The sequence below is a fragment of the Kitasatospora sp. NPDC096147 genome (genome assembly GCF_044763225.1).
Classification (GTDB): Bacteria; Actinomycetota; Actinomycetes; order Streptomycetales; family Streptomycetaceae; genus Kitasatospora.
The window spans coordinates 178,728-234,182 of record NZ_JBIWFX010000005.1 but is presented as its reverse complement, the minus strand read 5'-3'; the positions used below and the strand labels follow the sequence as shown (position 1 = coordinate 234,182).

At 74.3% G+C, this 55,455-nt stretch carries 50 protein-coding genes, 2 tRNA genes and 2 pseudogenes (2 of these 54 running past the window's edge); 32 read left to right on the top strand and 22 right to left on the bottom strand.

What is annotated here, in order from left to right:
- A protein-coding gene (locus ACIRBX_RS18695; RefSeq protein WP_402297965.1) for an SDR family NAD(P)-dependent oxidoreductase crosses the window boundary here: on the bottom strand, positions 1-129 show its start. Its footprint begins 693 nt before the window's first position; 129 of the gene's 822 nt are visible here — the first part of the coding sequence; its start codon is at positions 127-129; the stop codon falls past the left edge of the window.
- A gap of 342 nt (positions 130-471) precedes the next feature.
- Here ACIRBX_RS18695 and nhaC point away from each other — a divergent pair, with 342 nt between their 5' ends.
- From nhaC to ACIRBX_RS18680, 3 genes are read left to right on the top strand one after another with little or no spacing between them, the layout of a single operon-like run.
- Positions 472-1,968 (top strand): Na+/H+ antiporter NhaC, encoded by a 1,497-nt coding sequence (gene nhaC, locus ACIRBX_RS18690; protein WP_402297964.1) that lies wholly within the window; start codon positions 472-474, stop codon positions 1,966-1,968.
- The gene (locus ACIRBX_RS18685) at positions 1,965-3,440 is read left to right on the top strand and encodes a basic amino acid/polyamine antiporter (protein ID WP_402297963.1); all 1,476 of its coding nucleotides are present in this window, start codon (positions 1,965-1,967) and stop codon (positions 3,438-3,440) included. Before nhaC ends, ACIRBX_RS18685 begins: the two co-directional genes overlap by 4 nt.
- Positions 3,441-3,479: 39 nt before the next feature.
- Positions 3,480-4,739 carry an arginine deiminase gene (locus tag ACIRBX_RS18680; protein WP_402297961.1) on the top strand — a complete coding sequence of 420 codons (1,260 nt, stop codon included), beginning with the start codon at positions 3,480-3,482 and terminating at the stop codon, positions 4,737-4,739.
- 51 nt (positions 4,740-4,790) lie between these two features.
- Here the strand turns inward: ACIRBX_RS18680 and ACIRBX_RS18675 are convergent, their stop codons facing one another.
- The 3 genes from ACIRBX_RS18675 to ACIRBX_RS18665 all read right to left on the bottom strand — a co-directional run bounded on the left by ACIRBX_RS18675 (position 4,791) and on the right by ACIRBX_RS18665 (position 11,271).
- On the bottom strand, positions 4,791-6,497 hold the full coding sequence (locus ACIRBX_RS18675) for an alpha/beta hydrolase (protein ID WP_402297960.1): 1,707 nt from the start codon (positions 6,495-6,497) through the stop codon (positions 4,791-4,793).
- Position 6,498: 1 nt separating this feature from the next.
- Positions 6,499-7,125, bottom strand: a complete 627-nt coding sequence (locus tag ACIRBX_RS18670) for a hypothetical protein (RefSeq protein ID WP_402297958.1) — start codon at positions 7,123-7,125, stop codon at positions 6,499-6,501.
- 489 nt (positions 7,126-7,614) lie between these two features.
- Positions 7,615-11,271, bottom strand: coding sequence for a hypothetical protein (locus ACIRBX_RS18665; RefSeq protein ID WP_402297957.1), 3,657 nt, complete (start codon positions 11,269-11,271; stop codon positions 7,615-7,617).
- A 164-nt stretch (positions 11,272-11,435) separates the two neighbouring features.
- Here ACIRBX_RS18665 and ACIRBX_RS18660 point away from each other — a divergent pair, with 164 nt between their 5' ends.
- Positions 11,436-12,086, top strand: a complete 651-nt coding sequence (locus ACIRBX_RS18660; protein WP_402297956.1) for a LysE family translocator — start codon at positions 11,436-11,438, stop codon at positions 12,084-12,086.
- A complete protein-coding gene (locus ACIRBX_RS18655) occupies positions 12,083-13,219 on the top strand; it encodes a hypothetical protein (protein ID WP_402297954.1) in 1,137 nt (378 codons plus the stop codon). Before ACIRBX_RS18660 ends, ACIRBX_RS18655 begins: the two co-directional genes overlap by 4 nt.
- Before the next feature lie 420 nt (positions 13,220-13,639).
- On the opposite strand, the gene ACIRBX_RS18650 is transcribed toward ACIRBX_RS18655, so the two are convergent.
- The 3 genes from ACIRBX_RS18650 to ACIRBX_RS18640 all read right to left on the bottom strand — a co-directional run bounded on the left by ACIRBX_RS18650 (position 13,640) and on the right by ACIRBX_RS18640 (position 15,177).
- Complete coding sequence (locus ACIRBX_RS18650; protein ID WP_402298423.1) at positions 13,640-14,944, bottom strand: SDR family oxidoreductase; 1,305 nt, start codon at positions 14,942-14,944, stop codon at positions 13,640-13,642.
- Positions 14,945-15,022: 78 nt separating this feature from the next.
- Positions 15,023-15,095 (bottom strand) — tRNA-Ala (locus tag ACIRBX_RS18645).
- An 8-nt stretch (positions 15,096-15,103) separates the two neighbouring features.
- A tRNA-Ser gene (locus ACIRBX_RS18640) sits at positions 15,104-15,177 on the bottom strand.
- A 158-nt stretch (positions 15,178-15,335) separates the two neighbouring features.
- Between ACIRBX_RS18640 and ACIRBX_RS18635 the strand changes: the two genes are divergently transcribed.
- The 4 genes from ACIRBX_RS18635 to ACIRBX_RS18620 all read left to right on the top strand — a co-directional run bounded on the left by ACIRBX_RS18635 (position 15,336) and on the right by ACIRBX_RS18620 (position 18,602).
- A complete protein-coding gene (locus tag ACIRBX_RS18635) occupies positions 15,336-16,292 on the top strand; it encodes an aldo/keto reductase (protein WP_402297952.1) in 957 nt (318 codons plus the stop codon).
- A gap of 123 nt (positions 16,293-16,415) precedes the next feature.
- Positions 16,416-16,925, top strand: coding sequence for a flavoprotein (locus ACIRBX_RS18630; protein ID WP_402297950.1), 510 nt, complete (start codon positions 16,416-16,418; stop codon positions 16,923-16,925).
- A 60-nt stretch (positions 16,926-16,985) separates the two neighbouring features.
- Positions 16,986-17,477: a peptidylprolyl isomerase gene (locus tag ACIRBX_RS18625; RefSeq protein ID WP_402297949.1), complete on the top strand. Its 492-nt coding sequence runs from the start codon at positions 16,986-16,988 to the stop codon at positions 17,475-17,477.
- 129 nt (positions 17,478-17,606) lie between these two features.
- Positions 17,607-18,602 (top strand): hypothetical protein, encoded by a 996-nt coding sequence (locus ACIRBX_RS18620; RefSeq protein ID WP_402297948.1) that lies wholly within the window; start codon positions 17,607-17,609, stop codon positions 18,600-18,602.
- A 7-nt stretch (positions 18,603-18,609) separates the two neighbouring features.
- Here the strand turns inward: ACIRBX_RS18620 and ACIRBX_RS18615 are convergent, their stop codons facing one another.
- The 4 genes from ACIRBX_RS18615 to ACIRBX_RS18600 form a co-directional block, all read right to left on the bottom strand.
- Positions 18,610-20,598: a TerD family protein gene (locus tag ACIRBX_RS18615; RefSeq protein ID WP_402297946.1), complete on the bottom strand. Its 1,989-nt coding sequence runs from the start codon at positions 20,596-20,598 to the stop codon at positions 18,610-18,612.
- Positions 20,599-20,820: 222 nt separating this feature from the next.
- Entirely contained in the window at positions 20,821-21,414 is a 594-nt protein-coding gene (locus ACIRBX_RS18610) for a GNAT family N-acetyltransferase (RefSeq protein ID WP_402297945.1), read from the bottom strand.
- Between the two features lie 97 nt (positions 21,415-21,511).
- Positions 21,512-22,186, bottom strand: a complete 675-nt coding sequence (locus ACIRBX_RS18605; RefSeq protein ID WP_402297943.1) for a nitroreductase family protein — start codon at positions 22,184-22,186, stop codon at positions 21,512-21,514.
- Between the two features lie 66 nt (positions 22,187-22,252).
- Positions 22,253-22,852 carry a helix-turn-helix domain-containing protein gene (locus tag ACIRBX_RS18600; RefSeq protein ID WP_402297942.1) on the bottom strand — a complete coding sequence of 200 codons (600 nt, stop codon included), beginning with the start codon at positions 22,850-22,852 and terminating at the stop codon, positions 22,253-22,255.
- Positions 22,853-22,935: 83 nt separating this feature from the next.
- On the opposite strand from ACIRBX_RS18600, the gene ACIRBX_RS18595 reads away from it, so the two are divergent.
- Both ACIRBX_RS18595 and ACIRBX_RS18590 read left to right on the top strand, forming a co-directional pair.
- Positions 22,936-23,898, top strand: a complete 963-nt coding sequence (locus tag ACIRBX_RS18595) for an NAD(P)/FAD-dependent oxidoreductase (RefSeq protein ID WP_402297940.1) — start codon at positions 22,936-22,938, stop codon at positions 23,896-23,898.
- A 77-nt stretch (positions 23,899-23,975) separates the two neighbouring features.
- Positions 23,976-24,674, top strand: a complete 699-nt coding sequence (locus ACIRBX_RS18590; protein ID WP_402297938.1) for a class I SAM-dependent methyltransferase — start codon at positions 23,976-23,978, stop codon at positions 24,672-24,674.
- Between the two features lie 32 nt (positions 24,675-24,706).
- Here the strand turns inward: ACIRBX_RS18590 and ACIRBX_RS18585 are convergent, their stop codons facing one another.
- Positions 24,707-24,976 carry a hypothetical protein gene (locus ACIRBX_RS18585; RefSeq protein WP_402297937.1) on the bottom strand — a complete coding sequence of 90 codons (270 nt, stop codon included), beginning with the start codon at positions 24,974-24,976 and terminating at the stop codon, positions 24,707-24,709.
- Positions 24,977-25,062: 86 nt separating this feature from the next.
- Positions 25,063-26,700, bottom strand: coding sequence for an ABC-F family ATP-binding cassette domain-containing protein (locus tag ACIRBX_RS18580; RefSeq protein WP_402297936.1), 1,638 nt, complete (start codon positions 26,698-26,700; stop codon positions 25,063-25,065).
- 284 nt (positions 26,701-26,984) lie between these two features.
- Here ACIRBX_RS18580 and ACIRBX_RS18575 point away from each other — a divergent pair, with 284 nt between their 5' ends.
- The 3 genes from ACIRBX_RS18575 to ACIRBX_RS18565 all read left to right on the top strand — a co-directional run bounded on the left by ACIRBX_RS18575 (position 26,985) and on the right by ACIRBX_RS18565 (position 29,393).
- Entirely contained in the window at positions 26,985-28,604 is a 1,620-nt protein-coding gene (locus ACIRBX_RS18575; protein ID WP_402297934.1) for an ABC-F family ATP-binding cassette domain-containing protein, read from the top strand.
- 148 nt (positions 28,605-28,752) lie between these two features.
- Positions 28,753-29,016, top strand: a complete 264-nt coding sequence (locus ACIRBX_RS18570) for a hypothetical protein (protein WP_402297932.1) — start codon at positions 28,753-28,755, stop codon at positions 29,014-29,016.
- Positions 29,013-29,393, top strand: a complete 381-nt coding sequence (locus ACIRBX_RS18565) for a toxin Doc (protein WP_402297931.1) — start codon at positions 29,013-29,015, stop codon at positions 29,391-29,393. Before ACIRBX_RS18570 ends, ACIRBX_RS18565 begins: the two co-directional genes overlap by 4 nt.
- A gap of 239 nt (positions 29,394-29,632) precedes the next feature.
- On the opposite strand, the gene ACIRBX_RS18560 is transcribed toward ACIRBX_RS18565, so the two are convergent.
- The gene (locus ACIRBX_RS18560; RefSeq protein ID WP_402297929.1) at positions 29,633-31,600 is read right to left on the bottom strand and encodes a carbohydrate binding domain-containing protein; all 1,968 of its coding nucleotides are present in this window, start codon (positions 31,598-31,600) and stop codon (positions 29,633-29,635) included.
- A gap of 145 nt (positions 31,601-31,745) precedes the next feature.
- Between ACIRBX_RS18560 and ACIRBX_RS18555 the strand changes: the two genes are divergently transcribed.
- Both ACIRBX_RS18555 and ACIRBX_RS18550 read left to right on the top strand, forming a co-directional pair.
- The gene (locus ACIRBX_RS18555; RefSeq protein WP_402297927.1) at positions 31,746-32,816 is read left to right on the top strand and encodes a substrate-binding domain-containing protein; all 1,071 of its coding nucleotides are present in this window, start codon (positions 31,746-31,748) and stop codon (positions 32,814-32,816) included.
- 88 nt (positions 32,817-32,904) lie between these two features.
- A complete protein-coding gene (locus ACIRBX_RS18550; RefSeq protein WP_402297925.1) occupies positions 32,905-33,735 on the top strand; it encodes a hypothetical protein in 831 nt (276 codons plus the stop codon).
- Between the two features lie 27 nt (positions 33,736-33,762).
- On the opposite strand, the pseudogene ACIRBX_RS18545 reads toward ACIRBX_RS18550, so the two are convergent.
- The 3 genes and pseudogenes from ACIRBX_RS18545 to ACIRBX_RS18535 all read right to left on the bottom strand — a co-directional run.
- Positions 33,763-34,386, bottom strand: a pseudogene (locus ACIRBX_RS18545) (RNA polymerase subunit sigma); the annotation flags it as partial.
- An 84-nt stretch (positions 34,387-34,470) separates the two neighbouring features.
- Positions 34,471-35,736: pseudogene (locus tag ACIRBX_RS18540) on the bottom strand (RNA polymerase sigma factor); the annotation flags it as partial.
- A 107-nt stretch (positions 35,737-35,843) separates the two neighbouring features.
- A complete protein-coding gene (locus ACIRBX_RS18535) occupies positions 35,844-36,167 on the bottom strand; it encodes a YciI family protein (RefSeq protein ID WP_402297923.1) in 324 nt (107 codons plus the stop codon).
- A 166-nt stretch (positions 36,168-36,333) separates the two neighbouring features.
- Between ACIRBX_RS18535 and ACIRBX_RS18530 the strand changes: the two genes are divergently transcribed.
- The 4 genes from ACIRBX_RS18530 to ACIRBX_RS18515 all read left to right on the top strand — a co-directional run bounded on the left by ACIRBX_RS18530 (position 36,334) and on the right by ACIRBX_RS18515 (position 40,199).
- Positions 36,334-37,014 (top strand): DUF998 domain-containing protein, encoded by a 681-nt coding sequence (locus tag ACIRBX_RS18530; RefSeq protein WP_402297921.1) that lies wholly within the window; start codon positions 36,334-36,336, stop codon positions 37,012-37,014.
- Between the two features lie 100 nt (positions 37,015-37,114).
- Complete coding sequence (locus tag ACIRBX_RS18525; RefSeq protein WP_402297919.1) at positions 37,115-37,630, top strand: DUF1877 family protein; 516 nt, start codon at positions 37,115-37,117, stop codon at positions 37,628-37,630.
- Between the two features lie 761 nt (positions 37,631-38,391).
- Entirely contained in the window at positions 38,392-38,778 is a 387-nt protein-coding gene (locus ACIRBX_RS18520; RefSeq protein WP_402297917.1) for a hypothetical protein, read from the top strand.
- 953 nt (positions 38,779-39,731) lie between these two features.
- Positions 39,732-40,199, top strand: a complete 468-nt coding sequence (locus tag ACIRBX_RS18515; protein WP_402297915.1) for a GNAT family N-acetyltransferase — start codon at positions 39,732-39,734, stop codon at positions 40,197-40,199.
- A gap of 36 nt (positions 40,200-40,235) precedes the next feature.
- Here ACIRBX_RS18515 and ACIRBX_RS18510 read toward each other — a convergent pair whose 3' ends face one another.
- The 3 genes from ACIRBX_RS18510 to ACIRBX_RS18500 are packed head-to-tail and all read right to left on the bottom strand — an operon-like array spanning position 40,236 to position 43,207.
- Positions 40,236-40,469 carry a hypothetical protein gene (locus ACIRBX_RS18510; protein WP_402297914.1) on the bottom strand — a complete coding sequence of 78 codons (234 nt, stop codon included), beginning with the start codon at positions 40,467-40,469 and terminating at the stop codon, positions 40,236-40,238.
- A 60-nt stretch (positions 40,470-40,529) separates the two neighbouring features.
- Positions 40,530-41,288 carry a sugar phosphate isomerase/epimerase family protein gene (locus ACIRBX_RS18505; RefSeq protein ID WP_402297913.1) on the bottom strand — a complete coding sequence of 253 codons (759 nt, stop codon included), beginning with the start codon at positions 41,286-41,288 and terminating at the stop codon, positions 40,530-40,532.
- Entirely contained in the window at positions 41,285-43,207 is a 1,923-nt protein-coding gene (locus ACIRBX_RS18500) for a DUF2264 domain-containing protein (protein WP_402297911.1), read from the bottom strand. Before ACIRBX_RS18500 ends, ACIRBX_RS18505 begins: the two co-directional genes overlap by 4 nt.
- Positions 43,208-43,443: 236 nt before the next feature.
- Between ACIRBX_RS18500 and ACIRBX_RS18495 the strand changes: the two genes are divergently transcribed.
- From ACIRBX_RS18495 to ACIRBX_RS18455, 9 genes are all read left to right on the top strand, one after another.
- On the top strand, positions 43,444-44,787 hold the full coding sequence (locus tag ACIRBX_RS18495) for an ABC transporter substrate-binding protein (protein WP_402297909.1): 1,344 nt from the start codon (positions 43,444-43,446) through the stop codon (positions 44,785-44,787).
- Positions 44,784-45,704, top strand: a complete 921-nt coding sequence (locus ACIRBX_RS18490) for a carbohydrate ABC transporter permease (protein ID WP_402297907.1) — start codon at positions 44,784-44,786, stop codon at positions 45,702-45,704. The genes ACIRBX_RS18495 and ACIRBX_RS18490 overlap by 4 nt, the downstream gene beginning before the upstream one ends.
- Positions 45,701-46,609, top strand: a complete 909-nt coding sequence (locus ACIRBX_RS18485) for a carbohydrate ABC transporter permease (RefSeq protein WP_402297906.1) — start codon at positions 45,701-45,703, stop codon at positions 46,607-46,609. Before ACIRBX_RS18490 ends, ACIRBX_RS18485 begins: the two co-directional genes overlap by 4 nt.
- Before the next feature lie 89 nt (positions 46,610-46,698).
- Entirely contained in the window at positions 46,699-47,679 is a 981-nt protein-coding gene (locus ACIRBX_RS18480; protein WP_402298422.1) for a hydroxyacid dehydrogenase, read from the top strand.
- A 123-nt stretch (positions 47,680-47,802) separates the two neighbouring features.
- Entirely contained in the window at positions 47,803-48,954 is a 1,152-nt protein-coding gene (locus ACIRBX_RS18475) for a Gfo/Idh/MocA family protein (protein WP_402297904.1), read from the top strand.
- Complete coding sequence (locus ACIRBX_RS18470) at positions 48,951-50,087, top strand: dihydrodipicolinate synthase family protein (protein ID WP_402297902.1); 1,137 nt, start codon at positions 48,951-48,953, stop codon at positions 50,085-50,087. The genes ACIRBX_RS18475 and ACIRBX_RS18470 overlap by 4 nt, the downstream gene beginning before the upstream one ends.
- Positions 50,084-50,914, top strand: a complete 831-nt coding sequence (locus tag ACIRBX_RS18465) for a sugar phosphate isomerase/epimerase family protein (protein ID WP_402297900.1) — start codon at positions 50,084-50,086, stop codon at positions 50,912-50,914. Before ACIRBX_RS18470 ends, ACIRBX_RS18465 begins: the two co-directional genes overlap by 4 nt.
- On the top strand, positions 50,911-51,984 hold the full coding sequence (locus ACIRBX_RS18460) for a glycerate kinase (protein WP_402297899.1): 1,074 nt from the start codon (positions 50,911-50,913) through the stop codon (positions 51,982-51,984). Before ACIRBX_RS18465 ends, ACIRBX_RS18460 begins: the two co-directional genes overlap by 4 nt.
- A 25-nt stretch (positions 51,985-52,009) precedes the next feature.
- Positions 52,010-52,288, top strand: coding sequence for a mycoredoxin (locus ACIRBX_RS18455; RefSeq protein ID WP_402297897.1), 279 nt, complete (start codon positions 52,010-52,012; stop codon positions 52,286-52,288).
- Between the two features lie 26 nt (positions 52,289-52,314).
- Here the strand turns inward: ACIRBX_RS18455 and ACIRBX_RS18450 are convergent, their stop codons facing one another.
- Positions 52,315-52,491: a hypothetical protein gene (locus ACIRBX_RS18450; RefSeq protein WP_402297895.1), complete on the bottom strand. Its 177-nt coding sequence runs from the start codon at positions 52,489-52,491 to the stop codon at positions 52,315-52,317.
- A gap of 175 nt (positions 52,492-52,666) precedes the next feature.
- Here ACIRBX_RS18450 and ACIRBX_RS18445 point away from each other — a divergent pair, with 175 nt between their 5' ends.
- On the top strand, positions 52,667-53,602 hold the full coding sequence (locus ACIRBX_RS18445) for a 1-phosphofructokinase family hexose kinase (protein ID WP_402297893.1): 936 nt from the start codon (positions 52,667-52,669) through the stop codon (positions 53,600-53,602).
- On the opposite strand, the gene ACIRBX_RS18440 is transcribed toward ACIRBX_RS18445, so the two are convergent.
- Positions 53,592-54,392, bottom strand: a complete 801-nt coding sequence (locus ACIRBX_RS18440) for a Tat pathway signal sequence domain protein (protein ID WP_402297892.1) — start codon at positions 54,390-54,392, stop codon at positions 53,592-53,594. The genes ACIRBX_RS18445 and ACIRBX_RS18440 overlap by 11 nt on opposite strands.
- 203 nt (positions 54,393-54,595) lie before the next feature.
- On the opposite strand from ACIRBX_RS18440, the gene ACIRBX_RS18435 reads away from it, so the two are divergent.
- Positions 54,596-54,982, top strand: coding sequence for a hypothetical protein (locus tag ACIRBX_RS18435; protein ID WP_402297890.1), 387 nt, complete (start codon positions 54,596-54,598; stop codon positions 54,980-54,982).
- 96 nt (positions 54,983-55,078) lie between these two features.
- A protein-coding gene (locus ACIRBX_RS18430; RefSeq protein WP_402297889.1) for a PLP-dependent cysteine synthase family protein crosses the window boundary here: on the top strand, positions 55,079-55,455 show its beginning. 745 nt of this gene lie beyond the right edge of the window; only the first 377 of its 1,122 coding nucleotides appear in the window; it begins with the start codon at positions 55,079-55,081; its stop codon lies off the right edge, out of view.

Sequence of the window (55,455 nt, the reverse complement as noted above, 5' to 3'; positions counted from 1 at the left end):
CCTCAGCTCCTCCAGGGTGGCGGGCTTGCGGGCGGTGGCCAGGACGGTGTCACCCGCCGCCGCGACCGCCTCGGCCAGGGCCAGGCCCAGGCCCGACGAACATCCGGTGATCAGCCAACGCCGTGCCATGAGCTCCCCCTGAGTCTGTGGTGACCGGGTCACGGTCCCAGATCAGGAGCCGGAGCGCTCCGGTCCGGACCGGTCGGGCGGATGCGAAGGGGAGCGCACCAGGGCGCACGCCACTCCCGCCCCGAGCGCCCCCGACCCGAACGACCACCCACCGGCCCGGGTGGTCCGTCTCCGGCCCGTCTCCGGTCCGTCGTCGGTCCGCCGGACGCACCGTCAGGGTCCACCCGGGGCCGTGACGTGAGCCGCTCGGCCCGTGTGGGCACGAATGGCGTGGCAAAAAGGGCAAATCGGATATTCCTCGTGTTGGATGAGGCTGTCCGACCGAGCGACGCAGCAGGAGACATGACAGACGATCAGCGACCGCCGGTGCGCGAACCGTCCCTGTCCGACGCGATCGTCCCCCTGGTGACCCTGGCCCTGCTGGTGGCGGGTGCGCTTGCGCTGTTCGGACTGGACGCCCTGGACGGGCCGGTGCAGGCGGCCCTGATCCTGTGCGCCATGGTGGCGGCACTGATCGCGGTGAAGAACGGGCACTCCTGGGAGGCGGTGCAGAAGGCCGGGCAGGGTGCGCTCTCCTCGATCACCAGCGCGCTGTTCATCCTGCTGGCGGTCGGTGCCCTGATCGGCGTCTGGAACCTCTCCGGGACGATCCCGACCCTGGTCTACTACGGGATCCAGGTGCTCTCGCCGTCCTGGTACTACGCCGCCACCGCGCTGATCTGCGCGGTCATCGCGATGAGCATCGGCAGTTCCTGGACCACCGCCGGGACCATCGGGGTCGGCCTGGTCGGGGTGGCCTCGATGCTCGGGGTGTCCACCGCGATCACGGCGGGTGCGGTGATCTCCGGGGCCTACCTGGGAGACAAGCTCTCCCCGCTGTCGGAGACCACGATCCTCACCGCCCAGATGGTGAAGGTGGACGTCCACCAGCACATCCGCCGTCAGGCGTGGACCTCCGTACCGGCGTTCACCCTCGCCTTCCTGGTGCTGCTGGTGATCGGGCTGGTCAAGGGCCCCGACGTGCGCAACCCGGTGGGCGAGGACGTCGAGCTCGCCAGCCTGAGCGGCATCTACCACATCACCCCGCTGAACCTGCTGCCGCTGGTCCTGCTGGCGGTGCTGTCGGTCCGCAAGTGCCCGGCCTCGCTCGCGCTGATGTTCTCGGCCCTGTTCGCCGGTCTGCTGGGCGCGTTCCTCCAGGCGCCGGTGATGCGGGAGTTCGCCGGAGACGAGCACGGCGCGCTGCTGGGGTCGGTCAAGGGCGTCTGGTCGGCGATGGCGAACGGCTTCTCGATCGAGTCCGGCATCCCGGACATCGACCGGCTGCTCTCCCGGGGCGGGATGGACAGCATGCTGCCCACCCTCTGGCTGATCATCGGCGCGGTGACCTTCGGCGTGCTGCTGGAGGAGTTCGGCCTGATCCGGCGTCTGGTCGACCCGCTGATCGCCTCGGCCCGCAGCACCGGGCGGCTGTTCGTCACGGTGTTCGCCTGCGGCTTCGGGCTGAACGTGATCGCCGGCGACCAGTACATCGCGCTGATCCTGCCCACCCGGGTGTTCCGGCTGGAGTTCGCCCGGCGCGGCCTCGCCCCGACCAACCTGTCCCGGCTCGCGGCCGACAGCGGCACCGTCACCTCGGCCCTGGTGCCGTGGAACTCCTGCGGCGCCTTCATGGGCGCCGTGCTCGGCGTGCCGGTGCTCAGCTACCTGCCCTACGCGATCTTCAACTACGCCAGCCCGGCGCTCTCCGTCCTGTACGGCATCACCGGATTCAAGATCGAGAAGACCGAGCCGGTGGACGACGGACCGGACTCCGACGAAAGGGGACCCACAGGATGACGCAGGACGAGGCCGCCGCCGGCGGGGCCGGGGCCGGAAGTGGGAGCGCGTCGGCGGCGGCGAAGCTGACCCTGCCGACGCTCACCATGATGGTGGTCGGCTCGATGGTCGGGGCCGGCGTCTTCTCGCTGCCGAGGAGGTTCGCCCAGGAGACCGGGGTGGCCGGTGCGCTGATCGCCTGGCTGGTCGCGGGCACCGGCATGCTGATGCTCGCCTTCGTCTTCCAGCGGCTGGCGATCCGCAAGCCGGACCTGGACGCCGGTGTCTACGCCTACGCCAAGGCCGGCTTCGGCGAGTACCTCGGCTTCTTCTCCGCCTTCGGGTACTGGGCCAGCGCCTGCGTCGGCAACGTCACCTACTGGGTGCTGATCATGTCGACCGTCGGCGCGATCGCCCCGGCCCTCGGCGACGGCGACACCGTGCTGGCGGTGGTGCTCTCCTCGGTCGGCCTCTGGGCCTTCTTCCTGCTGATCCGACGGGGCGTCAAGGAGGCCGCCGCGATCAACCGGATCGTCACCGTCGCCAAGATCGTGCCGATCCTGTTCTTCGTCGTGCTGGCCCTCTTCTACCTGGACCTCGACGTCTTCGCGGACAACTTCGCCGGCGAGGACTACGCGGGCTCGCTGTTCGAGCAGGTCCGGGGCACCATGCTGGCCACCGTCTTCGTCTTCCTCGGCGTGGAGGGCGCGAGCGTCTACTCCCGGCACGCCAAGCGCCGCGAGGACGTCGGCCGGGCCACCGTGCTCGGCTTCCTCAGCGTCTTCGCCATCTTCGCCTCGGTCACCATCGTCTCCTACGGCCTGATGCCGATGGGCGAGATCGCGGAGCTGCGCCAGCCCTCGATGGCCGGGGTGCTGGAGCACGCGGTCGGCACCTGGGGCCAGGTCTTCGTCAGCGTCGGCCTGATCGTCTCGGTGCTCGGGGCCTACCTCGCCTGGACGCTGATGGCGGCCGAGGTGCTGTTCGTCGCCGCGAAGGACGACGACATGCCGAGGTTCCTCCGGAAGGCGACCGCGCAGGACGTGCCGGTGCCGGCCCTGCTGATGACCACGGTGCTCTCCCAACTCGTCCTGGTCGTCACGCTGTTCTCCGACGACGCGTTCAACTTCGCGCTCGACCTGACCAGTGCGCTCAGCCTGATCCCGTTCCTGCTGGCGGCCGGCTACGCGCTCAAGCTCGCGCTCGGTGCCGAGGACCGCACGGGCGCCGCCCGGCCGCCGGTGCGCGGCGGGGACCTCACGGTGGCCGCGCTCGCCACCGTCTACACCGCGTTCCTGCTCTACGCGGCGGGCCTGAAGTTCGTCCTGGTCTCGTTCCTGGTCTACGCCCCGGCGTCGGTGCTGTTCGTGATGGCGCGCCGGGAGCAGAACCGACGGCTGTTCAGCTCCGGCGAGCTGGTGATCCTGGCCGTCTCGATCGCCGGCGCCGTACTGGGCGTGGTCGCCCTGGCGCTCGGCTGGATCAGCCTCTGACCCGCTCCTCCGTCCCCCGCTCCACGGAAGGCAACTGCGATGGCAAGCCCGAACCCCGGCCGCCCGGCCCACGGTGTCCACTCCGAGGTCGGCCGGCTCCACAAGGTCCTGGTCTGCCGGCCCGGCCTCGCCCACCGCCGGCTCACCCCGACCAACTCCGACGACCTGCTGTTCGACGACGTGATGTGGGTGGAGAACGCCCAGCGCGACCACGCCGACTTCGTCAACAAACTCACCCAACGCGGCGTCGAAGTGGTCGAGTTGCACGAGCTGCTGGCCCGGACGATGGCCATCCCGCAGGCCCGGGACTGGCTGCTCGACCGCAAGATCGTCCCCAACGAGGTCGGCCTCGGCCTGGTCGACGGAACCCGCGCCTACCTGGAGTCGCTGGCCCCCCGCGAGCTCGCCGAGTACCTGATCGGCGGTCTGGCCACGTCCGACCTGCCCGAGGACTTCCGCACCGGCTACGTCGCGCTCGCCCGGGAGTCCACCGGCGTGCGGGAGTACCTGATGCCCCCGCTGCCCAACACCCTCTACACCCGCGACACCACCTGCTGGCTCTACGGCGGCCTGACGCTCAATCCGCTCTACTGGCCGGCCCGCCACGACGAGACCCTGCTGATGAAGGCCGTCTACACCTTCCACCCCGACTACGCGGACTCCACCGTCTGGTGGGGCGACCCCGAACTCGACTGGGGCCAGGCGACGTTCGAGGGCGGCGACATCATGCCGGTCGGCAACGGCGTGGTGCTGATGGGCATGAGCGAGCGCACCTCCCGGCAGGCCGTCACCCAGGTCGCCGCGGCGCTGTTCGCCCAGGGCGCCGCCGAGCACGTGATCGTGGCCGGCATGCCCAAGCTCCGGGCCGCGATGCACCTGGACACCGTCTTCACCTTCGCCGACCGCGACATCGTCACCCTCTACCCGACCATCATGGACGCGGTGCACACCTTCTCGCTGCGCCCGAGCGACAAGGCCCCCGGGGTCGAGATCGTCGACGAGGCGCCGAAGGCCTTCACCGACGTGGTGGCCAAGGCGCTCGGCCTGCCGGCTCTGCGGGTGATCGAGACCGGCGGCGACGTCTACGCCTCCGAGCGCCAGCAGTGGGACAGCGGCAACAACGCCGTCGCGCTCGAACCCGGCGTGGTCTTCACCTACGACCGCAACACCCTGACCAACACCCTGCTGCGCAAGGCCGGGGTCGAGGTCATCACCATCGTCGGCGCCGAGCTCGGCCGGGGCCGGGGTGGCGGCCACTGCATGACCTGCCCGATCGTCCGCGAGCCGGTCGACTTCTGACGGACCGGCCCCTGACGGCCGTTCAGCCGCCCGAGGGCGGCCGGGCGGCCGTCAGCCGTGCTCGGCGAGGTACCCGGCCAGCCGCCGGGTGTCGGCCGGCCCCCAGCCCGCCGGCGGGGCGATCTCGGCCCAGGCGGTGGTGGGGAAGGTGCCGAAGCGGTGGCCGTGGCCGGCCGGTACGTCGTTCGCGGCGGCCAGGTCGCAGGTGACCTGCCAGAACGTCACCAGCGGGTACCAGCGCATGGCGGCCGAGACGTCCGCCGCCCGGGGCCGCTCCAGCCAGGCGGGCCGCTGCCAGAGCAGCTCCGGCTCCCACCAGGTGACCGGGTCGCTGCCGTTCTGCAGGTAGCCGATCCGGGGCTCCGTCCACGGCCCGGCCGGGACGGCGAAGTCCGCGGCGACCTGGGCGAACCGCACGGTGCCGCCACCCTGGTAGACCGGCCGCCAGACCGGGCTGCCGGGCTCCCGGTCGTCGGTCACCTGACGGCGGATCGGATTGTCCGGCGTGGGCCCCACCAGCAGCGCGCCGTCCACCTGCCGGGCCAGCTCCGCCACCCCCGCCGGATAGGCCCGCTCGGTGGCGTAGGAGCCGAGGCTCTCGCCCGCCACCAGCAGCCGGGGCCGTGCGTCGGCCGGCAGCCGGGCCCAGCGCTCGTGCACCGCGTCGATCAGCGCGGTGCCCGCGTCGGCGGCCTCCGCCTCGGTCAGGAAGGAGATCCAGCTCGGCAGGTAGGAGTACTGCATGGCGACCACCGCACTGTCGCCGTCGTACATGAACTCCGGTGGCTTGGCGATCTGTTCGTTCACCCAGCCGCTGCCGGTGGTGCTCGCCACCACCAGCACCCGCCGGGAGAAGCCGCCGGTGCGCTCCAGCTCGGCCACCGCCAGCCCGGCCCGCTCGCGCAGGGTGTCCGCCGATCCCAGGCCGACGTACACCCGGACCGGATCCTTGGCCGGGCGGCCGGAGACGGCGGCGATCTCGGCGGCGGTCGGGGCCCGGCCGATGAAGTCGCGGCCCTTGGCGCCGAGGCCGTCCCAGCTCTCGGCCGAGGCCGGGCTGCCGGACAGGGTGGGCAGTTCGGGGCGGACGATGCCGGGCGAGGTCGACCGGTCGGTCAGCGAGGCCGCGCCCTCCGCCGCGTCCAGCAGCCCACGCAGCAGGAAGCCCTGGACCAGCCCGACCACCACCACGGCCGCCACCGCCACCGCCACCCCCGCCGCGACGGCCGGGTGCACCCAACGGCGCAGCGGCCGGGCCAGCGCCCTCGTCCCCAACCGGACCAGCCGGGCCAGCAGGACCAGCACCGCGCACAGCAGCACCGCGAGCGGGAGCACCAACGCCCACTGCCACCAGACCACTTGGGGCGCCATGCCGACGGCCCGCCGCAGGTCGCCCTGCCACCGCACGCTCCGCGCCGTCACGCCCAGCACCGCTGCCGTGCCCAGCACCGCGAGCAGCAGCCACCCGGCCCGCCGCCACCGGGGCCCGGGCCGGGCGCCGCACCGGCGCGCCACGGCTCCGAGGAAGGCGCCGATCGCGTAACCGAAGGCCGCGGTGATCGCCGCCGCAGCGGCCTGCAGCCACCACGGCCGGGGGATCAGCGACGGGGTGAAGGACAGGCAGTAGCAGAGCACCGCACCGACCAGCGCGCTCCACGACGGTGCGCCGCGCACGATGCGGCGCCGCACGACCCGCAGGCCCGGTCCGCCCCGGGGCAGGCCGGGCTGCCGGGCCTCGGCGTCGGCCGGGCCCGCCACCTCAGTAGCGTTCGGCCTTGACGACCACCGGGGTCAGCGGCGGATCGGACGGCTGGCGGCTGAAGGCGACGGGCGCGGCCTTCGCCTGCGGGGCGAGGCTCTCGGTGCCGAGCACCGTCGAGTCGACCGTCTTGCCGGAGGCGTCGCGGAAGTCGACCTGCACGGCGTAGGACGCGGGCGCGCTGGTGCTGTTGACGATGGTGACCACGGCCGCGTTGAGCCCGCCCGTGGTGGCGGTCGGAACGCCGGTGAGCGTGACGTCCGAGGTCGCGTTGCCGCTGCCCTGGACGGACGTGAGGACCTCGGTCGCCTTGGCCCGGTTGCGCTCGGTCTGCGCGTTCACCGACGCCTCGAAGGCCGAGGCCCGGGCCGAGGCGGAGGCCAGCGCCTCGGAGGCCGAGGCCACGGCGGACGCGGCGGCGGAGGCCAGCGGCGAGGCCGGCTGGCCCGAGAAGTTCGACGGGTCGGGGGCCGCCGTCAGGCTGCGGAAGGGCGACGGGCTCGCGGTCCCGGAGGACGAGCTCCCGCAGGACACCAGGAGGGCGGCGGCACCGACCACCGCCCCGATCGAGGCGAGCCGCCACCGTGCTCGCGTTCCGGCCGTCCGGCCGTCGCACTCCCTGCCCATCGCGTACTCCTCAGCAGCTGTCGTCGGCCGTCGGCCGTCCTTGCTTCCCCATCCTTCGGGGCGGACGGGTTGGGTGACCACCGAGGTTGGGCTGTCCGGGACGGGGTGGGCCTGAAGGCTGGGGTGCGGGGTGTGTGGGTGAGGGTGGTCGGGTTGGGTGGCCACCGAGGTTGGGCTGTCTGGGAGGGGGTGGGTCTGAAGGCTGGGGTGCGGTGGGCGGGGGTGGGGTGTGTGGGCGGGGGTGGGGTGTGTGGGTGGGGGTGGTCGGGTTGGGTGGCCAGCGAGGTTGGGCTGTCCGGGGCGTGGTGGGTCTGAAGGCTGGGTGTGGTGGGCGGGGGTGGACGGGTCGGGTGATCACCGAGGCTGGGCGTCTGGGACGTGGTAGGTCCGGCGGGGTGCGCGGGGGCGTTCGTTCCCGGCCGCAGTGCCCCAGCGGGTGTGCCCGTTCGCCCGCCCGGCCGTGCTTCGCGGCCGGGCGGGGGAGCGGCGTCACTCTTCGGCGGTGAACACCGTCGAAGCCCGGTCCCGGACGTCCGGGACCGGGTGGCGCCGCAGCCCGAGCAGCAGCTCCCGCCAGTCGGCCGGCCAGCCGTACCGGTGGCCGAAGCGCTGCGCCAGCGCGACCGCGAACAGACCCGTGGCGTACCCGCCGTGTCCGGCCAGCTCCTCGGCCACCCGCCGGAGCGGGGCCGGGTCCTCCGGGAGCCGCTCGGCACCGTCCGGGCGGGCGAGCCGGTCCGCACACCGCAGGGCCAGCGCGGGGCGGTCTTCACAGCTCTCCGCGACGTCGGCCAACTGCGCCGCCAGCAGGGACGGTTCGGAAGCCGGATCGACCAGCCCGAGCAGGAGCCCAGCCCGCAGGGCAGGCTCCGCTCCGCCCGCCCGGGGGTGGGCTTCGCCGAACTGTCGCGCTGCGCTCGGCACTTCCGGCCGGGAGGGGTCGAACCGGAACGTTGTACTTGCTGCACCGGGGTCGTCCGCATCGAACAGCGTTGCCGCGCTTGCTGCTTCGGGGTCGGCGTCACCGAACTGCGGCGTTGCACTTCGCACTTCGGTGTGGGCTCGGCTGAACCGGTCGGCTTCGCCCGCCGCTTCGGGGTTGGTCGAGCCCAACCGGGGTGCTGCGCTCGCCGCTTCAGTGGGGGCTTCGCCGGCCCGAGGGTCGGTGCCGGTCGGCGCCTGCTCCGCGCCGAGCAGACCGGCCAGCTCCGTCGTCAGCTCGCGCTGCCACCCCTGCTCGGGGGCGGGCAGTGAGTGGACCAGGACCCCGAGCCGCTGCCGGGCCGGCCGGTCCCGCTCCCTCTGGGCCTCGAACTCCCCGGCCGGGTCGGCCGCGAGCAGCCCCAGCACCGTACGGTGCAGCAGACTGCCCGGGGCCGCGCCGCCGAGCGGGTGCGGCAGTTCGCCGCCGGCCAGCGCGACCAGCGCCTGGACGGCGGGGCGCCAGACCGCGCGGGCGTCCAGGTCGGTGACCAGGGCCGGCAGCACGTCGGCCGCCTCGGGGGAGTACCGGGCCCACGGCGGCAGCCGGTCCAGCGCGGCGGCGGCCACCTCCGGGTCGGAGCTGCGGCAGACCCGCCCGACCACGGCCGCGTACCGGGCGCGGTGCGGCTCGGCCAGCTGCCAGGGGTGCAGGCGCACCAGCGCCCGCCGTACCTGGTCCGGGCCCTCGGCAGCGTGGTCGAACAGCTCCCAGACCTCCGGACGCTCCGTCAGCTCGGTCGCGACCCCGATCGCGGCGGCCACCACGTCGGGGTGCTGACCGGGTGTCAGGACGACGCCGCGCAGCAGGACGGCGGCCCGGGCCGGCGGCAGGTGGCGGGCGAGCAGCCGGACCGCCTCCTTGCGGACCGTCACCCGGCCCTCGACGGCCAGCGGGGCGAGCTGCCGCTCCAGCTCGGCCGGGCGGACGTACCGGGCGGCTCGGGAGGCGGAGTACATCGCCACCCGGGCCCGGTCGCCGGACACCCGGGCGAGCAGCGGGGCCAGCGCCGCGGCCGGATCGCCCGTCCAGGGCAGCGCACCGAGCGCGGCCTCGGCCAGCACCACCTCCGCGGAGTCCAGGTACTCCAGGGCGAGCCGGGCGCCGTGCTCCGGGAGGCCCTGGGCGGCGCCGAGCGCCGCGGCCCGCTGGTGCACCGGCTGGGTGGTGTCGGCGACCGCGGCGGCGGCCAGCCGGGCGGCGGCGAGCTGCTGCCGGGGCGCCCAGCGGCGGGCCCCGTGCAGCGGGGGCAGCGGGGCCCGGGTGCCGCGCGGCAGGAAGCGCCCGTACGGCGGAGTGCCGGCCAGCACCGGATCGAGCAGGTCGGTCCGACGCAGCGTCAGCACCGCCAGCACGGGCGGCAGGACGGCTGCCGACGGGTCCAGCCGCAGGACCTGCGCCACCCGGTCGTCCCGGGTGGCCGGGTCGGCCAGCCAGTACCGGACGGCGGTCCGGAAGGCGTCGTCGTCCGAGCGTCGGAGCGCGTCGGCCAGCAGCGCCTGTAGCTCTGGCACCCGGTATGCCCGGCGGCCGAGCGCCCCGGCCAGTGCGAACAGCAGGCGGTGGCGCGGGCCCGGGGCCTCGGCCAGCAGCCACGGGCGGAGCGCCGCGAACACCTGGTGCTCCTGGCCCCGGCGCAGGGTGCGCTCCAACGGGCCGAGGTCGGCGCTGCCGAAGGTCCCGGCCAGCTCCTGAAGGGTGGTCAGCGACCACTCCAGCAGCGGTGAGCCGGCCTCGGTGGCGTGCTCCCCGAGGACGCCGACGGCCAGCCGGCGCAGCGCGGTCCTGGTCGAGTAGGAGCAGTCCCGGGCGGTGAGCGCGTCGATGACCAGCCGGCCCAGCACCGCCGCGTGCTCCGGGGCGAAGTGCCGGGGGTGCAGCGCGGCCAGCGCCGTGAGTGCGGCGGAGCGCACCGGGTCCTGCTCGTTGCGCAGCCGCTCCAGCAGGGTCAGCAGCCGGGTCAGCACCGCCGGATCGGCGTCGCGCCCCGCGTTGGCCACCAGCAGCGGCCAGGCCCGGGCCCGGTCCGCCGCGTCCGGGCGACGGGTGGCGGCCAGCAGTTCCTCGGCGACCTCGGCAGCCGGCAGGTGGGCGCGCAGCTCCAGCACCTGGTGCCAGGGCTCCCCGGCAGCCTCCCGCCGGGCCGACTCGGCCCGGGCGAGGTCCCGGCGGTGGCCGTGCGGCAGCAGGTCCGGGGCGTGGAAGCGGCTGGTGTCCAGGCCCTTGGTGGCGGCGTCGAAGAACGCGCCGCGCCGGCCGGGCGGCAGCCCGCGCAGCAGGGCGCCGAACAGCTGCGGCTGCCCGTACCAGCGGCGGCCGAGCTCGGTCAGCGAGGGCGGCTCGGCCCTGGCCAGCCGACGCACCGGGGCGTGCGGCACCCGGTGGCCGAGCGGCCGGTCGGCCCGGGCCGGATCGAGCAGCCAGCGGGTCACCCGCTCGGGGTCCACCGCGACCAGCCGGCCCAGCCGCCGGATCAGCGGGGAGGGCAGCGCGCGCGGTCCGTGGCGCTCCAGCAGGCCGAGTACCCGGGCCGGATCGGCCGACAGTGCGGCGGCCATCGAGTCCGACTCCCGGTACCACCAGCCGTCACGCAAGTCCTGGGTGAGGAGCGGCAGTTCGGCTTCTGCGTAGTCCATCAGCAGGGCCGGGTGGCGGCGGCCGACCGGAGCCAGCCGGCCGGTGTGGGCCAGCTCGGGCAGCAGCCGGGCGACGACCTCGGGCGAGCAGGCGGTGAGCAGCCGGGCCGCCTCGTGGTCGCCCCACCGCTCGCGGACCCGTTCCACCATCCGGTCGGCCGCCGCCGTGCGCCGCCCGGCCGTCACTGCCAGGGCCAACTGCCGTCGCTCGGCGTCCGAGCCGTCCGGGTAGGCGGCCTCCACCACCGCGTCCGGCACCAGCCCCTGGCGGACCGCGCGGAAGGCGTACCCGCGCACCGCCGCGTCCGGGTCGGCCAGCCGTCCGGCCAGCCGGTCGCCCCGCCGGGTGGCCAGGGCGGCCAAGGCGCCGAGCCGCCGCTCGTAGGGCGAACCGGCGTCCAAGTCGTCCAGCAGCCCGGTGAGTTCACGCTCGGTCAGGGCGCGGGCGAAGCGGGCCACGTACGGGTCCACCCGGGGTGCGGGCAGCGGATCGACGGTGCGGAGCAGGTGCTGGGCGAGGTGCGGCATGCGGCCGATTCTGCCCCGGCCGGCCCCGGCCGGGCCAACGGAAAAACCAGGCGCCTCCCGGGCCCTGCCGGTGCCATCATGACCGGTCATCCGGCCGGAGCGCCGGTCTGCACAGCAACTCCGGACGCCGGCCCCGGCCGGTCCGGCCGACAGCGGGAGACGAGATGGTGAGCGGCACGGCACTGGCGGGCATTGCCCTGGTGGCACTGGGGATGGCTCTGACGCCCGGCCCCAATCTGGTCTACCTGGTGTCCCGTTCGGTGCTCCAGGGCCGCCGGGCCGGGCTGGTCTCACTGGCCGGGGTCGGCCTCGGCTTCCTGGTCTACCTGGCGGCGGCGGTGGCCGGGATCGCCACCGTCTTCGCCCTGGTGCCCGGCATCTACCTGACGCTGAAGCTGCTCGGCGCCGGCTACCTGGCCTGGCTGGCCTGGCAGATGCTCCGGCCCGGTGGCCACTCCCCGTTCGCCACCCGGGAGTTGACGCCGGACCGGCCGCGCAGGCTGTTCCTGATGGGCTTCGTCACCTGCCTGCTCAACCCCAAGATCGCCATCCTCTACGTCTCGCTGCTCCCGCAGTTCGTCGACCCGTCCCGCGGCGGGGTGGCCGCGCAGAGCTTCGCCCTCGGCCTGACCCAGATCCTGGTCTGCCTGGCCAGCGACGCCGCCTTCGTGGTCACCGCCGGCTCGGTCGCCGCCTTCCTGACCCGCCGTCCGGGCTGGCAGCGCGCACACCGCTACCTGATGGGCACCGCCCTCGCCGCCTTCGCCCTCCGGCTGGCCGCCGACCGCTCGCGCGCCGTGGTGGCGACGCCGTGACGGGGCGTCCTGCGGGCCGCCCGGGGATCGACGCGGTCACCGCCGAGACCCTTCGGTACCTGCTGACCCTGGCGCCCGCCGAGATCCGCCCGGAGGTGTCCGCCCTGCTGCGGCTCGACCCGGATGACGGGGCGTCCGAGCCGGTGCCGCCGCACGGTGACGGCGGATACCGGCTGCCGGTCCTCGCCGGGCTCACTCCGCTGCTCCCGAGGTCCGCCGGCTGGTGGATGCTGCGGGAGGACCAGCCGGAGGTCAACCGGTTCCTGCTGGAACGCGGTTGGCTGCCGCCCGGCCTGGCCACCGACGTCCTGGCCGGGGTGCCGTTCGGTCCGGGCCGCACCGAACCGGTGCCGGTGCTCCCGGCCCGGTACGGCGTGTGGGTCCCGGCCCCGGTCGCACCGGATCCCGTCGAGGAACTGCTCGCGCGGCTACGTGCGGCCGTCGGGCCCCGGAAGCTGCGCTCGGCCCGTGTCATGGCGGGGCAAGTCCGTCATGCAGACTGGCAGTTGGTGTCCGAGGCGCACGCCGCCGCTCCGCTGCCCGGCCTGGCCCGGTGGGCACTGGCCGAGCGGATCGACTGCCCGGCCGAGCTGCGGGCCGCGTTCGGCAGCCACCCCAAGTTCGAGCACCGGCTCCGGCAGGCGACCGTGACGGTGGAGTGCCGGGAGCTGCTGGACCGCGCCGGGGCCACACGTGTCACCCTGCGGATGTTCGACGTCGGCCGGTGGGCCTTCCCGACCGCGCTGGCCCCGGTGGAGGACGCCCTGCGGCCCCTGGTGGCGGAGCACCTGGGCGGTCGGCCGGAAGCCTGGGTGGCGCTGGCCCGGCTGCTCCCGACCCACGGGGGGACGGTGCGGGCGCTGCTGACCAGGGCCGGTCGGGCCGGACCGGGCGACGAGGCGGAGCTGCCGGAGCCCCCGGTACAGCCCGAGGCCACCGGTCAGCCGACGGCTGATCACGTCCTCACCGTCCTGGCCTCGCCGCTGCACTCGGAGCCGGTGGACGGCCCGCTGACGGAGCACCGCCGGCGGATGGCCGAACTCCGCGCCCGGGGTGAACTCCCTGGCGGCCGTCCCGAGCAGCCGGAGCGCGGCGGCGGACTGCTGGGCTGGCTCCGCCGTCGCCTGGGCTGACGGCCGACCGGGCGGTAGGAGGGTCGGGTACGGGGGAGCCGGTGCAGCCTGCTCCCCCGTACCCGACGGTCCGCTTCGGGGGCGCGCGGCGCCCACGACCTGACGGTTCTTCGGAACCTTCGAGACCGGGCCGGTCAGCAGGCCGTCGGTGCCCGGCAACAGGTGCCGCACCGGCCCGGGGCCGCTCCGGCGCACCGATCGCTCCCGCAGTGCCTCGGCCACCGACTCGGCACCGTCCGGGCCGAGTTGCCGCTCGCGCAGGCCGAGCCGGCCGTCCGGCAGCGCGCTCCCGACCGGGACGTCGATCCGCTCGGCGGTGGCCGGCCCGGTGCGCGGTCCGCCCGGTGCGCGGTCAGTCCGCCAGCGGTCCCGGCCCTTGAGGGTGCGCCGCCGTACCGGTCGACTCGGAGGCCGCGCCGGTCACCAGGCGGCTTCCCGGTAGTCCTTCAGGAAGACGCCCGAGTACGGCTCCCCGGCCTCGCCGCGGACGATCGGGTGGTAGACCCGGGCCGCGCCGTCGACCACGTCCAGCGGGGTCCGGAAGCCGTGACCGGCGATCCGGGACTTCTTCGGGGCCGGGTTCTCGTCGGTGATCCAGCCGGTGTCCACCGCGCACATGTGCACGCCCTGGTCGGCGAGTTCGGCCGCGCTGGTGCGGGTGAGCATGTTGAGCGCGGCCTTGGCCATGTTGGTGTGCGGGTGGCCGCCGGTCTTGTTGCGGACCTCGAAGCGGCCTTCCACGGCGGTGACGTTGACCACGTACCGGTGCGGGTGCGGCGAGGCCAGCAGCAGGGGCAGCAGACGGTCACAGAGCAGCGCGGGGGCCAGCGAGTTGACCAGCTGGGTCTCCAGCACCTCGGCCGGGTCCAGCTCACCGAGCCGGGCCGACCAGGAGTTGGCGGGGGCGGTGTCCGGGAGCAGCCCGGCCTCGTCCGCCTCGGGGAGCACCTCGCCCGTCCGCGGGCGCGCGGTCAGCTCGGCGGCCGGCCAGGCGGCGGTCAGCGCCGGCATCGGCAGGAAGCCGGGCGCGCTCCGCACCGGTGCGCCGGGCGGCAGGGCCTCGGCCTCCCCGGCGGCCAGCAGCGCGTACGCCTCGGGCGGGCGGCGCAGGGTCTGCGCCGCGTTGTTCACCAGGATGTCCAGCGGGCGCCCGTCCTGGCGCAGCTCCTCGCACAGGCCCAGCACCTGGCGCGGGTCGCGCAGGTCGATGCCGACCACCGAGAGCCGGTCGAGCCAGGCCGCGCTGCCCTCGGCGGCCCGGAAGCGGCGCAGGGTGTCGTGCGGGAAGCGGCTGGTGACGATCAGTTCGGCGCCGTCCCGCAGCAGCATCAGGGCGAGCTGGAAGCCGATCTTCACCCGGCCGCCGGTGAGCAGCGCGCGGCGGCCCCGCAGATCGGTGGAGAGGCTGCGGTAGGCCGTGTTGTCGGCGGCGCAGGCCGGGCAGAGCAGGTGGTAGAAGCCGTCCAACTGCCGGTAGGCGGCCTTGCAGACGTAGCAGTGCCGGGCTCGGAACAACTGCCCGGCGGGCGTGCCGTCGCGCTCCGGCAGCGGGGCGTCCTCACGCCGGGTCAGCCCGCCGGTGGCGGTGGAGGCGATCAGTGCGGCGTCGGCCGCGATCCGGTCGCGGTGGCGGAGCTTGCGGCTCTCCCGGAGGAAGGAGTCGCTGTTGCGCTCGGCCCGCAGCCGCACCGGGTGGTTCACCGGCAGCTTGCGCAGGCGGCCCATGGTCCGCTCGAAGGCGGCCAGCTCCTGCTCCGTCAACTCGTCCTGCTGCACGGTCCCCCCACCTCTTTTCGCACCGTCCGGCCCCGGTCGGATTCGAACCGACGTGACCCTCCCTGCGAAGGAGGTGCGTCTGCCTCTGCGCTACGGGACCGTCCGGGCCGTCCGGTGGCCGGATTCGAACCGGCGTGTCTGCCTGAGCAAGGCATGCGCCTGCCTCTGCGCTACGCCCGGACGTCCGCACATGCTAGCGGGCGGGGGTGCGCGGGATCATCCGAATATGCGGGGTGGGTGTGCGTACTGACAGAACCCGCGCGGCGCTCTTGACCTGGGGTGGACCCCAGGGGGCAGGGTGGGCCGACGCACGATCGGTCGGACCGGAGGAGAGACAAGCATGCGCAACACCACCCTGGGCACCGGCGGCCCCGAGGTCGGCGTGATCGGGCTCGGCTGCATGGGCATGACCTGGGCCTACGACCCCAAGGGGCGGGACGACGCGGCCTCGGTGCGGGTGCTGCGCGAGGCGCTGGACCTCGGGGTCACCCTGATCGACACGGCGGACGTCTACGGGCCGTTCGACAACGAGGAGTTGGTCGGGCAGGGTCTCGCCGGCGAGTACCGCGAGCGGGCGGTGCTGGCCACCAAGGTCGGCCTGGTGGCCGGCCTCGGCGGGGCCCGGGTCGGCAACGACGGGCGGCCCGAGCACGTCCGGGCCTCGATCGACGACAGCCTGCGCCGACTGGGCACCGAGTACGTCGACCTCTACCAGCTGCACCGGATCGACCCGGCGGTGCCGGTCGAGGAGACCTGGGGCGCGATGGCCGAGCTGGTCGCGGCGGGCAAGGTCCGCCGGCTCGGGCTCTCCGAGGTGACGGTGGACCAGATCCGGCGGGCGCAGGCCGTCCACCCGGTGGCCTCCGTGCAGTCCGAGCTCTCGCTCTGGACCCGGGACGCGCTGGCCGAGGTGCTCCCGTACACCGAGGCCAACGGCATCGCCTTCCTGCCGTTCTCCCCGCTCGGCCGGGGCTTCCTGGCCGGCCGCTTCGGCTCCACCGCCGACCTGCCGGCCGACGATTGGCGCGCCACCCTGCCGCGCTTCCAGGCCGACGCGCTGGCCGCCAACCAGGCCTTGGTCGACACCGTCCGCCGGATCGCCGAGCGGCACGGCGCGACCCCCGCCCAGGTGGCGCTGGCCTGGGTGGTCGCCCAGGGCAGCCTGGTGATCCCGATCCCCGGCACCAAGACCCCCAAGTACCTGGCCGACAACGCCGGAGCCGCCTCGCTGGCCCTCACCCCCGAGGACCTGGCCGAGCTGGACGCCCTCCCGGCCCCGGTCGGCGACCGCTACTGACACCCCCTCACCGGCCCGGCCGCACCCCCTGAACGGCCCGGTCCCGCCGCCCCACCGGCCCGGCCCCGCTGACACGCGGGGCCGGGCTTGCCCATGCCGCCCTCCGCGCGCTTGCATGGCCCGATGCCCCCGCCGCCGCCCGCCCCCCGCGTCCTGTACCTCTTCGGCACCGCCGCCTTCCCGGTGCTCGGCATCCGCACCGTCATCGAGCAGGCCCAGGCAGCCGGCTGGGACGTCTGCCTCGGCCTCACCTCCACCGCCGCCGACTGGCTGGCCCCGGACATCCCGGCCCTCACCGAGCTCACCGGCCACCTGGTGAAGGCCCGCTACCGCCGCCCCGGCGAGCCCGACCTGCTCCCCGCACCGGACGCGATCCTGTTCGGCCCGGCCACCTTCAACTCGATCAACTCCCTCGCCCAGGGCCTGACTTCCTCCTGGGTGGTCGGCTACACCGCCGAGGCCCTGGGCAAGGGCGTCCCGGTCGCCGTGCTGCCGTGCGTGAACGACGCGCTGGCCGCCCACCCGCAGTACCCGCGCAGCCTCGCCACCCTCCGCGAGGCGGGCGCCCGGGTGCTGCTCCCCACCCCGGACCTGCCATGGTCACAGGCCCTTGTGGAGGTCGGTGGCCCGTAGCGGGCCGGTTCTCTCATATGCTCTCGGGGGTACGACATCCCCATCACGAGGAGCAGAGCAATGAGCGAGAACGTCTACTTCGACGTCACCGCCGACGGCGAGGACCTGGGCCGCATCGTCTTCAAGCTGTACGACGACGTGGTCCCGAAGACCGCCCAGAACTTCCGCGAGCTGGCGACCGGTCAGCACGGTTTCGGCTACAAGGAGTCCACCTTCCACCGGGTCATCCCGGCCTTCATGCTGCAGGGTGGCGACTTCACCCGTGGCGACGGCACCGGCGGCAAGAGCATCTACGGCGAGAAGTTCGCGGACGAGAACTTCACCGCGAAGCACGACCGCCCGGGCCTGCTGTCGATGGCCAACGCCGGCCGCAACACCAACGGCTCGCAGTTCTTCGTCACCACCATCGTGACCGACTGGCTCGACGGCAAGCACGTCGTCTTCGGTGAGGTCGTCGAGGGCATGGACGTCGTCAAGGCGATCGAGGGCTTCGGCAGCCAGTCCGGCCGCACCTCGAAGAAGATCGTCATCAAGGACTCCGGCACCGTCTGAGCCCGATGACACCCACGTCCCGGGGCCGCACCGACGTCCGGCCCCGGGACGGGATTCACCGCTTGGCGGCTCACTGCCCGCCTGCAAACCGATGGCGCGTCAGCGGCCCGTCCCCGTACGGTCCCGGGCATGACCAGGACCACGCCGCCCCGACCGGTCTCCGTGGAGACCGTGCTCCCGGGGCTCGCGCCGTACCGGGCCCGGAGCACCCGGCTGCACCCGCGTCCAGGGGAGCCCGGCGCGCACGACAGCCATGTCGGCGGGCCGCTGCTCTGGCCGGCCGACGAGCCGTGGCCGCGCTGCCACGAGCCGCACCAGCGCGAGACCGAGGGCTACACCCCCGAGGCGATCCGCGCCGCCCGGGCGTCCGGGGCCTGGCCGTCGAGCGGTCCCTGGCCCCCACCGGGCACCCCGGGGTTGGACGGCCCGGTGCCCTTCACCGCACTGGCCCAGCTCTTCCGCCGTGACGTCCCGGGCCTGGCCGCCGGACCGGGGGACGCCGACCTGGTGCAGCTCTTCCGCTGTCCCCTCACCCACGGCCCGCACCTGGAGCGCCGCTACCACCTGCGGTGGCGACGGGCCGACCGCACGGAGCGGGCCGGGAGCCTCCTCACCGACCCGCCCCAGGTGCCGGTGCTCCCCTGGGAGCACGAACTGCCCGAGCCCTGCGTGCTGCACCCGGAGGAGGTGGACACCTACCCGTGGGCGGAGGACGACACGCTGCCGGCCGCGCTGATCGCGGACATCGACGCCTGGGACGACGCCCGGCTCGCCGAGCACGGTCCCGACGCCCCCTGCTACCAGTACGACCTCTCGATCCCGCCCGGCTGGCGGGTCGGCGGGTACCCCAGCTGGGCCTCGACCGGCCCGCTGACCGTCGACTGCGAGCGCTGCGCGGCCCCGATGCGGCTGCTGCTGACGGCCGAGGGCTCCGAGGCGGACGGCGGCTCGCACAGCTGGGTGCCGCTGGAGGACCGCGACCCGGCGTTCAGCGGCAAGGAGTCGGTCCGGCACGGGACCTTCCTCGCCCAGCCCACCCGCCTGCGCTTCGGCCGGGACCGCGACCTGCACGTCTTCACCTGCCCGGCCGACCCGGCACACCCGCCCCGCTGGCAGCTGTCCTGACCGGCCGTCAGGTGAGGGCGGCCACCACGGTGGAGTGGAAGCGCTCCACCGCCGTGTCGACGCTGCGGATGAAGCCGGTCTCGGCGTTGCCCCGGGTGTTGCCGACGGTCTTCAGCAGGGAGAGCCGGAAGGCGGTCGGGCGGGAGCCGTCCTTGGGGAGCAGGCCGCCGGGCTCCGGGCGCAGGCGCTCCAGGGTGCCGCGCGGGCCCTGGGCGGTGCCGTCGGTGAGGGTCTCGACGTGCAGGTCGGCCGGGGCGTCGGCGAGTTGCTTCATCAGGCGCTTGGCCCAGCTCAGCGGGTAGCCCTGCTCGGGGGCGGGGATCTCGATCGAGGTGCGGAGCTTGCCGGCCCGCAGGTCGGCGGTGAGGGCGAGGGTGCTGGGGGCACCGTCGATCCGGAGCTCGGCGACCAGCCGGCCCTCCGCGGCGAGGCGGTCGGCGGAGGCGGTGAGACGGCTGAGCGCGTCCTCGTCGCGGCGGGCCCGCTTCACCACGGGCAGGACCCGGACGCCGAGTTCGCCGCCGAGTTCCAGGCAGACCCGGCGGGTGAGGCGTTCCCAGCTCTCGGCCACCTGGACGGCGCGCGGGTCGCCGGGGGCGAGCAGGTCGGCCTCGATCTCCTTGCGCACCGGTACCCAGGCCGGGCCCATGTTCTGGAAGCCGTGGCAGCCCGAGTTCTCGTGCTGGAGGTAGTGCAGCAACTCCTGGAGCAGCCAGGCGTGCGCCTGGTCCTTGACGCCCTCGTGCCGGATCAGCATCTTCGCCTGGTGGGTGACCTCGGCCCAGGAGAGGTGCCAGAGCCCGACCTTGTGCTTGCGGCGGCGGTCTATCTTGACGTCGACCAGCGGCCGGCCCTCCAGGGCCACGTCGTTGGAGACGGTGATGACGGCCTCGTAGGCGCGGCGGGCCGCGATGTCCATGTAGTCCTGGACCTGATCGGTCTTCAGCGGATTGCCGTTGGTCTTGCACTCGACCAGGGCCGTCCACAGCCGCCCGGCCCGCTCGACCCGGATCACCCCGTCCGGGCGCTTCGGGGTCTCGCCGTGCGGGAGTCGGACCTCGGTGAAGGTCTCCATCCGCCCGGCCGGGGCACCGAAGGCGGCCGTCAGCCGGCGGCCGAACTCCGGCACCTGGGCCATCACCGAGAGCAGCACCGAGGTGGCCCGGGTCTCGCGCTCGTGGTCGTTCTTGAGCGAGGTGGCGGGGAACAGCCGGGCGGTGTGCCAGGAGTCGTTCTCGGCCAGCGACTTCTTGGCCTCCCTGGGCAGGACCACCTTCTTGCGGGCGGTGCGCAGCCGCTTGGCGGCCGGCGGCGGCACGGCCACGGCGGTGGTCACGGGCGCGGGCACCGGCTCTGCGGCGGCCGGCTCCACGGCAGCCGGCTCCTCGGTGGCCGGCGCCGGGATGGTCGCGGCCGTCTCCTCGGCGAGCGGGGTCGCGGGCAGCTCCCCGGCGCCGTCGTCCTCCTCGATGTCGATGCCGAAGTCGGTGGCCAGCCCGGCCAGACCGGTGTCGTAACCCTGCCCCACCGCACGGAACTTCCACTCCCCGGCCCGCCGGTAGACCTCGCCGAAGACGAAGGCGCTCTCGGTGTCGGCGTCCTCGATCGCGAAGGTGAGCAGCTGCTCCCCGGAGGCGTCGGCCAGGCCCAGCCGGAGATCCTCCAGCTGACCGAAGGCGGCCCGCTGGTGACGGCTCGCCGCGATCACGATCCGCTCGACCTCGGCCGGTACCACCGAGAGGTCGAGCTGGATGCGGTCCTCGGTGCCGCCCTCGGCCAGGTGCTGGCCGAGGAGCTGGACGCTGCCGTCGGCGGCGGCCGGGTTGTTGTAGAAGAAGAAGTCGGCGTTGCTCCGGACCTTGCCCTCCGGGGTGAGGAGCAGCACGGAGACGTCGGCGTCGCCCTCACCGGTGGGGCTGCTCCACCCGAGACTCACGATGAGCGAATCGGGCTCGGTCGTGAGGGCGCTCAGACCGACGTTGGCGCCTTTGAGCATGTCGTGCACGCTGGGTCCCCCCGGGGAGCCGGGCCACCTCGGGGCACGGGGGTGGCCTGTGAAGAGTGGGTGTGCCGATGGCATGTGACGGATCGGCAGCTGGAGCCTACTCTTGTGCGGCTTCGGTGAAGAGCGGAACGACGGGATCGGTGCGTGGGCCATCCGTCGCAGGTGGGAGCGGCCCCGCCCGGCGGACGGCGGGCCGCTCCGCCTGACGTGAGCTCAGGACTCCTTGACCCAGATGAGCTTGCGGCCGGTCTCGGCCGGGGCGGTGGGGGTGAAGTCGTCGGTGCGGTCGAGGCGGTAGCCGAGGCGGCGGGGGATGGCCGCGCTGAGGTGGTTGGCCTCGTCGCAGCGGATCTCGACCCGGGTGATGCCGGGGAGGGCGAGGGCGGCCTCGGTGAGGGCGGCGGCGGATTCGGTGGCGATCCGGCGGCCGGTGTGGGAGGCGGAGACCCAGTAGCCGATCTCCAGGGCGCCGGGGCCGATCCGGCCGTGCAGGCCGAAGGCGCCGACCACGCTGCCCGGGTCCTCGTCGAGGCCGGCCAGGTACATGAAGTCGGTGCCGTCCTCCCAGGCGGTGACGCCGGCCACCGCGAGCTCCCGGGTCTGGGCCAGGGTGGGGGCGGTGGCCGCCCACTCCATCCAGGGGCGCAGGTGGTCGAGGTTGCCCACGGTGGCCGCGTTCAGTCTCTCCGAGTCCGCCAGGCTGCGGCGGCGCAGGTGCACGCCGTTCGGGAGGGCGATCAGCTCCGGCGGGCGGCCGGTGCTGATCGGAGGGTGGGTGGGGGCGGCTTCTGGGTTGGTCTCGCTCATGCGCGGATTATGCCTTCCCTTTACCGCTCCCACCACGGGTTTCCCGCCGAGCGGAGTCCGGCTCCGGGAGCTCGGGCTCCGGCGTGCGGACGGTCCGTCAGAGCCGGACCAGGACCTCGTCCAACGGCTTGCGCTCGAGGTCCGGCACCCTGGCGCCCTCGGCCGGGTAGCCGACCGGGATGACGTACGCGGCGCGCTCCTCCTGCGGGCGGTCGCAGACCTCGTTGAGGAACTTCATCGGGCTCGGGGTGTGGGTCAGGGTGGCCAGGCCGGCCTGGTGGAGCGAGGCGAGCAGGAAGCCGACGGCGATGCCCACCGACTCCTTGGTGTAGTAGGGCCGGGGCGAGTCCGGGCCCTTGTGGACCTCGAAGACCACGATCACGGCCGGGGCGTCCTCCAGGAACGGCTTCCGCCAGTCGGTGCCGATCGGGGCCAGGGCGGCCAGCCACTCCTCGGAGGCCCGGTGGTCGTAGAACTCGCGCTCCTCGGCCTCGGCGGCCTCGCGCAGGCGGCGCTTGCGCTCCGGGTCGGTGATCACCACGAAGCGCCAGGGCTGGACGTGTGCGCCGCTGGGCGCGGTGGAGGCGGTGCGGATGGCCCAGTCGATCACCTCCTCGGGGATCGGCCGGGTCGAGTAGTCGCGGACGGTCCGGCGCTGGTCCATCACCTGGTGGAAGGCCTGGGTGCGGGCCGCCGCCTCGTGGGCGGGGACGGTCATCGGACGGAGCGGCACGGTGGGGTGGGTGGCCGCCGGTGCGGTGGTGTCAACCATGGCGCACAGCACAGCACATGACGGCCCGTCGGGGGAAGGTCTGGACCACGCCCGGTCCGGCCCGGTTCAGCCGGTGCGGCCACCGCCCTCGGCGGGGCGGGCCCGGACGTGCATCCGCTCGCCCTGGGCGCCGAACAGGCTGAGGAACTCCACCGGCTGGTCCCCCGCGTTGCCGAAGGCGTGCGGGGTGCGGGTGTCGAACTCGGCGGCCTCGCCGGCCTTGAGCTCCAGGTCGTGCTCGCCGAGGTGCAGCCGCAGCTGGCCGGACAGCACGTACAGCCACTCGTGGCCTTCGTGGGTGCCCTGCTCGACCGGCACCCCGTCGGGCACCCGGCCGGGCGGGATGACCATCTTGTAGGCGTGCATCCCGCCGAGGTTCCTGGTCAGCGGGATGAAGGTGCGCCCGTGCCGGGTGAACGGGCGGGCGTGGATCCGCGGGTCGCCGGTGGGCGGGGCGCCGACCAGCTCGTCCAGCGGCACCCCGTAGGCCCGGGCCAGCGGCAGCAGCAGCTCCAGGGTGGGCTTGCGCTGGCCGGACTCCAGCCGGGAGAGGGTGCTCACCGAGATGCCGGTGGTCTCGGCGAGCCGGCTGAGGGTGAGGTCGCGGGACTGCCGCAGGGTCCGCAGGCGGGGGCCGACGGCGGTCAGTACGGGTTCGAAGTCCATCCGTCCATTTGCTGCTTCGGCAAGGTTCTTTGTCAATCGCGGGGGGCCGGGTGCAGGCTCGGGGACGTGGAAGGGAGGCCGTGGTGGAACGGTACGACGTGGTGGTGGTCGGTGGCGGAGCGGCCGGCCTGAGCGGTGCGGTGACGCTGGCCCGGGCCCGGCGCTCGGTGCTGGTGGTGGACGAGGGGCGGCCGAGGAACGCCCCGGCGGACGGGGTGCACGGCTACCTCGGCCGGGAGGGCACCCAGCCCGGCGAGCTGCTGGCGGCCGGGCGGGAGGAGCTGCGCGGCTACGGCGGCCTGCTGCGGCAGGGCACGGCGGTGGCGGCGGAGCGCGGGGCCGACGGCTTCACCGTCCGGTTGGCCGACGGCGGGGAGGTGGCGGCGGCCCGGCTGCTGGTGACCACCGGCCTGGCCGACGGGCTGCCGGAGCTGCCCGGGCTGGCCGCGCAGTGGGGGCGGGGCGTGCTGCACTGCCCGTACTGCCACGGCTGGGAGGTCCGTGACCAGGAGATCGGCGTGCTCTCCACCGGGCCGTTCGCGGTGCACCAGGCGCTGATGTGGCGTCAGTGGAGCGAGCGGATCACGCTCTTCCTGCACACCGGGCCCGAGCCCGGTGCGGAGCAGCGGGAGCAGCTGGCGGCCCGGGGCGTGACGCTGGTGGAGGGCGCGGTGGCCGAGGTGGCGGCCGGCCCGGACGGCCGGCTCGACGGACTGCGGCTGGCGGACGGCCGGCTCGTCCCGTGCCGGGCGCTGGCCGTCACCACCGGGCTGACCGCCCGGGGCTCGGCGCTGCTGGACTCGCTCGGCCTGGTGCCGGCCGAGCAGGAGCGGGACGGGCACGTCTTCGGCGTCCACTACCCGGCCGACCCGTTCGGCGCGAGCGCGGTGCCCGGGGTCTGGCTGGCGGGGAACGTGACCGGCCTGATGGACCAGGTGGTCGCGGCAGCGGCGGCCGGGGTCCGGGCCGGTGCGGCGGTCAACGCCGACCTGACCGCCGAGGACACCCGCCGGGCGGTCGAGGCGTACCGGGCCCCGGCGGCCTGACGGACCTTCGGATTCCCACGGGATCGCACCGGAGCAGGCGGGATCCCACGATCATTCACTCAGAGGAGAAGCAGGGCATGGGCGAGCACGAGCACGGTCACCAGCACGGCCACGGTCACCAGCACGGCCACGGGGGTGGCGGCGCGGCGGCGGTCGAGGAGTTCTGGGACGGCCGGTACAGCGAGAGCGAGCGGATCTGGAGCGGGAACCCGAACCCGACGCTGGTCCGGGAGGTGGCTGAGCTGGCCCCCGGCCGGGCGCTGGACCTCGGCTGCGGCGAGGGCGCGGACGCCATCTGGCTGGCCGAGCGGGGCTGGACGGTGACCGGGGTCGACGTCTCCAAGGTGGCCCTGGAGCGCGCGGTGGCCCATGCGGCCCAGGCCGGCCCCGAGGTGGCGGCCCGGATCGACTGGCAGCGGCACGACTTCGGCGTCTCCTTCCCGGCGGGCGAGTACGAGCTGGTCTCGGCGCACTTCCTGCACTCGCCGCCGGAGGTGGAGCTGGACCGGAACGTGATCCTGCGCGCGGCGGCGTCCGCCGTGGCGGTCGGCGGCACGCTGCTGGTCGTCGGTCACTTCGGCCACCCGTCCTGGGCCCCGGACATGCACCCCGGGATGGTCTTCCCGAGCACCGACGACGTGCTCGCCGCGCTCCGGCTCCCGGAGGGCGCCTGGACGGTGGAGCGCAGCCAGCTGGAGCCCCGGGACTTCCCGGCGCCGGACGGCACGCCGGGCACCCGGACCGACAACCTGCTCCGCCTGCGCCGGGACCGCTGACCGCGGACGGCGCACGGCGGATCGCACCCGGGTCAGGCCACCGACCGGCGGCGGGTGACCAGATTGCCGATGACCACGTAGACCACGGCCGGGATGCCGTAGTCGAGCAGGGTCTGGCCGGTGTGGTTGTTCACCGTGAAGAGTCCGCGGGACCAGGCGGACAGCCAGTCGGCGGCGTGGTGGAACCAGTTGACCACCGGATTGCCGGTGTTGGCGCCGAAGAGGTCCAGCAGGATCCAGAGGACGAGGATGGCGGCCAGGACGTGGGCCACCAGCGAGATGATCGAGGTCGGATGTCTCATGGACCGCGTCTGGCCCGCCTGCGGGATCCCAAACCCGTTGCTCCCGAGGGGAGTTCGTCGGGCGGGATCCCGCAGGCGGCGGGTCGTCAGAGCTCGGTGACCCTGCCGTCGGCGACCTGGAGGCGGCGGTTGACCGAGACCGCGTCGAGCATCCGGCGGTCGTGGGTGACCAGCAGCAGGGTGCCGGTGTAGGACTCCAGGGCCGACTCCAACTGCTCGATGGCGGGCAGGTCGAGGTGGTTGGTCGGCTCGTCCAGGACCAGCAGGTTGACGCCCCGGCCCTGGAGCAGGGCGAGGGCGGCCCGGGTACGCTCGCCGGGGGAGAGGGTGTCGGCCGGGCGCAGCACGTGGGCCGCCTTCAGGCCGAACTTGGCCAGCAGGGTGCGGACGTCCTCCGGGTTGGCGTCCGGGGCGGCGGCCTGGAAGGCGTCCAGCAGCGGCTCGTCACCGAGGAACAGGCCGCGCGCCTGGTCCACCTCGCCGACCAGCACGCCGGAGCCCAACACCGCGCTGCCCCCGGTGAGTTCGAGCCGCCCGAGCAGGGCGGCCAGCAGGGTGGACTTGCCCGCGCCGTTGGCGCCGGTGATGGCCACCCGGTCCGCCCAGTCGATCTGCAGGTCGACCGGGCCGAAGGAGAAGTCCCCCCGGGTCACCTCGGCCCCGCGCAGGGTGGCCACCACCGAGCCGGAGCGCGGGGCGGCGGCGATCTCCATCCGCAGCTCCCACTCCTTGCGCGGCTCCTCGACCACCTCCAGCCGCTCGATCATCCGCTGGGTCTGCCGGGCCTTGGCGGCCTGCTTCTCGGTGGACTCGGTGCGCATCGCGCGCCCGATCTTGTCGTTGTCGCTGGACTTGCGGCGGGCGTTGCGGACGCCGTTCTCCATCCAGCCGCGCTGCATCCGGGCCCGGGCCTCCAGCCCGGCCTTGGTGTCGGCGTACTCCTCGTAGTCCTCGCGGGCGTGCCGGCGGGCCACCGCCCGCTCCTCCAGGTAGGCGTCGTAGCCGCCGCCGAAGTGGTTCACCTGCTGCTGGGCCAGGTCCAGCTCCAGCACCCTGGTCACCGTCCGGGTGAGGAACTCGCGGTCGTGGCTGATCAGCACGGTGCCCGCGCGCAGGCCCTTGACGAAGGACTCCAGCCGCTCCAGGCCGTCCAGGTCCAGGTCGTTGGTGGGCTCGTCGAGCAGGAAGACGTCGTAGCGGGAGAGCAGCAGCGAGGCCAGCCCGGCCCGGGCGGCCTGGCCGCCGGAGAGCGCCGTCATCGGCAGGTCCAGGCTGACCGCCAGGCCGAGCGAGGCGGCGACCTCCTCGGCCCGCTCCTCCAGGTCCGCGCCGCCCAGGTCGAGCCAGCGGTCCAGGCTGACGGAGTAGGCGTCGTCGGCGCCGGGGCGGCCCTCGACCAGGCCCTCGGTGGCCTCGTCCAGCGCGGTCTGGGCGGCGGCCACACCGGTGCGGCGGGCCAGGAAGTCGCGGACCGACTCGCCCTCGCGGCGCTCCGGCTCCTGCGGGAGGTGGCCGACGTTGGCGGTCGGCGGGCTGAGCTTCAGCGAGCCGCCCTCCGGGGTGGTCAGCCCGGCCAGCAGCTTGAGCAGGGTCGACTTGCCCGCACCGTTGACCCCGACCAGCCCGACCACGTCGCCGGGGGCGACGACCAGGTCCAGGCCGGAGAAGAGGATGCGGTCGCCGTGGCCGGCGCTCAGGTCCTTGACTACGAGAGTGGCACTCATGATGCGGCCGATTTTACGGGCCCCGGCGGCGGCCTCCGAATAATCCGTTGCGGGCCGCGCCGGGCTCCGCCTACCGTGGTCCACGGCTCGCAAGCAATCCCAAGACTGGAGAAGGCCGTTGCTCTACTGAGGTCCTGAGACACCGTTCCCGCCGTGATGACGACCACTCCGGCGGTGCGCGTGCACGACCTCGGTGCAGAGCCCTGATCTCTCCTGCCGCCGTGTGCCCGTATCGGTGTCCTCCGTGTGCCCATCCACCACGGCGACCAACCGGGAGGCCAACCATGGCGCAACCCACCACCGTTTCCATCCGCTGCACCGACCTCGCCTTCGAGTGGCCCGACGGCCGCAGCGTGCTGCACGACTTCCAGCTCGTGGTCGGCCCCGGCCGCACCGGGCTGATCGGCCTGAACGGGGCCGGCAAGTCCACCCTGCTGAAGCTGCTCGCCGGGCAGCTCACCCCGACCTCCGGATCCGTCCGGATCGGCGGCGAACTCGGCTACCTGCCCCAGGACTTGACCCTGGAAACCACCCAGCGGGTGGACCAGGCCCTGGGCATCCGGGAGACCAGGGAGGCGCTGCACGCGATCGAGGCGGGCTCCGTCGAGGAGCGCCACTTCACCGCGGTCGGCGACGACTGGGACGTCGAGGAGCGCGCCCACGCGACCCTCGCCGGGCTCGGCCTCGGCCGGCTCGACCTGGACCGCACCGTCGGCGGGCTCTCCGGCGGCGAGGCGGTGCTGCTGCACCTGGCCGCGCTGCTGCTGCGCCGACCGGACGTGCTGCTGCTCGACGAGCCCACCAACAACCTGGACCGGCGCGCCCGTTCACTGCTCTACCAGGCGGTGGAGCGCTGGCACGGGGTGCTGGTGGTGGTCAGCCACGACCGCGAGCTGCTCCGGTACGTGGACCAGATCGCCGACCTGCGGGACGGCTCGGTCACCTGGTACGGGGGCAACTTCGCCGACTACGAGCGGACGGTGGCCGCCCAGCAGGAGACCGCCGAGCGGCTGGTGCGGGTGGCCGAGGCCGACGTCCAGCGGCAGAAGCGGGACCTGGCCGAGGCCCGGATCAAGCTCGACCGCGGCGCCAGCTACGGCCGGAAGAAGACCTTCGAGCGGAACGACCCGAAGATCATCCGAGGGGCGCTCAAGCGCAAGGCCGAGGTCACGGCGGGCAAGGTCACCGGCCTGCACACCGAGAAGCTGGCCGAGGCGAAGGAGCGGCTCACCCAGGCCGAGGAGGCCGTCCGGGACGATGCCGAGATCCGGATCGACCTGCCCCGCACCGCCGTCCCGGCCGGGCGGACGGTGCTGGGCATGGAGCGGGTGCGGATGGTCTGCGGGCCGGCCGTACCGGTCTCGCTGGAGCTGCGCGGCCCCGAGCGGATCGCGCTGCTCGGGGCCAACGGGGCGGGGAAGTCCACCCTGCTGCGCACCATCACCGGGGAACTGCCGTTCGCGGAGGGCCTGTTGGACACCCCCGTGCCGGCCCGGTACCTGCCGCAGCGGCTCGACCTGCTGGATCCGAAGCTCTCGGTGGCGGAGAACGTGAAGGCCTTCGCCCCGGGGGTGGGGGACAACGCGGTCCGGGCCCGGCTGGCCCGGTTCCAGTTCCGGGGTGCCCGGGCCGAGCAGCCGGCCGGCACGCTGTCCGGCGGCGAACGCTTCCGGGCCACCCTGGCCGCGCTGCTGCTGGCCGACCCGCCGCCGCAGCTGCTGCTGCTCGACGAGCCGACCAACAACCTCGACCTGGCGAGCGCGCGGCAGCTCACCCAGGCGCTCTCGGGGTACCAGGGCGCACTCGTGGTGGCCAGCCACGACGTGCCGTTCCTGCGCGGACTCGGCATCACCCGCTGGCTGTTGCTGGACGAGCGGGGGCTGCACACCGTCGATCCGATGTGACGCCGACCGGCGTGACGTCGACTGGCGTGACGCCGACCTGGTGTGACGTCGATCCGGTGTGACGTCGATCCGATGAGGCGGTGAGCCGGGTACCGGAGGGGTACCGGGGGTCTGTCGGCCTCCGGTACCCCTTCGGTACCATCGGGCCATGCCAGCGCTCAACATCGAGTACACGGAGCACGAACTCGCCGCCATCCGCGAGGCGGCGGCGGCCGACGGCAAGAGTGTGAAGGCGTACGTGCACGACCTGAGCGTCCGTGAGCAGCAGCGCCGGGTGTTCGTGAACCGCGCGGTGGCGTTCTGGAACGAGCACCTGGAGGAGTTCGACGCGGCGTTCCCCGATGACGCCCCGGCTCCGGACCAGGCACCGGACCAGGTGTCGGCCCCGGCCTCGGGGAGTTCGGTGGCGTGAGGACGACCGTGCTGCACGTCGACATCCGGTGGCTGCTCGACGTCCAGGAGCAGGCCTACCCCGAGGACCTGACGGTGAGTGACTACTCCGCCCTCCAGGCGGCGGTGGCCCGGCACCGGGTGAACACCGGCCGGCTCGGCCACGACGCCGACTCGGCCTGGCGGGCGGCCGCGCTGATGCACACCATCGTCCAGCTGCGCCCGCTGCCGGTGCGCAACAACCTCTACGCCTGCATGGCCACCGCCGCCTACATGCACGCCGCCGAGGAGGGCATCGACCCGCCCTACGGCGCGCTGGTCGAACTCGCCCGCGACGTGGCCGAATCCCGGGCCGACATCTTCGCCGCCGCCGACCGGATCAGGTCCTGGCGGATCTGACCGGCCGTGGTCGTCCGCAGTCGTCCCCGGTCCTCCCCGGTCGAGCGTGCTCATCGGGCACGAGCAGCGGCGGTGCCGCCCCACAGGGGAGCGGGAGTTGGGCCGTGACGGCCCGATCCACCGTCGTGCGGACGGCGGTCCGCAGCACCACCTGGTCTCACCCTCCGCCCCTGACGGGGAAGCCCACGGGCCCGCCCGCCGGGGTGCGGCGGACGGGCCTGGTGCGGCGGGGTACGGGGTCAGAGCGGGAGGACGGTGATGTCGTCGCACCAGCCGTAGCCGGTGCCGCTGCGGGCGTAGCAGTAGACCTTGGCGCTGGTGGCGGTCGGTCCGGTGGTGAAGGTGGTGCTGCCCTGGGTGTAGGCGGTGGTGGTGAAGGCGGCCCGGGTGGTGGAGCCGGCGGCGTCGTACTGCTTGACGCCGAGGGAGAGTTCGGTGCCGGTGGCGGAGACCCGGCCCCAGCCGGAGAGTCGGTACGTGGTGTTCGGGGCGAGGGCGATCACCTGCTCGGCGGCGGCCTGGGCCGGGCCGACCTTGACCGCGCGGGCGCCGCTGCGGGCGCCCGTGGCGTCGAGGGTGACGCCGCCGTAGGAGGTCCAGGGGGAGAGGGTGGCGTCCTCGAAGCCGGGGTTGCGGACGGCGTTGACGGCGGGCGGGGTGCAGGCGGTGTCGTCGAAGGCGGAGAGCTGGGCGAAGCCCCGGTCCGGGCGGCAGACGGCCGGGACGGCGGCGCCGAAGTAGTCCCGGCCGCCGTTGCCGGCGACCGGCGAACCGGTCCTCAGCGCAGGGGAGCCGGCGGTGAGCCGGTAGTCGGCCGGGGTGCTGCCGCCGGGGTTGGCGAACAGCGGGTCGGCGGTGGACTTCTCGGGGTCGGCGGGCTCGTTGGCCGGGTGGTTGCCGTGCAGGGTGTTGGCCAGCCAGGTGTAGTCGGCGGCGGTGTAGTTGGTGAAGCCGCCGGTGCCGAGGTTCTGGAAGACGTTGCCGGTCAGCCGGGTGACGGTCGAGCCGGAGCCGTCCTGGATGATCGCGGCGGTCGAACCGGCGGGCAGGTAGGCGGTGTTCTGGTAGATCCGGGCGTTCTTCTCGCCGACCGCGTAGAGCCAGCGGCTGCGGTCGTCCACGCTGAGGTTGTACCGGACCACGGTGCCGGTGGAGCTGGAGCCGGCTCCGCAGGCGCCGCAGAACAGCATGAAGCCGCCCTCGTTGTGGTGGCTGTAGTTGTACTGGAAGAGCGCGTCGTTGTTGCCGTAGTCGGAGTCGAAGGCCATCCCGTCGTTGTTGTCGGAGAGGCGGCGGACGTGGTGCACCTCGTTGAACTGGACGGTGGTGGCATCGGAGTTGATGGTCCAGATGCCGGCGTTGGAGCCCATCGGGCGCATCGCGATGTCGTAGGCGGTGTTGTGCTCGACCAGCGCGTGGTCGGCCGCCCGGACCACGATGCCGTCGCCGCCGGTGTCGTTGACCGTGTTCCCCCGGAACACGATCCGGGTGGAGGCCCGCCAGTTGACGGTGGTGCCGCAGCCGTCGCCGGTGCCGTAGCTCGGGCGGCACATCCAGGTGGAGCGGTTGGTCAGGCCCTCGCGGTCGACCCGGGAGATCCGGGAGTTCTGCACCAGGACGTCGTCGAAGTTGGTGGGGGTGGTCAGGCCGGAGACCCGGAACTGGATGCCGTTGGACCACTTGGTGGCGTCGCCGTTGACGTCGTGCACCGAGACGTCGTCCACCAGGTAGTGGGTGCCGACGCCGTCCGGCAGGTCGGCGATCTCCACCAGCAGGCCGTTCCGCTCGCGCTTGGTGGCGGCCGGGTCGGGGAAGGTGATCTCCAGTTCGCGCAGCTCCCACTGCTCGACGTTGAAGAGGTGGACGGCGGCCTTCTCGGCGGTGGCCGGGTCGCCCTTGACCACCGGGCGGGTGGTGGAGCTGCCGTAGCCGGCCAGGGTGACGGGGGAGCCGGGTGCACCGGAGCCCTGCGGCCTGAGGGTGCCGAGGCAGGTGGTGCCGCGCTTGAGCAGGAGTTGGTCACCGGGGCCGAAGAGGTGGGCGTTGGCGGCGGCCAGGTTGTTCCAGGGGGCGGCGGCCGTGCCGGTACCGTTGGTGGGCGCGGAGCAGTCGAGGTAGTGGGCCCCCGAGGCGGCCTCGGCCGCCGGGGCGGGGAGGACGGCGGCGGTGACCGCGAGGAGGGTGAGGGCGATGCGAGGCAGGAGCATGAGTGGGGTGGACTCCTTGAGCGGTGAACGGATCACTGCAGACCGTTAGATCAAACGGCGATCGAATGATACAAAGTGATCAGACGATCGCGACAGACTCGTGCACCGCAGACTTTCCATCCGGACACCTTGGAGAAGGACGCCCATGACCATCTCGGCCGACGACCGGCGGACCCGCATCACCGAGGTGGTCCGCGAACTCGGCACGGTCCGGGTGGCGGACCTGGCCACCCGCCTCGGCATCCCCGCCGTGACCGTCCGCCGCGACGTCGCCGCCCTCGCCGAGAGCGGCGCCCTGCACCGCTCGCACGGCTCGGTCTCGCTGGCCGCCACCCCCTCGACCGCGGCATCCGGCACCCCCGCCGGGGAGCGGGTGGTCGGCATGCTGGTGCCCACCGTCGGCTCCTACTTCGACGAGGTGATCGCCGGCGCCCGGGCCGCCGCCTCGGCCGCCGGGGCCCGGCTGGTGCTCGGCATCGCGCCCTACGAGGCCCGCGACGACCAGGAGCAGGCCTCCCGCCTGCTGGACTCCGGCGTGGACGGCCTGCTGCTCACCCCCAACTGGCAGCCCGGCGGCCGGGCCGAGGACTCCGCCTGGCTCGGCCGGCTCCCCGTCCCCGCCGTGCTGGTCGAGCGCCGCGCCGCCCCCGAGAGCCCCGGCGCCGAACTCGACTCGGTGGTCTCCGACCACCGCCACGGCGCCCTGCTGGCACTCCGTCACCTCGCCGCCCTCGGCCACGACTCGGTGCTGCTGGCCGCCCGCGAGGACACCTGGACCGCCCACCAGGTCCGCACCGGCTACACCGAGGGCGCCAAGCTGCTCGGCCTTACCACCCACCCGGTGATCGACCTGCACCGCCCCGGCGGCGGCCCGGCCGATCCGGCCCTGGTCGCCGAGAAGATCGCCGCCGCCGCCCGGAAGGGCACCCGCGCGGTGCTGGTCCACAACGACCAGGACGCCATCCAACTCCCGCCGATGCTCCGGTCGTTGGGCCTCGACGTGCCCACCGACATCGCGCTGATCTCCTACGACGACGTGTTCGCCGCCCTGGCCGCACCGCCGCTCACCGCCGTGGCCCCGCCGAAGCGGGCGGTCGGCGCCACCGCCCTCACCCTGCTGCTCCGCCGCCTCGGCGGCGAGCCCGACCTGCCGGCCCACCACATCGAGCTGCTGCCGGGCCTCAAGGTCCGGACCTCCTGCGGAGGCACGGCCTGACGGTCCGTGCCGCCCGACGGCGCGGGTCTGCCGGTCCCATCCCGAAAACGGTCGGCACGCCCCACGCCGCAAGCCCTACGCTGCACGCGTGACCGATCACCCGAACGCCCGTCTCGCCGAGCTCCTGGACTCGCGCGCACCGGGCCACGAGCCCGCACCGGAGGCGGTGCTCACCGCGCTGTTCGAGGGCGGGGCGTTCGTCCCCCTCACCCCGGTCGGCACGGTGCTGTTCCTCCCGGACGACCAACAGCCGCCCACCCTGCTCGGGTTCACCGACGCGGCGCTCGGCGCGCGACTGCTGCCGGAGGCGGCCGGCCTGGTGCACTGCGACGCGGACCGGCTGAGGGACATCCTGGAGAAGACCGGAGTCGCCGTGCTCGGCATCCGCTCCGGGGACGGGCAGGCGATCTTCCCCGAGCACGTCCTGCGGGACTGGGCGAACTACGGCCCCGGGGCTGAGGTGACGCTCGACCGCTCCACCGACCCGGTGGCCGTCGCCCTCCGGGACGCCCTGGTCCGGCGGGTCCGGGAGTTCCCCGCCGTCCGCTCGGTCTGGGTGGCCCGGTCCCGGTGGCGGACCACCGGCGAAGAGCACCTGATGCTGCACGTCGCGGTGGACGAGGACCTGCCCTCGGCCTCCGCCGACCGCCTGATGCGGGTGCTGCTCGGCGAGGAGGTCGAGCTCGGCCCGGAGCATCCCAAGGTGTCGATGCTCCCCCTGCACACCGCCACCCACGCCGAGTCCATCGCCCGGCTGGACCGGATGGGCCTGGACACGGTGCGCCACGATCCCCGGTCGGGCCGGGTCGAGGTGGTCTCCCGCGAGTACGACGAGACCCCACCCGCTCCGCCCGCTCCGCCCGCGCCGGAGGCCGGTGCCGAGGCCCGGCCCCGGCGCCGTTGGTTCGGCCGTTCCTGACGCCCCGTCCGGTGCCCGGCCCGGGGGTCAGGGCTTGAGGCGGCCGAGGGTGAGTCCGCCGCTGGCCTGCTTGAAGAGGTACTCGGCGCGTTCGTACGAGAGCCGGGAGCGGCCGGTGTCCGGGCAGAGGTCGGCGGTGGCCTGGCGTTTCGGGCCGGGGCGGCGGTCGGTCAGGAAGAGCGGGCCCCGGGTGCGGCCGGCCAGGAGTTCGGGGAGCAGCCCGGCGGTGCCGGAGCGCCAGCCGATGCCGTTCCGGGCGCGGCGGTCGGCCAGGTCGAGGTCCTCGACGTTCAGCGCCAGCACGGCCTTCACCCCGGCGCCGGACTCGTGCAGCAGCCGCCACAGGGTGCGCTCACGGACCGTCAGTCCGGGCAGCGCGCAGAGGGCGTCCAGCCGGGCCGTGCCGATCGCGTCGGCGGCCCGGGCCCCGGGCTCGGCCCGGCGCTCCAGCCCGTCCGCCAGCCCGGGCAGCCCGGCCCAGGCGGCGAACGACCGGACGGCCGCCCGGTGCCGGTTCCAGGTCCGCCCGGCCGCCGTGCCCCAGGCGGTGGCGAACACCCCGGCCACCTGACCGGCCGTCAGCCCGGCCAGCGGCTGCCCCTCGCCGAGGGCCAGGCAGAGCCGCCGGACGGTCTGCCCGTAGGAGCGGACAGTGGCCGGGTCGAGCTCCGGCCGGGCCAGGAAGGCGCGGGTGGCCGGGCCGAGGGCCGGCCCTTCGGCGGGGGCGGCGCCGTCGTCGGCGAGGGCGTCGGCCCGGCCGAGCAGGAAGGCCCGCTCGGCGGCGTTGCGGGTGAGCTCGGCCGCCCGACGGAATTCGAGCCGTGCCTCGGCCGGCCGGTGCAGCCGGGCCAGCAGGTCCCCCCGGACGCCGGGCAGCAGGTGGTAGTCGCGCAGCGCGGGCTCGGTGGTCAGCTCGTCGACCAGGTCCAGCCCGGCCTGCGGGCCGCGAGCCATGCCGACCGCGACGGCCCGGTTCAGCCGGACCACCGGGGTGGGCAGCAGGCGGACCAGGGCTCCGTACAGGGCGGCGATCTGGGCCCAGTCGGTGGCCTCGGCGGTCGGTGCCTGGGCGTGGCAGACCGCGATCGCCGCCTGGAGCACGTACGGGCCGGGCGGCCCGCCGAGCTCGCGGGCCCGGAGCATCGCGGTGAAGCCGCGCCGGATCAGCAACCGGTCCCAGCGGCCCCGGTTCTGCAGGTGCAGCAGCACCGGCTCGCCGTCCGGTCCGGTGCGGGCGGCGGAGCGGGACGCCTGGATCTCCATCAGCGCGACCAGCCCGTGCACCTCGGCCTCGCGCGGGGCCAGTACGGCCAGCAGGCGGCCGAGGCGGAGGGCCTCCTGGCAGAGCCCGGGGCGCATCAGGTCGTCGCCGGAGGTGGCCGAGTACCCCTCGTTGAAGATCAGGTAGATCACCTCCCGCGCCGATGCCAGTCGCTCGGCCAGCTCGTCCGCCTCCGGGAGGTCGAGCGAGATCCGCTGCTCGGCCAGGGTCCGCTTGGCTGCCGCGATCCGCCGGGTCACCTCGGGGGTGGTGGTCAGGAAGGCACGGGCGATCTCGGCCGGGTCGAGGCCGCCGAGCAGACGGAGCGTCAGGGCGGCCCGCTGCGCGGCGGGCAGCACCGGGTGGCAGGAGACCAGCACCAGCCGCAGCAGGTCCTCCGACTCGCCGTCCCCCGGCGGCGGGTCGTGCTCCGCCGCGTGGGTCTGCGTCTGCTCCTGCGTCAGCTCGTGGGCCATCCGCCCCTGGTGGCGCTCCTGAAGCTGGGCACGGCGGATGTGGTCCACGGCCCGGCGCCTGGCGATGGTGGTCAGCCAGGCGCCGGGGTTCTCCGGGACGCCGGTGCGCGGCCACTGCTCCAGCGCCGCCACCAGGGCGTCCTGGGCCAACTCCTCGGCGAGCCCGACATCGCGCACCGTCCGGACCAGGGCGGCGATGATCTTCGCCGACTCCAACTTCCAGACCGCGTCGACCGTTCGGCGGGTATCCAGCACGGTGCTCATCTCAGCACGGCCGCCCCGGTGCGCGGGAAGCGCACCGGGGCCGGCGGGGTGGGTCGGGTGGTGCGGGGTGATGCGGGGCCTGCGGGGTGGCGCGGGCTGACGGAGCCTCAGCCGGTGAACACCTGCTGGAGGCGGCTCCGACCGTCGCCGACGATCCGGCGGAAGCGGCGGGCCAGCTCGATCGCCTCCTCCTGCGAGCGGACCTCGACCAGCGCGAAGCCGGCCACCGCCTCCTTGGCCTCCGCGAACGGGCCGTCGGTCACGCTGATGTCCTCGCCGGCGGAGGTGATCACGATGGTGGCCGGGTCCAGCCCGCCGGTGGCCAGCAGGACGCCGGAGGCGGTCAGTTCCTCGATGAACGCGCCCATCTCGGCGAACAGCTTCTCGTCCGGGACGGAGCCGTTGGCGTCGGTGGTCATCAGGTAGCGCATGGTGTTCCTCCGGTGGGTGGCGGGCGGCTCGGGCCGCTCGTTCCTGTGCTTCTGCCGGTACGTCGAACGGGGTGATGTGACAGGGAACGGTAGGCGTTCCCTGTCACACGGGCCGGACGACGTGTCAGCGAGGAACCACTCACCACCCCGGAAGGAACCACCCACCATGACCACCACCCTCGCCACTGCCACCCCCACCTCCTCCACCGTCGGCGCCCGCCGTCCGCAGACCCGCACGCTGCTCGCCCTCGGTGCGGCGGCCATGCCGGTCTGGACGGTGGTCGCGATGACCCAGGCCCTCACCCGGGAGGGGTTCTCGCTGCTCCGGCACCCGTTCAGCATCCTCAGCAACGGCCCGCTCGGGTGGGTGCAGATCACCAACTTCCTGCTGGTGGGCGCGCTGACGGTCGCCGGGGCGGCCGGTCTGCGGCACGCCCTGCGGGGCCGGACCGGTGGCACCTGGGCGCCCCGGCTGGTCCGCCTCGGCGGCCTCGGCATGATGGCGGCCGGAGTCTTCGTGATGGACCCCGCCGACGGCTTCCCGGTCGGGACTCCGGTCGGCCCGTCCACCACCCTGAGCTGGCACGGCTACGCCCACATGGCGGCCGGTTCGATCACCTTCCTCTCCTTCATCGCGGCCTGCTTCGTCCTCGCGCGCCTCTTCCGGCAGTCCGGTGACCGCACCGCCGCCGTGCTCTCCCGGGTGGCCGGCACCGTGCTGCTGCTCGGCAACGGCTGGGCGATGAGCGGGCGCGCGGCCGGTTCGCTGACCCTGGCGGTCGGCGTGATGACGGCGATGGCCTGGATCTCCCTGGTCTCCGCCCGCCTGCGCCGCACCGCCGCCTGACGCACCGTCCGCCCCTTGCTGCCCGGAGCCGCCACGCGCCGCCCGGACGCCCGGTACGAAACCGGTGTCCGGGCCTGCGGCGTTCCGGGATGATCCCGGCATGGCCCTGACCCAGCAGCTCGCCCGGGTGAGCACCGAGTACCTCGACGGCTGCCGCCGTGCGGCCACCGCCGCTCCGGACGGCGACCCCGGATTCGATCCGCCGCCCGGTGATGCCCTCGATCTGGGCTGGGCCGCTTGGGAGTTGGCCCACTACCTGCGGTGGGCCGAGGACGGGAGCGAACTGCTCCGCACCCTGGAGCGCGGTCTCGGCGGCGACGGCGTGGCGGAGGTCGCGTTCCTGGACCACGCGGAGGTCCACGACGGCTTCGGCGGTCCGCCGGCCCTGCTCGCCCCGTCGGCGGTCGCCGAACTCTCCGCCCGGCTCGGTGCAGTGGACCCGGAGGCGATGCTGGCCCGGTTCCCGGCCGACCCGGTACTGGCCGAGGAGGTCTGCGGGTTCGGCGGGTTCGACGGGGATCGCCGTGCCTCGCTGGCCGACTGCTTCGCGGCCTTGCGGGACTTCTACCGGGGAGCGGCCCTGCGTGGCCTGGCCGTGGTGGTCTGGGTGGACTGACCCGGCGGACGCCGCCGTATCCTGCCCGGGGGCGCACGACCGGCCCCCGGGCCGTGCGCTGATGCGCCGTCACCCGTGTGGGTGTCACGGGCCCTGAAAGTGTCAGACGGTGACAGGGCGGGCCGCAGAATCGGCCGGATGGATGACGCCCCAGACTGTCCGCCGTCACCGCCCCCGCCCCCGTGCCCACCGCCGGCCGGGCCGCCGTGGCACTGGCCCCCGCACTGGCTGTGGTCCTGCCACACGCCGCCCTCCCCGTCCGCCTCCCCGTCCACCTCGCCGCCCCCTTCACCGTCAGCGACCGCCCCGCCGTCGCCCACGCCGGGTCCCTCGCCCTCGGGGTGGCCGACACCTCCGGCCACCCCGACGGCGATCCCGTCGCCCCTGCACTCCGCGAGCGCTGCGCCCGTTCCGCCGGCGGCCGCCGCTCCCACCTTCGGGAAGGCCGCACCGACGCCGCCTCCGGCCGTCGGCGGCCCGCGCCCGGCGCCGCTGCTGCCCGCGCCGCCGTCGCCCTCGCAGTCGGAGCGCCCGGTCCCGGTCCCGTCCGACTCCCCGTCCCTGACGCCCTCGCCGCTCTCGTCGCCGTCCCCGCCCCATGCCGTGGTCGCGGTCGGGCTGCCGACGCCGCCCGTACTGCCGCCCCCGGCAGGGGAGTTGGACCCGATGACGTGGTCCACCGTGCTGTTGATGGTGGTCCTCCTGCCGGCCGCCGTGGCGGCCCTGCTGCAACCAGTCCTGCGTAACCACCGGAGCCGCTCGTGAATCTGCACTCCCTGTTCGGCGCCCTCGCGGCCGTCACCATCGCGATGATCGGGCTGGCGGTCGGTCACCGCTTCCGCCCGCAGCCCGTCGAGGACGGGCCGGAACCGGAGCCGCACTCGGTGCTGCTCACCATCGGCTCCGGCATCCTCTCCGGCTTCGTGCTGCTCACCGGCTTCCTGGTGGCCACCGGCTGGGCCGCCCGCACCACCCACGTGCTGCCGCCGCTCGGGCTGTACGCGGCGGACGTGTGCGCCGGGATCGCGGTGCTGCTCTACCCGGCGCTCGCCGGGCTGCCGGTGACACCCCGTCACGTCACGGCCGTCGCGTTCTTCAGCGCCCTGGTCGGCTACACCCTCACCACCGCCTTCCAGCTCCGGCCCTGACCAGCCCCTGATCAACCTCGGGAGGGCGTCCAGGTGCACCGCGCGCACCTCGGCCGCTGCGGTCGTTCCCCGGGCCCTTCCGTCGGCTTCCCCGACGTCCCGGGCTTCCCGGGACGCGGCTTCGCGGCGGGCGGGCGGAGGACGGAGCGCCAGGCGGGGCGGTCGGCGCCACCGTCCGGGACGGCGGCGGAGGCTTCGGAGCGGCCCACGCCCGGCCGCCCGGCGGAGCCTTCGGCGAAGGCGGACGGTGCGACCGGGCCGAGCGCCAGAACGGCGGCGGCGACGGTGGCGACGACGGCGGACCAGGACGGTGTCCGGCACTGCGCGGCGTGGTGCAACGGGGCCTCCCCTGAGCTGTCGTCAGGAGCCGTTCGTGCCCCCGCCCTTCTCCACGGGGTGAGCCCGGGGGTGGGTGACGGATCCGTCCCGAGATCTGCCCGTCCGGCCCCGGGCCGGTGCCCCCGCGGTCGTTGGTGGCCGTCGGGGCGGTGCGCGGAGGGCCACCGACGACCGGGTCTGCTGCTTCGCTGTCCCCGTCCCCTCACCCTCGGCGACCTGCGCCGACGTCCGGGCGGTGCCCGCCCCGGTGCCCCGCCCGGTGTCCGGGCAGGCAACGGCCCGGGGGCTCAAGGGCAGTGTTGCCCCCGGGTGGTTGACGCCCGGTCACCGGCCCACGGAGGCTGAGTGCAGCCCGTCCGCCGGGCTTGTCGCCCGGCCCCGTGCCGACGTCCCCCCAAGAACCAGTCGGTCCCGGCCCGGTCACTGCTCGACCGGGCCGGGCCGGGCGACGCATCTCCCCGACCGCCGTGCCCCGCCCCGGAGCGGGAGGACCGGTCGCCGCCGCCCTGACGCGGTGTCACCACCGCCGCAGTCGGCCCGGCCCCGGTCGGGGTGAGGCAGCCCACAGGGCCCTGGTACCGGCGTTCCGACCGGCGGGTCCCTAAGCTGCGGGTATGCCGAGCAGAGTGCGCCTTGCCGAGATCACCCCCGACAACCTGGATGCCGCGATCGCCGTCAGCGTCCACCCGGCGCAGGAGCACGTCGTGTCACCGGTGGTGAAGTCGCTCGCCGAGGCGTACGTCCACCCGGGCGTGGCCTGGCCCCGGCTGATCCTGGACGGCGACCGGGTGGTCGGCTTCCTGATGGCCTTCCTGGACATCGACTGGTTCGGCGACGGCAGCGGGGACATCCGTTCCGGCCTCTGGCGGCTGAACATCGCGGCGGCCGAACAGGGCCGTGGGTACGGGAAGTTCGCGGTGCAGGAGGTGTCGGCCGAGATCCGGCGCCGGGGCGGGCGGCGGCTGTTCGTCACCTGGCACCAGGGGGAGGCCAGCCCGGAGAAGTTCTACCTCCGGCTCGGCTTCCGGCCGACCGGCGAGCTGAGCGACGGCGAGATCGTGGGCGTGCTCGAACTCGTCTGAGCCGTCTGAGTCTGAGCCGTCCGAGCCAGGGTCAGGTCAGGAGCCGTCGCCGCCGACGTACGGCGGGTCGGAGCGACGGCGGCCACGGGTGGAGTCCCCGAAGACCTTGGCGGTGGCGGCCAGCACCCGCATCGCGGTGACCACCCCGTGGGTCCAGCGCGGACCGCCCCGGTCGGCCCAGAGGATGCAGACGCAGCCGAAGGCGACGAAGGCGAGCAGGCCGACGAGCAGCAGACCGATCATGTTCTCCACCCCGGGTGGTTGGTGCACTGGAGGGGATCATCGCAGATCGGAGCGGGTGCGGGAAGTACTCGGCGGAGTGACGCGGGGTCAGCGCGACGGCCCGTCGGGCCCGGGGCGGGGGCGGGCGAGCAGCGGGGCGAAGGGGGCGGCGGCGGGGTGCCAGGGCGCCTCGTACTCCCAGGAGACCCAGGCGTCCGGGCCGAGCCCGCTCAGGCAGGCGGCGATCGGGAGGATGCCGCTGCCGAGCGGGACCGGGGTGAGGTCCTCGGTGGAGGCGACGTCCTTGACCTGGGTGTAGCCGAGCCAGGGAGCCAGGGCGGCCAGGGACTCGGCGGGCGTCTCGCCGGCCAGGTGGGTGTGCAGCAGGTCCCAGAGTCCGCCGACGGCGGGGGAGTCCACGGCGGCGGCGAGCCGGGCCACGGCGCGGGCGGAGCGGTGGGTGTCGTGGGTCTCGACCAGCACGCGGACGCCGAGTGCACCGGCCACCGGGGCGACGGCGCGCAGGCGGCGGACGGCGGTGGCGTCCTCGCCGCGCGGGAAGACCCGGACGTACGGGGCACCCAGGTCGGTGGCCAGCCGCAGGTGCTCGGTGAGCTCGGTGAGCACCGGGCCGTCCTCGCCCGGTGCGGCGATGCCGACGTAGGAGCAGACCGCCAGCGGGAGCACCCCGGCCGAGCCGAACTGCCGTGCCAGGGCGGCGCGTTCGGCTGCTCCCAGACCGAGGTGGACCGGTTCGCCGGGGGCGCAGCGCAGCTCGACGCCGTCCCAGCCGTGCTCGCCGGCCAGCCGGAGCACCGAGGGCAGCGGGAGGCCGGGCAGGCCGAGGGTGGAGAAGGCCCACTTCACGGCTGACCCACCGCCCCCGGGACCGACGCCGTGCCTGCCGCTCCCACGGCCCCCGAGGGCGCTGTCACGGCCACCGCGCCGTCGCCCAGCTCGGCCCGGTGGGAGGTCCCGTCGGGCCACCGCACGTGCAGCGCGTACCCGGTGACGGTGACCGAGGGCGGCGGGCCATCGGCGGCGGCGCCGAGCCGGGCCGTGCAGACGAACAGGCCGTCGGTGACCGTGCCGTCCAGCACCGGCAGGGTGGCCGCCGGGCCGTACGCGGTGCCCCCGGGGAGGTGGTGGTGCGTCAGCGCGGCGTAGCCGTGCACCGGGTGGAGCACGGAGTGCAGGTCAGGGGTGGTGACCGCCCAGCCGGTCTGCCGGGCGGGGGTGCCGGGGGTGGCGCCGCCGACCAGGTGGGCCCGGACCTCGTCGGGGCCGTGGGCCAGGGTGAGCGAGGTGATCCGCAGGCCCTCGGCCGGGGTGGAGACGGAGGCGGCCCAGCCGGGGCCGGTGCCCAGCGGGGTGATCCGGCCGCGCGCGGTGGGGGTGCCGTCCAGGGTCAGCGCGAAGTGGTTGTCCGGCAGTTCGGGGGTGAAGGACGGCCCGGTGGCGGTGGAGTGGGCGCAGCGGGCGTACAGCGGGTCGTCGGGCAGCGGCTCGCCGGTGGCGGGCTGGTCGTCGCTGCCGTGGTTGTGCACCCGGACCAGGCCGTCGGCGGCGGTGGACTGCACCAGCCACCCGGGGGCGGCCAACGGGACCACCGCGTCGGCGCGTTCGGCCGGGGCGGGCTGCTCGGTGGCGGTCCAGACGGGGTGGTCGGCGGGGAGCAGCAGGCCGAGGAAGCCCTTGCTCGACCAGTAGGGCGAGGCCGGGCCGGAGTAGTGCTGCACCATCGGCGGGTGCGCGCCGTACCAGCCGAGCGGGAGCAGGCCCTCGGCGTCGACGGCGCCGCGGTCGAGGAAGTGCCGCAGGGCGCCGGAGGCCAGCCGGCGGGTGGTGCCCGGGTCGAGCGGGGTGTGGCCGGTGAGCGCGCCGAGCCAGAGCGGGGCGGCTGCGGCGTGACGGTAGATCAGCGAGCGGCCCTGGTGCAGCGGGGCGCCGTCGCCGCCGAAGGTGCGGGCGTAGCCGTCCAGGTGCTGGGCCAGGCGCGGGCCGTAGCGGGCCAGCAGGGCGGCGTCGCCGGACAGGTGGGCGTGCAGCACCGGGTAGAGGTGCAGGGCCCAGCCGTTGTAGTGGTCGACGGCGCGTGGGCGGCCGTCGGTGTACCAGCCTTCGCCGAGGTACCAGCCGTCCAGCTTGGCCAGGCCCCGGGCGACGGCCGCCGCGCAGGTGGCCGGGTCGGCGCCCGCGGCCTCCGGCAGGCCGGGGTCGGTGGTGGCGAGCTCGGCCAGGAAGCCGGCCACGGTGAGCGGGAAGAGGTGCCAGTTGTTGTCCACCGGCTCGCGGTGCAGGGCGGCGGCCAGCCAGCGGGCGGCGCGCAGGCGGACGGGCTGGTCCAGCCGCTCCCAGAGCCAGCGGCGGGTCAGCCGCAGGGCCAGGGCGATCGAGGCGGCCTCCACCATCGGCTGGCCCCGGTCGGTGATCTCCGGCCAGCCCTCCCCGGAGGCCGGGTCGGTGCCGGCGGCCAGTCCGGCGGCGTAGCGCTCCAGCAGCCCGGCCGGGTCGGCGCCCCGGGCGCCGGCGGTTCGGAAGGCGGCGAGCAGGAAGGTGCGGGCGTAGCCCTCCAGGCCGTCCGAGGCGGGGCCGGACCAGCTCGGGCGCGGGCCGGGCAGGTCGATCCGGGCCTGGCCGGGGGAGGCGTACGGGCGGACGGCGGCGAGCAGGCCGTCGGCGGCGGCCTCCCAGTGCGCCCTGGTCCAGCCGGTGTGCGGGCTGAGGGCGCGGTCCTCGGCGGGCAGCGGGAAGGGGAGTGGGAAGGGGAGCGCGGGGGTGGGCATGGCGGGGGGTCCTCACGTCCGGGGCTACCCGGCCGAATCTAGGAGCCGGCTGATCACCCGTCAAGGTCCGGCGATCGAATGATCGATCAGCGGATCAGATCAGATCATTCGATCCAGATCCCTTGACTCCGATCGGAGGGCGGCCCAAGATGGCGTCACACCTCGTCAGATCGTCGTAAGAGCGGTGATCCGGCGTCAAAGCGGTGCAATCCCCCCTCACTGCCAGGAGCCGAGCCATGCCCACTTCCCCCACCCGCCCCCGCAGAGCCCTCCTGCTCGGCGCCTGCGCCCTCTCGCTCACCCTGATCACCGCCTGCGGCAGCGGCGGCTCCGGCACCACTGCGGCGGCACCGGGGGAGCAGGCCGCCGACGGGAAGCCGGTCTCGCTGACCTTCTGGGGCTGGGCCAAGGGCACCAAGGACGTGGTGGCCGCCTTCAACGCCTCGCACCCGAACGTCCAGATCACCTTCGAGGAGATCCCGTCCGGGAACGCCGGCGGCTATGCCAAGATCGCCAATGCGGTGAAGGCGGGCAACGCCCCGGACGTCTTCAACGTCGAGTACCCGCAGCTCCCCGACTTCGTCAGCCAGGGCGCCGTGCAGGACATCTCCAAGCTGGTCACCGCCGACCTCAAGGCCAAGTACCTGCCGCAGGCCGTCGAGCTGACCACCCTCGGCGGCAAGAACTGGGCGCTGCCGCTGGACGCCGCGCCGCAGTCCTTCTACTACCGCAAGGACCTCTTCGACAAGGCCGGCATCACCGCCCCGCCCGCCACCTGGGACGAGTTCCGCACCGCCGCCCAGAAGCTCAAGCAGGCCGACCCGAACACCCGGATCGCCACCTTCTTCCCCGACGACCCGAGCACCTTCGAGGCGCTGGCCTGGCAGGCGGGGGCGAGCTGGTTCGGCACCAAGGGCGACTCCTGGCAGGTCGCCCTGACGTCCCCGCAGACCGCCAAGGTCGCCGACTACTGGCAGGGGATGATCGGCGAGGACCTGGTGCGCTCGATGCCGTCCTTCAGCCAGCAGTGGACCGCCTCGCTGCAGAAGGGCGAGACGGCCGGCTACCTCGGCGCCTCCTGGGGCGGCGGCGTGCTGAAGTCCTCGGTGCCCGACGGCAGCGGCAAGTGGGCCGTGGCCCCGATCCCGACCTGGGACGGCAGCCCCGCCAGCGGCATGCTCGGCGGCACCACCTTCGCCGTCTCCAAGGACAGCAAGAAGGCCAAGGCCGCCGTCGAGTTCGCCACCTGGGCCACCACCACCCCCGAGGGCATCAAGGCCCGGATCGCCTCCGGCACCTCCTCCGCCTACCCGGCCGCGCCCGAGCTGGTGCCGGTCGCCAAGGCCGCCTTCGACACCGGCTTCTACGGCGGCCAGGACATCTACGCGATCTACCAGGACGCCGCCAAGTCCATCAAGCCGAACTGGAGCTGGGGCCCGGCGATGGGCACCACCAACACCTCGCTGAAGGACTCCTTCGGCAAGCTCACCGGCGGCACCACCCTCGGCCAGGCGGTCGACACCGCCCAGAAGGCCACCGTCGCCGAGCTGAAGAACCGCGGCCTCAAGGTCGCCGAGTGACCAGCTCCGCCACCCGTTCCTCCGGCGTGCGGCGGAAGGGCAGGAACGGGGCGATCGCCACCCTGCTGGCCCCGTTCCTGCTGCTCTTCGCCGCCTGCACCCTGGTCCCGATCGGCTACGCGCTCTGGCTCAGCCTGCACAGCGAGCGCAGCTCCGGCCTCGGCTTCGGCGGTGCGGAGACGGTCTTCACCGGGATCGGCAACTACACCCGGGCGCTGGGCGACCAGGCGTTCCGCGAGGGCTTCCTGACGACGGCCCAGTACTGCCTGCTCTACATCCCGCTGATGACCGGCCTGGCGCTCGGCCTGGCCCTGCTGCTGGACTCCGCGCTGGCCCGGGCCCGCCGGTTCTTCCAACTGGCGCTGTTCCTGCCGCACGCGGTCCCCGGCATCATCGCCGCGCTGATCTGGATGTACCTCTACACCCCCGGCATCAGCCCGGTGATCGAGGCCCTGGAAGGGCTCGGCACCCGGCCCGACCTGCTCGGCCACCCGCTCCCCGCCGTGGTGAACATCGCGCTCTGGGAGTGGACCGGCTACAACATGGTGATCTTCTACGCCGCGCTCCAGGCCATCCCGCGCGAGGTGCTGGAGGCCGCCGTGGTGGACGGCGCCGGGCCGCTGCGCACCGCACTGAGCGTCAAGATCCCGCTGATCCGGGCCTCGATCACCATGGTCGGCCTGTTCACCGTGATCGGCTCGCTCCAGCTGTTCACCGAACCGGTGATCCTGCACGGCGTCTCACCCGGCGTCAGCTCCACCTGGACGCCGAACATGTACGCCTACACCGCCGCCTTCGAGAAGGGCGACTACGGACTGGCCGCCGCCGCCTCGGTGCTGCTGGCCCTGACCGCCGCCGCCCTCTCCTTCCTGGTCACCCGCTTCGGCCGGGGCCGCAAGGAAGTGACCACCGGATGAGCACCACCCTGACCCCCGCCCCGCCGAAGGCCGCCCCGGCCGCCACCCGTACCGCCGGGCGCCCGCGCCGCCCCTGGTCGCTGTCGAAGACCGCCGTCAACGGCGCCCTGCTGCTGGCCACCGCCTACACCCTGCTCCCGCTCGGCTGGCTGCTCACCGCCGCCGCCAAGGACACCGGCGACCTGATCGGCGGCCGGGCCCTCACCGCCGACACCTGGCACCTGGGGGCCAACCTCCAGGCGCTGGCCACCACCGGCGACGGCATCTACTTCCGCTGGTACCTCAACTCCCTGCTCTACGCCGGGATCGGGGCGCTGCTCTGCGCCCTGGTCTGCGTCGCGGCCGGCTACGCCTTCCAGGTCTTCGACTTCCCCGGCAAGGAGAAGCTGTTCGGCCTGGTGCTGCTCGGCGTGCTGGTGCCCACCACCGCGCTCGCCCTGCCGATGTACCTGCTCGCCTCCGAACTCGGGGTGGTGAACACCTTCTGGTCGGTCTTCATCCCCTCCCTGGTCAACCCCTTCGGGGTCTACCTGGCCCGGGTGTTCGTGGCCGGCTACGTGCCCGGCGAGGTGCTGGAGGCCGCCCGGATGGACGGCGCCGGGGAGCTGCGCACCTTCTGGTCGATCGGCCTGAAGATGGTGATGCCCGGCTTCGTGACGGTGTTCCTGTTCCAGTTCACCGCGATCTGGAACAACTTCTTCCTCCCGCTGGTGATGCTCTCCGACAGCCGGCTCTTCCCGGTCAGCCTCGGCCTGTACAGCTGGAACGCGCAGACCCGCGCCTTCCCCGAGTACTACCCGCTGGTGGTCACCGGCTCGCTGCTCGCCGTGCTCCCGCTGGTGATCGCCTTCGTGGTCCTCCAGCGCCACTGGAAGGCCGGACTGACCGCAGGGAGCGTCAAGTGACCCTCTACCAGGAGACCTTCGTGACCGACTCCGCCCCCCTGGCCCCACCGGCCCCGCCCCGGCAGCGCCGGCCGCGCGCCCTGCTCGCCATGGAGCGCGGCCTCGCCGAGCGGCTGATCGACCCGGCCACCCTGGCCCGGATCGCCGAACTCGCCGACCTCGACCCGTCGTTGGTGGTGGACGACTTCACCACCCCGGCCGCCCGGGCCGCCCTGGCCGAGGCCGAGGTGATCGTCAGCAGCTGGGGCTGCCCCCCGCTGGACGAGACGGTGCTGGCCGCCGCACCCCGGCTGCGCGCGGTGATCCACGCGGCCGGTTCGGTCAAGCACCACGTCACCGACGCCTGCTGGGAGCGCGGCCTGACGGTCACCTCGGCCGCTTGGGCCAACGCGCTGCCGGTGGCCGAGTACACCGTCGCCGCCGTGCTGCTGGCCAACAAGCAGCTGCTCCGGCTCGCCGCCGACTACCGCGACCGGCGCGACCGCCACGACTGGCAGGCAGCCTACGCCGCCACCGGCAACTACCGCCGCACCGTCGGCGTGGTCGGTGCCTCCCGGATCGGGCGCCGGGTGCTGGAGCTGCTCCGCCCGTACGACCTGGAGCTGCTGCTCCACGACCCGTGGGTGAGTGCCGAGGAGGCCCGCGAACTCGGGGCCAGGGCAGTCGAGTTGGACGAGCTCTGCGCCGCCTCGGACGTGGTGACGGTGCACGCCCCCGAGCTGCCCGCCACCCACCACCTGATCGACGCCCGCCGCCTCGCCCTGATGCCGGACGGCGCCACCCTGGTCAACACCTCGCGCGGCTCGCTGCTCGACCAGGACGCGCTGACCGCCGAGCTGGTCGCCGGCCGGCTGAGTGCGGTGCTGGACGTCACCGTGCCCGAGGTGCTGCCCGCCGACTCCCCGCTCTACGACCTGCCGAACGTGCTGCTCACCCCGCACGTGGCCGGCTCGCTCGGTGGCGAGCTGCACCGGATGGCCGCCGCCGCGGCCGACGAACTGGCCCGCTACGCCGCCGGACTGCCGTTCGCCCACCCGGTGCTGCCGCAGGACATCGCGCGCAGCGCCTGACGCCACCCGCCCGTGGCGCACTGCCGGCCGCCTGCCCGAGGCCCGCCGCGTGCCGCCGCCCGCCGCCGTCCGCCTCCGGTCGGCCGCTTCCCCGAACTCCCCCCCTTCGCTAGGAGAACTCCCATGCCCCGCAGGGTGATCGGCATCGTGATGAACGGTGTCACCGGCCGGATGGGCTACCGCCAGCACCTGGTCCGCTCGATCCTCGCCATCCGCGAGCAGGGCGGCCTCCCGCTGGACGGCGGCGACGTGCTCTGGCCGGAGCCGATCCTGGTCGGCCGCAGCGAGCTCAAGCTCAAGGAGCTGGCCGACCGGCACGGCCTCACCCACTGGACCACCTCGCTGGACGAGGCGCTGGCCCACCCGCTGGCCGAGATCTACTTCGACGCCCAGGTCACCCCGGCCCGGGAGCCCGCCCTGCGGGCCGCCATCGCGGCCGGCAAGCACGTCTACACCGAGAAGCCGACCGCCGAATCCCTGGACGCGGCACTGGAGTTGGCCCGGCTCGCGACGGCCGCCGGGGTGTGCAACGGTGCCGTGCAGGACAAGCTCTTCCTCCCCGGCCTGCGCAAGCTGGCCCGCCTGGTGGACGGCGGCTTCTTCGGCCGGATCCTCTCGGTGCGCGGCGAGTTCGGCTACTGGGTCTTCGAGGGCGACTGGCAGAGCGCCCAGCGCCCGTCCTGGAACTACCGGGCCGAGGACGGCGGCGGGATGATCCTGGACATGTTCCCGCACTGGCGGTACGTGCTGGACAACATCGTCGCCCCGGTCCGCTCGGTGTACGCGCACACCGCCACCCACATCCCGGAGCGGGTCGACGAGCAGGGCCGGGCCTACCGGGCCACCGCCGACGACGCGGCGTACGGCGTCTTCGAGCTGGCGGGCGGGATCACCGCGCAGATCAACTCCTCCTGGGCGGTACGGGTGGACCGGGACGAGCTGGTCGAGTTCCAGATCGACGGCACCGAGGGCAGCGCCGTCGCCGGGCTGCGCAACTGCCGTATCCAGCACCGGGCTTCGACCCCCAAGCCGGTCTGGAACCCGGACCTGCCGGCCACCGAGTCGTTCCGCGCGCAGTGGCAGCAGGTGCCGGACAACGAGGAGTTCGACAACGGCTTCAAGATCCAGTGGGAGCTGTTCCTGCGCCACGTGGTGACCGGCTCGGACTACCACTGGGACCTGCTGGAGGGCGCCAAGGGCGTCCAACTCGCCGAGCTCGGGCTGCGGTCCGCCCGCGAGGGCCGCCGCCTCGACGTCCCGGAGCTGTCGCTGTGACCCTCTCCCTCGACCTCCCGGGCCTCGGCCGCCACACCCTGCGCGAGCCCCTCCTCCTCCCGGCCGGGCCCGCCCCGGCGAGCCGCACCGTCTTCGCCGCCGCCCACGTCGTCGCCGACCCGCTCGGGGGGAACGCACCCGGCGCCCCGGCCGCGGTGGACTGGGAGAGCACCCTCGCCTTCCGCCGCCACCTCTGGTCGCTGGGCCTCGGCGTGGCCGACGCGATGGACACCGCACAGCGCGGGATGGGCCTCGACTGGGCCGCCACCGCCGAGCTGATCCGCCGCTCGGGTGCGGAGGCGCGGGCGGTCGGGGGCCGGCTGGCCTGCGGGGTCGGCACCGACCAACTGACCGCGCCCGCCTCGCTGGACGAGGTCCGGGCCGCGTACGCCGAGCAGCTCGGGGTCGTCGAGGAGGCGGGCGCGCAGCCGATCCTGATGGCCAGCCGGGCGCTGGCCGCCGTGGCGCGCGGGCCGGAGGACTACCTCGACGTCTACGGCTCGCTGATCGGGCAGGCCGGCCGCCCGGTGATCCTGCACTGGCTGGGCGAGATGTTCGACCCGGCGCTGGCCGGGTACTGGGGCTCCACCGACCTGGACGCCGCCACCGCCACGGTGCTGGCGCTGATCGAGGAGCACGCCGACCGGATCGACGGCATCAAGGTCTCGCTGCTGGACGCCGACCGGGAGATCGCCCTGCGCCGGGCCCTGCCGGAGCAGGTCAGGCTCTACACCGGGGACGACTTCCACTACCCGGAGCTGATCCTCGGCGACGGACTCGGGTACAGCGACGCGCTGTTGGGCGTCTTCGACCCGATCGCCGCCGTGGCCGCCGCGGCCCTGCGGGCCCTGGACGCGGGGGACCGGGACCGGTACGAGGAGCTGTTCGCCCCGACCCTGCCGCTGGCCCGGCACCTGTTCGCCGCGCCGACCTTCCACTACAAGACCGGCATCGTCTTCCTGGCCTGGCTGGCCGGGCACCAGTCGCACTTCACCATGGTCGCGGGCGCGCAGGGCGGGCGGTCCGTCCCGCACCTGATCCGGCTCTTCCAACTCGCCGACCGGGCAGGGGTGCTGCCCGATCCCGAGCTGGCCGCCCGGCGCATGCGGGAGTACCTGGCGGTGTCCCTGTGACGCGCGGGCTCTCGCTCAACCAGATCACCACCAAGGGCTGGACCCTGCCCGAGGCCGTCCGGGGCTGCGCCGAGGCCGGCCTCCCGGCCATCGGCCTCTGGCGCGACAAGGTCGCCGAGACCGGCCTGGCCCGCTCCGCCAAGCTCTGCCGGGACGCCGGACTCGCCGTCAGCTCGCTCTGCCGGGGCGGCTTCCTGACCGCCGCCACCCCCGAGGGCCGCCGCGCCGCGCTGGCCGACAACCTCCAGGCCGTCGAGGAGGCGGCCGAACTCGGCACCGACACCCTGGTGCTGGTGGTGGGCGGCCTCCCCGACGGCTCCCGGGACCTGCCCGGCGCCCGGGCCGCCGTCGCCGACCTGCTGGCCGAACTCGCGCCGCACGCGGGCGACTTCGGCGTGCGGCTGGCCATCGAGCCGCTGCACCCGATGTTCTGTGCGGACCGTGCCGTGGTCTCCACCCTCGGGCAGGCGCTCGACCTGGCCGAGCCCTTCCCGGCCGCCCAGGTCGGGGTGGTCGTGGACAGCTACCACGTCTGGTGGGACCCGCAGCTGGCGGGGCAGATCGCCCGGGCCGGGGAGCGCATCGCCGCCTACCAGCTCTGCGACTGGACCCTGCCGCTGCCCGCCGACGCCCTGCTCGGCCGGGGCCACGTCGGCGACGGCTGCATCGACTTCCGGGCGCTGGACGCGATGGTGACGGCCGCCGGGTACACCGGCTGGGTGGAGGTGGAGATCTTCAACCAGCAGGTCTGGGACACCCCCGGGGCCGAGACCGTCCGGACCCTGATCGAGCGTCACCGGGCCCACGTCACCGGGCCGCGCCCGTGAAGGTGGTCATCGCGCCGGACTCCTTCAAGGGGACCGCCACCGCCGCCGAGGCGGCCACCGCACTGGCGGCGGGCTGGCGCTCCGTCCGGCCCGGTGACCACCTGGTGCTGCTCCCGATGGCCGACGGCGGCGAGGGCACCCTCGCCGCCGTCGCGGGTGGCACCGCGTCCGTCCACCGGGTGCCGGGCTGCACCGGCCCCGACGGGCGGCCGGTCACCGGCCTCTTCGCCCTCCTCCCGGACGGCACCGCCGTGGTCGAACTCGCCACCGCAGGCGGCCTCCCGCTGATGTCCGCCCCCGCGCCGCTCACCGCCACCACCCGGGGCACCGGCCAGACCGTCGCCGCCGCGCTCGACCACGGCGCCACCCGCGTGCTGCTCGGCCTCGGCGGCTCCGCCTCCACCGACGGCGGCGCCGGGCTGCTGGCCGCCCTCGGCCTGCGTCTGTACGACTCCGGCGGCCGTCAACTGCCGGACGGCGGCGGTCCACTGGCCTCCCTCGCGGCCGTCGACCGCAGCACCCTGCGGCGACCCCCGCCCGGTGGGGTCCGGCTGCTCACCGACGTCACCAACCCGCTGCTCGGCCCACGCGGTGCCGCCGCCGTCTATGGCCCGCAGAAGGGTGCCACCTCCGCCGACATCGCACTCCTCGACCACGGCCTGGCCCGGCTGGCCGCCCTGCTCGGCGGCGACCCCACCCACCCCGGCGCGGGCGCGGCCGGCGGCACCGCGTACGGCCTGCACGCCGCCTGGTCCGCCACCATCACCCCGGGGGCCGCGGCCGTCGCCGACCTGCTCGGCCTCTCCCGGGCCGTCGCCGACGCCGATCTGGTGATCACCGGTGAGGGCCGCTACGACGCGACCTCGCACCAGGGCAAGGCCGTCGGAGAGGTGCTGCACCGGGCCGCCGGCACCCGCACCGCCGTGGTGGCCGGTGCCTCCGACCGGCCCGTCCTCACCCTCACCGCCCTGGCCGGCTCGGCCCGGGCGGCCCTGGCCGACCCGCTGCACTGGCTGGAGCGGGCGGGTGCGAAGCTGGCGGCCGGTGAGCCGACCCCGTCCGGCGGGTAGGTCCCGGGACGACGAGGGAGCAGCCATGACCGAGGCCCAGGACAGCGGGGTGGTCGTTTACTGGCGGCCGATGTGCACCTACTGCATGAAGCTGATGGCCCAACTCCGGTTCACCGACCTCGAGTACACCACCGTCAACATCTGGAAGGACCCGGAGGCCGCCGCCTACGTCCGCTCCGTCGCCGACGGCAACGAGACCGTCCCCACCGTCTCGGTCGCCGGTCACCCCCTGGTCAATCCCTCCCGCAAGGCCCTCCTCGCCGCCGTCGACACCTACGCCCCGCACCTGCGCAGGCGGGCCTGACCGTCCGCTCCCAGCGGCCCCGGGGGTCAGGGGGAGGGGAAGAGGCTGGCGGTGACCAGGAGGAGCAGGGGCGGCAGCGCCAGGAAGGTCAAGGAGGCGACCAGGCAGACGAGTTCGGCCAGGGCGTGGCCGGTCGACTGGAAGCGGACGGGGGTCTGGTGCCCTGCCGCGGTGGTGCGCCACTTGCCCGGGGTCTGGTTCACCGGTGGTCCTCCCTGTGCGTGGTCCGGTCTGCTGCTCGGCTGTGCCCAAGTCTCGGCGTCCGGGTGGGTCGGTGGCTTGAGTACCGGTACTCAATCTCCTGGTGGGGCCCGCAGCATTGATTGAAAGTGCTCGTAGCAGCTATAAAGCAAGCACTAACGAGCAATGGAGTGCGCCGTGATCCTGACCGTCACCCTCAATGCCGCCCTCGACGTCACCTACCACCTCCCCCGGGTGGCCCGGTTCGGGAGCAACCGGGTGCCGGAGGTGGCCGAGCAGGCGGGCGGCAAGGGCGTGAACGTGGCCCGGGTGCTGCGGGCGCTCGGGGCCGAGGTGGCGGTCACCGGCCTGGCCGGCGGTGCCACCGGGCTGGCGATCCGTCAGGAGCTGGGGCGGGCCGGGCTGCGGGACGAACTGGTGGCGGTGGGCGGGGAGAGCCGCCGGACCATCGCTGTGGTGGAGCAGGAGGACGGCGACGCCACCATGTACCTGGAGCCGGGGCCGGTGGTGACGGAGCAGGAGTGGCGGGCGTTCCGGTCGCGGTTCGCCGGGCTGCTGGCCGGGGCGGGGGCGGTGGTGCTCTCGGGCAGCCTGCCCCGCGGGCTGCCGGTGGACGCGTACCGGGAGCTGGTCGAGCTGGCCCGCGCCGGCGGGGTGCCGGCGGTGCTCGACGCGGACGGCCCGGCCCTGGCCGCCGGTCTGACGGCCCGTCCGGCCCTGGTGAAGCCGAACCGCAAGGAGCTGGCGGCGGTGGCCGGCATCGACGACCCGGTGGCCGGCGCGCGGGTGCTGCTGGCGGCCGGAGCCGAGGCGGTGGCCGCCTCGCTGGGCCCGGACGGCCTGCTGGTGGTGACGGAGCGGGGCGGCTGGCTGGCCACCCCGCCGGAGCCGGTGCCCGGCAATCCGACCGGCGCGGGTGACGCGGCGGTGGCCGCGCTCACCCTCGGCCTGGTCCGGGACGAGCCCTGGCCGGACCGGCTGCGCCGCGCGGTGGCGCTGTCGGCGGCGACCGTCCTGGCGCCCCGGGCCGGCGAGTTCGACGGGGCGGCCTACCGGCGGTGGCTCGACCGGGTGCGGGTCGAGCCGCTGCCGGTGCGGACGGTCAGCTCTTGAGCTGGTAGGCCTTCAGGTTCTTGAGCAGCAGGTAGGTGTCGCGCAGCGAGCCGGAGGTGTCCTCGACCGAGCGGTAGATCCCCCACTTCGGCCGGACCCGGTCGGCCAGGAAGGTGTCCACGCCGTTCTTGGTGGCGTCGATCACGGTCTTGCCGCCGCTCTTGAGCGCCCAGCGGACCGAACCGTTCTTGCCGTCGCCGATCTTGATCTCGTACTCGACGTCGATCCACTTGTCCTGGAGCGGTTCGAGGTCGGTCCGGCCGACCAGCACGTTGCCGTCGAACACCTTGTGCTCGATGGTCTGCTTGCCGTCCACCCGGCGCAGCGAGGTGACGGTGATCGGGGAGGTGCCGTTGCCCGGCTGCTTGGTCTGCATGACGTGGGTGAAGGTGGTGGTCGCCATCAGCGACTTGGGGATGTACATCGAGTACGTCACCCGCCAGGTCTGGCCGAGCTTCCACTCCAGGAAGTCCGAAGGGGAGGTGCGGTTGCCGGTCACCTCGTGGCGCTGGCGGTCGCTGTAGGAGTCGCGGTCCACCTTGTGCATGTCGAAGCGGTAGGCGTCGCCGGCCACCTTGATGTGCGGCCCGCCCTTCGGGTGCGATCCGGCGCGGTCGTCCTCGACCGTCTCGAAGGCGTCGTCCGGCCCCTGCCGGGTCGGGTCGGGGGACCAGCGCAGTGTCCAAGCCGGCGCTGCTCCGGCGGAGTTCGCGGGGACGGCCAGGGCGGGGAGGGTCAGGACGAGGGCGGTCAGGGCGGTGCTGAGCATGCGGGGACGCATCGGTGCCAACTCCTGCGGTCGGGTCAGGGCGGGACGGTGTGGTGTGCCATCCTGCCGCTTTGACAATGGACAGTAAAGGTTCCTGACGGTCTTCGGAGTGTCGGCCGGGCCGGTCGCACCGGTGCCCGACCTGGCCGAACGTACGTACTGGTCATGCCGGTTGGGTCGGTGTCGGTTGACTGCGGCGCGATCCGCCGGGTTATGGTCACCCTGTGCGTGCATCCCCGTACCGAGCGCTGCTGGCGCTGGTCGCCGTGGTGCTGGCCGCGCTGACCTGCTCGGCGGCCGGCTCCACCGCGCACACCCATCTGGCCGCGCCCGCAGGGGTGTTGACGGTCTTCGAGGCGGGGGCGCCGGACAGCTGCCCGGACGGCCCGGCCCCGGCACCGGCACCGGCCGCGCCGGTCGCGGACCACTGCGCGGAGGAGTCCGCCCCGTGGCTGGCCGACCTCGCCCCGCTGCTCCCGGTCCTGGTCCTGCTGGCCACCGTCCGCCCGACGGTGGCCGGAGCCCCGGGCCCGGCGACCGCCGGGGGCGGCCCCGCCCGGCCGGGACACGGCCGCACCCTGCTCAACCGGCTCTGCGTCCAGCGGACCTGACGGAACCCCACGCCCGCCCCCACCGACCGGTGGGGTGCGCGGGCGTGCCCGCCGTCAGACCATCCGTCCGCAGGACACCGACAGGAAGCAGAGACCGTGCGTCACCTCGACACGGCGGTGCTGACCCCCGCCACCCTCACCCGTCCCGGGCCGACCGCGAGCGGCGGCGGCACCGGCCGCTCGCTCGCCGCCGCCGTCGGCCGGACGCCGGTGGTCTGGATCGGCGAGCCGTTCACCGGCACCGACCGGGGCTTCTGGGCCAAGCTGGAGGGCTTCAACCCCGGCGGCATCAAGGACCGCCCCGCGCTCCACATGGTGGCGCGGGCCCGCGAACGCGGCGAACTCCGGCCCGGCGCCAGGATCGTGGAGTCCACCAGCGGCACCCTCGGCCTCGGCCTGGCACTGGCCGGGCAGATCCACGGCCACCCCGTCACCGTGGTCACCGACCCGGGCCTGGAGCCCGACGTGCACCG

Excerpts from the sequence above, each read along its gene's own strand:
- nhaC (WP_402297964.1), top strand. The coding sequence starts at position 472 with ATGACAGACGATCAGCGACCGCCGGTGCGCGAACCGTCCCTGTCCGAC.
- ACIRBX_RS18685 (WP_402297963.1), top strand. The coding sequence starts at position 1,965 with ATGACGCAGGACGAGGCCGCCGCCGGCGGGGCCGGGGCCGGAAGTGGG.
- ACIRBX_RS18680 (WP_402297961.1), top strand. The coding sequence starts at position 3,480 with ATGGCAAGCCCGAACCCCGGCCGCCCGGCCCACGGTGTCCACTCCGAG.
- ACIRBX_RS18670 (WP_402297958.1), bottom strand. The coding sequence starts at position 7,125 with ATGGGCAGGGAGTGCGACGGCCGGACGGCCGGAACGCGAGCACGGTGG.
- ACIRBX_RS18665 (WP_402297957.1), bottom strand. The coding sequence starts at position 11,271 with ATGCCGCACCTCGCCCAGCACCTGCTCCGCACCGTCGATCCGCTGCCC.
- ACIRBX_RS18660 (WP_402297956.1), top strand. The coding sequence starts at position 11,436 with ATGGTGAGCGGCACGGCACTGGCGGGCATTGCCCTGGTGGCACTGGGG.
- ACIRBX_RS18650 (WP_402298423.1), bottom strand. The coding sequence starts at position 14,944 with ATGGGCCGCCTGCGCAAGCTGCCGGTGAACCACCCGGTGCGGCTGCGG.
- ACIRBX_RS18635 (WP_402297952.1), top strand. The coding sequence starts at position 15,336 with ATGCGCAACACCACCCTGGGCACCGGCGGCCCCGAGGTCGGCGTGATC.
- ACIRBX_RS18630 (WP_402297950.1), top strand. The coding sequence starts at position 16,416 with ATGCCCCCGCCGCCGCCCGCCCCCCGCGTCCTGTACCTCTTCGGCACC.
- ACIRBX_RS18625 (WP_402297949.1), top strand. The coding sequence starts at position 16,986 with ATGAGCGAGAACGTCTACTTCGACGTCACCGCCGACGGCGAGGACCTG.
- ACIRBX_RS18620 (WP_402297948.1), top strand. The coding sequence starts at position 17,607 with ATGACCAGGACCACGCCGCCCCGACCGGTCTCCGTGGAGACCGTGCTC.
- ACIRBX_RS18615 (WP_402297946.1), bottom strand. The coding sequence starts at position 20,598 with ATGCTCAAAGGCGCCAACGTCGGTCTGAGCGCCCTCACGACCGAGCCC.
- ACIRBX_RS18610 (WP_402297945.1), bottom strand. The coding sequence starts at position 21,414 with ATGAGCGAGACCAACCCAGAAGCCGCCCCCACCCACCCTCCGATCAGC.
- ACIRBX_RS18605 (WP_402297943.1), bottom strand. The coding sequence starts at position 22,186 with ATGGTTGACACCACCGCACCGGCGGCCACCCACCCCACCGTGCCGCTC.
- ACIRBX_RS18600 (WP_402297942.1), bottom strand. The coding sequence starts at position 22,852 with ATGGACTTCGAACCCGTACTGACCGCCGTCGGCCCCCGCCTGCGGACC.
- ACIRBX_RS18590 (WP_402297938.1), top strand. The coding sequence starts at position 23,976 with ATGGGCGAGCACGAGCACGGTCACCAGCACGGCCACGGTCACCAGCAC.
- ACIRBX_RS18585 (WP_402297937.1), bottom strand. The coding sequence starts at position 24,976 with ATGAGACATCCGACCTCGATCATCTCGCTGGTGGCCCACGTCCTGGCC.
- ACIRBX_RS18580 (WP_402297936.1), bottom strand. The coding sequence starts at position 26,700 with ATGAGTGCCACTCTCGTAGTCAAGGACCTGAGCGCCGGCCACGGCGAC.
- ACIRBX_RS18575 (WP_402297934.1), top strand. The coding sequence starts at position 26,985 with ATGGCGCAACCCACCACCGTTTCCATCCGCTGCACCGACCTCGCCTTC.
- ACIRBX_RS18570 (WP_402297932.1), top strand. The coding sequence starts at position 28,753 with ATGCCAGCGCTCAACATCGAGTACACGGAGCACGAACTCGCCGCCATC.
- ACIRBX_RS18560 (WP_402297929.1), bottom strand. The coding sequence starts at position 31,600 with ATGCTCCTGCCTCGCATCGCCCTCACCCTCCTCGCGGTCACCGCCGCC.
- ACIRBX_RS18555 (WP_402297927.1), top strand. The coding sequence starts at position 31,746 with ATGACCATCTCGGCCGACGACCGGCGGACCCGCATCACCGAGGTGGTC.
- ACIRBX_RS18535 (WP_402297923.1), bottom strand. The coding sequence starts at position 36,167 with ATGCGCTACCTGATGACCACCGACGCCAACGGCTCCGTCCCGGACGAG.
- ACIRBX_RS18530 (WP_402297921.1), top strand. The coding sequence starts at position 36,334 with ATGACCACCACCCTCGCCACTGCCACCCCCACCTCCTCCACCGTCGGC.
- ACIRBX_RS18525 (WP_402297919.1), top strand. The coding sequence starts at position 37,115 with ATGGCCCTGACCCAGCAGCTCGCCCGGGTGAGCACCGAGTACCTCGAC.
- ACIRBX_RS18515 (WP_402297915.1), top strand. The coding sequence starts at position 39,732 with ATGCCGAGCAGAGTGCGCCTTGCCGAGATCACCCCCGACAACCTGGAT.
- ACIRBX_RS18500 (WP_402297911.1), bottom strand. The coding sequence starts at position 43,207 with ATGCCCACCCCCGCGCTCCCCTTCCCACTCCCCTTCCCGCTGCCCGCC.
- ACIRBX_RS18495 (WP_402297909.1), top strand. The coding sequence starts at position 43,444 with ATGCCCACTTCCCCCACCCGCCCCCGCAGAGCCCTCCTGCTCGGCGCC.
- ACIRBX_RS18485 (WP_402297906.1), top strand. The coding sequence starts at position 45,701 with ATGAGCACCACCCTGACCCCCGCCCCGCCGAAGGCCGCCCCGGCCGCC.
- ACIRBX_RS18480 (WP_402298422.1), top strand. The coding sequence starts at position 46,699 with ATGGAGCGCGGCCTCGCCGAGCGGCTGATCGACCCGGCCACCCTGGCC.
- ACIRBX_RS18475 (WP_402297904.1), top strand. The coding sequence starts at position 47,803 with ATGCCCCGCAGGGTGATCGGCATCGTGATGAACGGTGTCACCGGCCGG.
- ACIRBX_RS18455 (WP_402297897.1), top strand. The coding sequence starts at position 52,010 with ATGACCGAGGCCCAGGACAGCGGGGTGGTCGTTTACTGGCGGCCGATG.